Below are 48361 nucleotides of genomic sequence, written 5' to 3'. Positions count from 1 at the left end.
CCACGACAAGCATCCCAACTCGGCCTCCGATCAATCTCGGAAGGCACTTTGAACCCCTGCGTCACAGGGGTCCCGTTTGGACGCCGATCACCCCTGAAACGGGGTCCTTATTCCACGCCGATTCACAGGCCTTGGCACCACTCAATGCAGCCTCGAGAGATCGCACGGCTAAGCAATCTATCACGACCTCGGTGTTACTCGCCGGCCTCAGAGAGATCGTTCGTGAGAGCGGAGAACATCAACCGTCTCAGTGAGGCCCGCCGCCTCCATTTCGAGAAGGAGGATGGCCGGCGTCTTCTCAGGAATTTTCAAGCGCTTTCGCATGATGCGGATGGCTGCAACGGCCTTGCCTTCGTCCAAAGCGATCGTGTTCGCTAGGAATGCATCGGCAGATCTGACTTCGATCCCGAACCTGTCCAAATAGGCTGGCGGAAAGTCTTTTAGATTTTCGGTGACGATGATCGCGGCCTGCGTCTTGATGGCGGCTGCGAGAACGTGCGCATCACCAGGATCGGGCAACTCTCCGCATGCGGGCAGGAAGAGGTCGAAGTCGAAGACCATAGCTTCCTCGAATGCACCTTCCATCGCTTTCCGAGCTCGAGAGGCTCTCTCGGCAGCGTCCGGCGCGTTTTTGCCTTCGAGGATCGCGTTTATTGCCCTCTCTGTCTCCTCCATAATCTGCTCAGACCAGCGAATGCGGAAGAACTCAGCTTCCGCCAGGCTGAGCAGCAAATTCCTCCGCAGTGTCCCGGCCAGCGTGCACGCGTCGATCAGGGCAGTGAAGCGATTTGCGAACAAAGCCTAGAGATACTCCGCATCCAGTTCCGCCAACTCCTCCAAGGCAGCCGATCGCTTTGCTGCCTTGGCAGCTTTGTAGGCAAAGAGGGTTTCGGCCTTGATCCTGCGGTGCTTGCCGACCGTAGAATACTCGATCTCACCCTTTTCCAGCAGCGAGATCAGGAAGGGTCGGGAGACGTTCAAAATGTCGGCCGCCTGCTGTGTCGTCAGCATTTGCTCAACGGGCACAAGCGTCACAGCGTCACCTCGGCCGACATGCCGCAACAACTCCATGAGGAGGTTCGACAGGCCAGGCGTGAGGGTGATTTCGAAGGGCTTCTTCTCGTCGTCGAGCACACGCAGCGTCGCGTCCCCTGCCGCCTGTGCTGCAAGGACTGTTCTCAACTGATTTGCGGCCTTCTGCTCATTTGCGGATGGCAGGCGACCACCAAACTCTTTGGCAAAAGCTGGCACGGTCATCGGGGTTCTCCTCAAGCGTCTTAGCCGTAGTGGCTAAACGCTATAAACGCAATAAACGAAATAAGCGTGAGCAAGTCTGGTTCCAGTCCTGCCGCTCAAGAAGCGGTGCCGCCTGCTCGTGTTATCTCGAATGCGCATAAGCCGAGGAATGCAAGCCGATCTAGCGATCTCGCGCGCGGAGCGTAGGGCGCCTCGTGAGGCCCTTGATCAGAGGTAATCCGGGTCTATCACCTCAGCCAGAAGGGGATGAGGAGGTTTTCCCCACGGCTCGGCAGGTTCATCGCCATCGAACATGTAGTGGCGCCAGAGGCTGCCCATCTCTTCTGGGGTAAGCCTTCGGCTGCATGGCCGCTCATCGGAGACGCCGGCGTCGGGGTATGCCCAGAACGAGATGAAGAACCAGACGTGTCGCCCGCCCTTCGCGCGGTTGCACCTTTGGCAGGAGCATCGGAGGTTTTCCGCTTCGTTCCTGTTCTTCCAGTATCGCGGATCGACATGATCGATTGTGGCTGCCGTTTCCAATAGCGGATAGCCCGTCGCGCTTGTGGTGCGTCTGCCGCACAGATAGCAGCGCCAATGGTCGCGTTCGAGAACGAGGGCTCGCACTTCCTTTCGCACCTTCATCCTGCCCCCCCTGCTGTTTGCCAACGCGGAAAATGAGGCATCGTGGTTCGTAGCAGGGGGCGGGAGAAGAGGCATCTATGCCTTGGATCTCTCTGCGAACTCCGTTCCATACTTGCCTTCGATGTCGGTGATCCGGCGCGAGAGATCGAGGAGGTAATGCGACCGGGCCCGATCCCCCATGGGTTCCATGGTGAGCTTGATACGGGCTTCCTGCTCTATCGCGGCCATTGCGGCCCGGCCCCGTTCGCGTTTGCGAGCAAGGTCTGCCAGTTTGGCGAAGATGGCAGCGGCACTGGTAGCGCATGCAGTGAGCAGGACGACCAGCCATTTGACCAAGGCCTGTTCATTGTCGGACCATCCGAGATCCTTCGACGGAAACGCCGCTGCCACCGTAGCTGCTACCCCGAGCCCGATCGCGATCCATTCTGCGCTTGCCGCTCGTCGCTCATACCGGTTGGCGTGGAGGTTATACCACCCGAGATATCCTTTGATTGCCCATGCATGAAATTCCTCCCACCTTGCTTGATCCCAGGTGGTCTCGTCGACAGTCGGCTCAACCTGCTCATCCATCTCGGCAATCCAGCTTCCGTTCGTTGGGCAACGCTGCCGCAACTTGCAGTGAGGGCTCAAGATTGCGGCGCATTTTGTGCCGTGGAGATTGCCTCCGAGGTCGGCGCGCCGATCTCGATCGGATCATGCCGCGTCGCCTCCCGGTCGCGAGCGGTGCCCTGCGTAGGCTCGCCTGGTCAACTCGGTCTGGACGGCATCGAAGAAAGCCCGAAGCTCGGTTTCGATCCGATCGGCAGGCACACACGCCCGTTCCATCTGACGGCGAAGATCGGAAACGGTCCGCCGCCAGTAGGCTTCGGCGCCGCGGGTGGTGGTCTCGTCGATCATCTCGGCAGTCCGGCGGATCTTCCCGACCCGTGCTTTCGCTGGGAATGGGATCACGTCGGCAGTGGGCGGGCTCCAGTCGAACAATGGCAGTCCTCGCGGCTCGTCACGATGTTTCATCGGGGGCCCCTCCGGAGAAGTCTAGATAGTAGTTACGAAACCGGAACCGATACAGTAGTTCCACTTTCCGCACTGGCTTTTGAGGTGATCGGTTCCGCTTTCCGCACTGGCTTTGGTTCCGCTTTCCGCACTGGCTTTTTTTCTTCATGCCGCCCTCCTTGCCGGAGACGCTTCGTCCCTCTTCGCCTTCAGCTTCTTGCGCAGATCGGACGTCCGCTCGTTCAGCGCTGTCATGGCGTTGGCGATCCGTCGCTCGGCTTCGTCGGCTGTGACGATCGCCTTCCATTCGTCAGTTGCGGGCACGTTGCCTTGGACGTAGGTGAGCCGATACGAGGCAGGGAAGCGGAACTCCGCTCTTGATGCGCGGCCATGGTCGACGCATTCGATGAAGCCGAGAGCCTGAAGGCGCGCCAGTGCTGTCGAGACCGCCGCCCTGCGCAATCCCGCTTCAACGAAGTCGGAGTAGGTGACGTGGAGCTTGCCGTTCTCACGGCCGGCGTGCGCCATGTGCTCCTCCTCGATCCGCTCCAGCGCCAGCTTGTCGTTGCCCGTCAGGAGCCTCCAGCCGACGCTAAGGCGCATCTCCCGACGGTGCGCGATGAACTGGCTGCCGATGCCCTTCTTGCCCCTCGGCCCATGTGGCGTCATTCGACCGGAGCTTCGGCCGGTGGCGTCTACACGCTGCTTGCCGCCGCTCAATGGCTTCTCCCGCGGATGAGCCCCGCCTCGCGGATCGCCTGGCACGCTTCCGGCGCCGTCAGCCCGAACCGGCGCCGAAGCGCCGGAACGATGGGATGAGGCGCGACAGCCTGAGAAGCGAGCCACCGCGCGGCCTCGTCGACAGCCGCGCTATGCTCGTGCTCGGGTGGGGTGAGAGCGGAGGTGCTCATGCCGCGTCTCCGTCCATCTTAGCGCAGACACGGATTGCTTCCTCCCAAAAGAGACGGCTTTCGTCGCCCTCGCCGGAGGCGATCCGGCAGATCTCTGCCGCGTTCACCCACGTCAGATGCGGCCATCGCTTTTTTAGCGTGCAACCGGGATGGCAGTCATTCTCGATTGCCTCACGGGCGGCGTCGACCATCTCGTCGATCTCTCTACAGACACCATCCTGAAGCTGCCGAAGGACACAGTCACTCATGGCTCGATCTCCAGCTCACGGATGGCGCGGAAGAGATCGCGGGTTTCGAACCGCGACCGTAGTACCGGCTCAAGGAAGCGGAGCTCTTTTGGAGCCGTCGCTTCGATGTGATCGACCAGCGCTTCCTTGTTCGCATCAACGAAGGTGATGATCGCTTCCTGCAGCCGGCTGAAGATGCCGACTTTGAAGAGTTCGTCGCGTTCGTGCGGCGGTAGGCGATCCCATGCGCCGCGAGGCATGACATCCGTCACGGCGTCCTCGACTGAGGCGCCAGCCTCGATGCGCTTGAGGGCGAGACGCATGATCTGCGTTTGGTCGATGGGTAGATTGGAGACCGTCATGGCCGCCCCCTCAATTCGGGCGCCACGACGCCCGACGCGGCGGTGAGGATGCGGGCCGCTCGCAAGAGCAGCCACGCGAAGATGATGCGGGCGCGGATCATGACGCCCTCCTTTTTCGCTCTGTATCCGAGACCGCAGGAACGGCTCTCACCTTGCGGACGATCATGGGCTCGATGATGCCGGCACGGACCCACCAGTTGCCCTGATCCCGGCGCATCTCTTTTGTCTCCGACAGCATGAGCCAATCCTCGTCATCGCCAAGATTGGTACGCTGGGGCTCAGGAAGCGGGTCCAGAAAGACGACGCTTGGCCCGTTGTAGCCGCTGAGCTTGTAAAGCCCCGGTCCCGAGTAGCGCCGCTCGCTTGCCGCCTCGACGGCGCGCGTGGTATTCGTTTCCGTGTCCATCCGGTTTCTCTCCCTAGGGTTTTCGGGTGTTCCGGCTCGGCAGGAGGGTGCAAGCTCCTGGCCGGGCCTTTTCGTTTTCAGGGTCATGCCGCGGTCTCCTCAAAGAACCGCTCCAGCGCCTCGCGCTTGGCCACCCAGCGCTCACCGACCTGTTTGGCCGGCAGATGCCCAGACACGAGCATGTGGTAGGTTTGCCGCTCGGTCCTTCCGATGAAGGCCGCAATCGCCGCGATCCCCCACAGGAGATCGAGGGCGTCATTCGTTTCCTTTGTCATTCACGGTAAGCCTTTCTTCATAAGACGGTCATAGGGGTAATACGGTCTTAGGCTTGAAGTCAAGCGTCACCTAAGACAGTCTTAGGCATTCACGGGGGACGATGGAAAATGGCGAAGGCAGGCAGGGGTGCCGACCAATACATGTTGCGATTCCCGCCGGGACTACGCGACCGCGTGAAGGCGTACGCGGAGCTTCAGGGTCGATCCATGAACGACGAGATCATCCGCATTCTGGAAAATGAGTTTCCTGAGCCGGAGGGGATCGAGGAGCGAGTGTCGCGGCTTCTCGGCTTGATTGCCGTTTTGAAGGCGGGGGAGGAAAACCCACCTGTCAATCGCCTATTCAACGAACTCGTCGATACTTTACGCTCTATCTCGGACGGAACTCTTGGAGGCGTTGACGAAGCCACACGCGATCGTCTCCATCGTCGCTTGGAGCTGTGGGAAGAGGAGTTCGCTGAAGACGAATCCGAACAAGACACCGCCCGGCTGGATCAGGTCGAGATCGATGCTCTCTCGCGTGGGCGGAGCACCGCGAAGTACCCGTTAGATCCAGACTGGAGAGCTATGGCGCGACGACTTCAGCGCGGCGGTGGAATGTCGGACGAGGAGTTTGAAATCTACAAAGAAGGATACGAAGCCGGTCTGCGTGCTCGGCATGAGGCTTTATCGCGCGAAGATCTTGACGATGAAGCGGACGTTCTGAAGTGAGCGTCCGCCGCCGCACCTGGACCACGCCGAAGGGCGTCGAGCGCACCGCCTGGGTCGTCGACTACACCGACGGCGCCGGCAAGCGCCGGCTGAAGACCTTCGCCCGGAAGAAAGAGGCCGACGCGTTCGCCGCGACGGCGAGCGTCGAGGTGCGCGAGGGGACGCACGTCGCCGACTCCGCGAGCGCCACGGTGGCCGCGGCCGGCGAGCTATGGCTCAAGGCCTCCGAGCGCCGCGTCGAGCATGGGACGCTGGTCCAGTATCGCCAGCATGTCCGGCTGCACATCGTGCCGCTGATCGGCGAGACCCTGCTGTCGCGCCTGACCGTGCCCGCCGTCCGCGAGTTCGAGGAGACGATGATCGAGACCGGCCGCTCGCCCGCGATGGTGCGCAAGGTCATGGTCACGCTTGGATCGATCATATCCGATGCGCAGGAGCGCGGACTCGTCGTCAGGAACGCTGTCAGGGACAAGGGCCGGGCCCGGCAGAAGGGTCGCGACAGGCGCGCGGAGAAGCGTCAGAAGGGCCGTCTGAAGCTCGGGGTGGACATTCCCACCCGCGAGGAGGTGAAGGCGCTCGTCGGCGTCCTCGATGGCCGCTGGCGCCCGCTCCTTCTGACGGCGATCTTCACCGGGCTTCGGGCTTCGGAGTTGCGCGGCCTTCGTTGGGACGACGTCGATCTCGACAAGGGCGTGGTGCATGTCCGCCAGCGGGCCGACTTCCTGAACGACATCGGCCGCCCCAAGTCGGAGGCCGGCGAGCGCACGGTCCCTGCCCCGCCGCTCGTCATCAACACGTTGCGCGAATGGAAGCTCGCCTGTCCGAAGGGAGACCTGGGGCTCGTCTTCCCGAACGGATCCGGCAACGTCGAAAGCCACACGAACATCGTCCGGCGCGGGCTTCATCCGGCCATGATCGCCGCGGGCGTGGCTGTGGACGGCGAGGACGGGCCGGAGGCGAAATACACCGGCCTTCACGCCCTGCGGCATTTCTATGCCTCCTGGCTGATCAACCGGCGCGAGGACGGCGGGCTCGGCCTGCCGCCGAAAACCGTTCAGGAACGGCTCGGCCATTCCACGATCGCGCTTACGATGGACACCTATTCGCACCTCTTCCCGTCCAGCGACGACGCCTCGGAACTGGCCTCAGCCGAGGCTGCGCTGCTGGCTTGATGCGACATGGATGCGACATGAACCGCTCAAACCTTTGGGATAAAGGCTTCCGGTGAAGACTTTAAATCTGTAGGTCTTGGGTTCGAGTCCCAACGCGCCCACCAAAATTCCGCTTGTCCGACCCGGAGCCTCGAGAGCGCGTGAAGCGCAGTCCGGCTTGGACGTGGCGTCAGCCGAGTGGTCGGTACGCCGTCACCGGCGAGCGGGAGCCGCGACGATAGCCGAGGCGCGGCGGCAAACCGGCGGGCGGTCCACCTCCCATCCCGGCCTTTCACCTCCTGTCGTCAGCCTCCCAGCGATTTGTTTTTGCCGATTTCGCAACGCCGCGGCGCCGGGCCAAGCCCGGACGCCTCCCCGCCCGGCCGCCGCATGGTTAAGAAATCGTTACGCAAACCGGTCACATTAACCCTCTCTTACGATGCAAATTTACAGAGTGCGGTTGCACCGTTAAGCTTTCCTTGTCGGTCGAGTGGAGATTGTATCCAATGCTGCAGGTTCAGGTCGTCAATAGCCTCGAATTGCAACCCGCGGCCGCGCCCGCTCCCGCCCGGACCGACAACCGGATCGTCGACCGCATCATCGACCGGACCGGCGCCCTGCCGCAGGTCCAGCTGATGTTCGAGGAACAGGACCGCCTGCTCTGGATCGTCATGCATCCCGAGCCGAAGCCGGTCTTCACCCTGCCGCTGGTCGACAGCGTCCTGCGCGTCCAGACGGCGCTGCGCGCGATGGTCGAGGCGGGCGAGCCGATGCCGGTCGAGGTGCTCGCCTTCCGCACCGCGGGCCCGGTGTTCTCGCTCGGTGGCGACCTCGACTTCTATCTCGACTGCCTGGCGCGGCGGGACGGCGACGGGCTGGTGCGCTACGCCGAGACCGCCTGCGCCGTCATCGAGAACAACCTCACCGGCCTCGGCGGGCGCTTCGCCACCGTCGCGGCGGTGCACGGGCGGGCGCTCGGCGGCGGCATCGATCCGGCCCGCGCCTGCCACGTCATGGTCGCCGAGGAATCCGCGACGTTCTGCTATCCCGAGATCAACTACAACCACTTTCCCATCGCCGCCGCGCCGATCCTCGCCCGCCGGATCGGACCGATCGAGGCAGAGCGCATCCTGCTCTCCGGCAGGAACTTCTCGGCCTTCGAATTTCAGGAAAAGGGCGCCGTCGACGCCGTCGTCGGCGACGGCGCCGGGGCGATGTGGGTGCGCGAATTCTGCAAGAAGTCCGCCGCCTCGCGCCGCTCGCGCATCGCCATCGCCGCGGCGTTCAACCGGATGGCGCCGGACCTCGCGTCCGAGCTTTCCGCCGCCGGCGCCGCCTGGGTGGAGCACATGCTGGCGCTCGGCGAGGCGGAGGTGACGCGGCTGCGGCGCATCGTCAGCGCCCAGGAGCGCATGCTCGGCCGCATGGGCTGATCGCTCCCCGGCGTCGCACCGGCAGCGGCATTTTCGGGCGGAACCGCCATTCCGCTCGACTTTCATGAATTTTCCTCTCCGTAACCATGGTCCATTAGTTAAGCGTCAATAGTTTGGTCATAGCGTTTCGGCCAGTGGGGCCACCATGACCTGGATCAGCGGTGTCGATTTCAGCCGATAGCCATCTCGCCTCGCAGGCCATGAACGGCCGCGGGACCAGCAGCCCGCGTTTCGGATCGCGACGCGGCGCGTCGGTCGAGCGCGACAGCGTGCTCGTCGGCTCGCTCTTCTCCTCCCCGGCCTCGATCGTCATCTCCAACGTCGTCGGCATCATGGTGATGCTGATCTCCTGGCAATGGACCGGCGACAGCGTCTTCTACACGCTCAGCTGCCTGACCATCGTCGTCCTCATCGGCCGCATCGCGACGCTCGTGCGCTATCGCCTCGCCTGCCACGAGGGCGAGGATCGCCGGGCGGTGCGGCGCTGGGACATCGAGTTCCAGATCGGCGCGACGCTCTTTGCCGGGCTGCAGGGCTGCTGCTGCTTCCACGCCATCGCCCATCAGACGCTGCCGGCGGTGCAGCTTCTCAACGTCATCGCGGCGATCGCCTTTTCCTCGGGATACGTCGCGCGCAATGCCGGCCGGCCGAAATACGTCATCGTCCAGGTCTTGTGCCTGTGCGTGCCGCTGATCATGGCGCTGGAGTTCTCGAACCAGCCGTATTACCGGTCGATCGCGGTGTTCATCGTCCTCTACATGGTGACGAACTTCGTCATCGTGCTGTCGCTGAACCGCAATCTCCGGGCCCTCGCCGACGCGACCTCGGTGGCCGAGGAGAAGGAGGCGTCGTCGCGCAAGCACGCCGAACAGGCGCATCTCGCGCTGCGCTCGATGACCCACGGCCTCGTCACCTTCGACGACGAGCTGTCGCTGGAACTGCAGAACGACCGCCACGGCGAGCTCTTCGGCATCAAGGGCGATCCCTCGGCACGCAGCCTCGACGGCATGCTGACCGCCGCGGTCAGGTCGCGGCGGCTGTCGCGCAGCGACGCGACGCTGATCCGCCAGGACGTCGCCCGCACGCTCAGGCAGAAGATCATGTCGGTGCGCGAACTGGCGGCGCCGGGCGGCAAGACGCTGCTCGTCCACGTCGAGCCGACCGAGGCGTCGGGCGTCCTCATCGTCACCGAGGACATTTCCGAGCGCAAGCAGACCCAGCAGAAGATCGAGACCCTCGCCCGCACCGATCCGCTGACCGGGCTCGCCAACCGCCACGAGCTCGACCGCATGCTGGAATCGATCGGTCCCGGCTTCCGCGAGGGGATCGGATCGGTGGCGATCCTCTACATCGACCTCGACGACTTCAAGACCGTGAACGATTCCCTCGGCCACGGCACCGGCGACAAGGTTCTCGTCGCGATCGCCGAACGCATCCGCTCGGCCTTCCGCGTCTCCGACTTCCTCGCCCGCTTCGGCGGCGACGAGTTCGTCGCGATCATCCCCTCGGCCGACGGCGAGACCGGCCTTGCCGCCGCCGACCGCCTGATGCAGGCGCTGGCGCCGCCGGTCATCGTCGGCGACCGCAAGTTCCAGATCTCCGCCAGCATCGGCATCGCCGTCGGCCCGTCGCACGGCCCCGACGGCACCTCGCTGATGACCGCCGCCGACCTCGCCCTCTACGAATCGAAGTCGAGCGGCAAGAGCCGGGCCTGCCTGTTCCGGCCGGAGATGGCGGCGTCCTTCCGCCGCCGGACCGAACTCGAGGGGGAAATGCGCGAGGGGCTGGCCGCCGGACAGTTCGAGCTCGCCTACCAGCCGATCGTCGAGATCACCTCCGGCAAGGTGGTGGCCGTCGAGGCGCTGCTGCGCTGGAACCACCCGTCGATGGGCCGGGTCTCGCCGGCCGAGTTCATTCCGATCGCCGAGCGCAGCGACCTCATCTCCGATCTCGGGGAATGGGTCTTCGCCCGCGCGGCGGCCGATGCCCGGCGGCTGCCGGCCGGGGTCTCGATCTCGGTCAACGTCTCGCCGATGCAGTTCCGGCAGCCCGGCCGCCTGGTCGCGGCCATCCGCGCCATCATGGAGCGCGAGAAGGTTTCCCCCGGCCGGCTGGAGGTCGAGGTCACCGAATCGGTGCTGATCGACGATTCACGCCAGACGCTGGAGACGATGGCCGAACTGCGCGCCATGGGGCTGCGCTTCTCGCTCGACGATTTCGGCACGGGCTACGCCTCGATCGGCTATCTCGCCACCTACTCCTTCGACAAGGTGAAGATCGACCGCAGCTTCGCCAGCGTGATCGGCGACAACGATGCCGCGCGATCCGTCGTCGAACTCGTCCAGCATCTCGCCGACCGGATCGGCTTCACGGTGGTCGCCGAAGGTCTCGAGGACGACGCGCAGGTGAAGGCGATCGCCGCGACCGGTATTCCCCTCGCGCAGGGCTACTTCTTCAGCAAGCCGGAAGCGATCGAGACGCTCGTCGCGCGTCTGGCGACGGCCGGCACCCTCACCGTCTCCTGAAAAGCCCTTCCGGCGGCGCTGCCGGCCTCCGGCTTTGCGGCTGGACCGGCGGTGCGCCGCAAAAAGACCCGCCGTCATGACAGAAGGCATCGTCATGTTCTCACTGCATGGCAGGGCCGCCATATGGACGCTTCTTTCAAACACCCGGACAGACTAGATCAATGAAGGAAGCAGAAAGCACAGACAAGCAGAACGAGGAGCTGAGATCATGAGCCGCAAGAGAGGTTTCGTTTCCCACGTCAGCGATTTCTTCGCCGATTTCCGTGCGGCACGCGAATGCGCCGCCGCCGTCGAGGCCGGCCGCCGTCCGCGCGAGGCAGCGCTCCGCCACCTCGGCCTCAACGCCGGCATGTTCGACCGCCAGCGCTGACGCGAAAAAACGCCCCGATCATCGATCGAGGCAGCCGACCGACAGATGCCGCGCGCATGCGCGCGGCCGCGTCGCGAGGCATATTCCCCGGCCGCCGCGCTCAGCGCGACATCAGGACCGGGGCGGTCATTTCCCGCAGGATCTTGCGCGTCACGCCGCCGAACAGCATCTCGCGGATGCGCGAGTGGCCGTAGCAGCCCATGACGAGGAGGTCGGCACCGACCTCGGCGAGATGGTTGAGCAGCGCATCGCCGGCGGTGATCTCGCCGCTGTAGGTGGTCGCCGTCTCGACCGTCAGGCCGTGGCGCGCCAGCGAAGCCGCCAGGTCGTCGCCGGGCGCGAGCCCCTCCCGCCCCCCGCCCCGGTGGGGATCGATCGACAGGACGCGCACCAGATCGGCGCCCGCAAGCAGCGGCAGCGCGTCGAAGGCGGCGCGCGCCGCCTCCCGGGTTCCGTTCCAGGCGACCACGGGGTACCGGCCGATTTCGGCAAAACGCCCTTCCCGCGGCACGAACAGGATCGGCCTACCGGTCTCGAACAGGACGTCGGTCACGATGCCGCCGCCGTTCCATTCCGACGTGTGCGACTGGGCGACGACCACGAGGTCCGCGCAGAGGGCATGACGCGTCACCGCCCGGGCGTAGTCCGGGCTGGTCGGCTCTTCGCAGCGCCATTCCGCCGACACGCCCCCGTCCCTCGCGACCCGCTCGTCGAATGCCGCCTTCAGGGCCGTGGCGGCATGGCGCATCGCCCTGCGCGTCGCCTCCAGATAGTCGACCGAGATTTCGGTCGCGAGATCGGCGAGCGCGCTCGGCATCACATGCAGCCCGACGAGATGGGCGCCGTGCCGGGCGGCGAGCGGCAGCGCGACGTCCATGAGCCGGTCGACCCGTTCGGCGGCATCGAGGCAGACGAGTATCGTGCGGTACATGCTGGCATCCTCCTTGTGCATCCGTCGGGGATGACGCCAGCCTGATGCCTTCGGTCGCGGGCGGCCTTGATCGGGATCAATCGAACGGCCGACGCGCCACCGGACCGCCTTCGTCGCTCACGGCTCGTCATGACGTCGCAGGAGGACGGCGGCGCAGCGATTTTTGCCGTTGCGAAAGAGCACTTCGCGTGTGCAATATTCCCGGCATGGCGCAGCCGCTGAACATCCTTCTCGTCGACGACAACGGCCTGCGCGCCTCGATCATCGAGGAGGGCCTGCGCGAGGCGGGCCATGCCAACGTCTCGGTGGTGACCACCGTCGCCGGCCTCGTCAAGCGGATCGAGCGGCTCGACCCCGACGTCATCGTCGTCGATCTGGAAAATCCCAACCGCGACCAGCTCGAACATTTCTTCCAGGTCTCCCGGGCGGTGAAGCGGCCGATGGCGATGTTCGTCGACCGCTCGGACACCGCCGAGATCGAGGCGGCGATCGAGGCGGGTGTCTCGGCCTATGTGGTCGACGGGCTGCGCAAGGAGCGGATCAAGCCGATCCTCGAAATGGCGATCTCGCGCTTCAACGCGGTCAGCCGGCTGGCGCGAGAGCTCGCCGAGGCGAAATCCGAACTTGCCGAACGCAAGACGATCGACCGCGCCAAGGGTATCCTCATGAAGGTGAAGAAGATCGACGAGGATGCGGCCTACAAGCTGCTGCGCCGCGCGGCGATGAACGAGAACCGCCGGATCGGCGACGTCGCAGCGAGCCTCGTCTCCGCCTACAATCTTCTCGGAGACGCGTGATGGCCGGGACGAGCTTCATCCGCGCCGGCTACGTTCCCCTGCTCGACGGCGCCGTCCTGATCGCCGCCGCCCGGAAAGGCTTTGCCGAAGCGCGCGGTGTCGCCTTGGCGCTGCAGCGCGAAACCTCCTGGGCGACGATCCGCGACCGGATCGGCGTCGGCCAGTTCGACTGCGCCCACATGCTGGCGCCGATGCCGATCGCCGCCAATCTCGGGCTCGGGCCGCTGCCGGTGCCGCTGCTCGCCCCGATGGTGCTGGCGCTGGGCGGCAACGGCGTGACGGTCTCGAACGTTGTCGCGGCGGCGATGGATCGCGCCGGGCCGGCCGGCTACGACGCGGCGCCGGCCGGGGCCGGGCGTGCCCTTGCGGCCGTCGTCGCCGCGCGCAGGGCGGAAGGCGGCCAGCCCCTGCGCCTTGCCGTCGTCCATCATCATTCGAGCCACAATTACGATCTGCGCTACTGGCTCGCCGCCTCCGGCATCGAGCCGGAGCGCGACGTCGAGATCACCGTCGTGCCGCCGCCGCTGATGCCGGACGCGCTCTCCGGCGGCGGCATCGACGGCTTCTGCGCCGGCGAGCCGTGGGGCACGATCGCCGTCACGCGCGGCGTCGGGCGCATCGTTACCAGCCGGGCGGAGATCTGGCGGCGCGGTCCGGAGAAGGTGCTCGGCGTGCGAAAGGCCTTCGCCGACGAAAACCCCGAAGCCCTCGCCCGTCTCGTTCTCGCGCTCGCGGACGCGGCGGCCTGGTGTTCGAGGCCGGAGAACTTCGCCGAACTGGCCGGCCTCCTCGCCGCGCGGGACTGCCTCGACGTCGAGCCTGAGACGCTGATGCCGGGCCTTGCCGGCCGGCTGCAGACGGCGCCGGGCCGGTTCCGGGACATTGCCGACTTCATGGTCTTTGCCGGCGGCGGAGCGAACCGGCCGGACCCGGCCCATGGCCGTTGGCTCTATCGCCAGATGGTGCGCTGGGGCGACGCGCCCTCATCCGATGAAGGGGCTGCGATCGCTGGCGCGACCTTCGATCCGACGCTGTACGACCTGGCGATGGGCATCGGCGACGGCAATCAGGCGGCATCCGACATGACCGGAGACGATGATGCGGCTACCCCTCAGGGGCCGCGCGGACTGTATGACGTGAACGAGTGAATCGTGGCGCCTCGCGGTCTCGACGCAGGTCGGATAGCCGGTTCGTTCAGGCATCGATGGACGCCTGCTCGCCAAAACATTTTTGAGCGCAGCGTCGCGACCCGAATGCGCCAGCCGATCTGTCCGCCGTCTCGGGTCCGCGCCATTTGATGTCGCACGGTTGCGTCTCGCGCGGGCAGCTGCTTTCTCGCTGAGCAGCGGCGGTGCCCATCCGAATTTCATTATGCCTGTTTTGAGTGCATATGGCGAAGCCGCTCAAAAATATTGCGAAAATCACGTTTTCCGCATTGCACCATCATGCGAGCTGTTCTAAGAATCCATGTCAGGCGATGGTAATCGTCTGACTGTTTCGACGTCCAAAGGCGGGCGTCACTGGCAAGGCTGCCGACTCTTCTCCCAGACGCTTCGAGCGATGCTCGGGGCGGGAAGTGTCGGGCAGCCTTTTTTGTTTCCTGTCACAGACCAGCCGGCGGATGCACCGCTCCGGGCCACGGGAGAGCTTTGTTCATGCCGATATCGACTGCGATGACCCGCCGCTTCTTCCTCGGAGCGAGCCTCGCCGGTGCCGCCTTTGCCTCGATGCCGGCGGCCGCCGACATGCTGATCCCGGAAAAGGACGAGCTGAAGTTCGGCTTCATCAAGCTGACCGACATGGCGCCGCTCGCCATCGCCAAGGAGAAGCACTTCTTCGAGGACGAAGGGCTCTACGTCACGCTGGAGCCGCAGGCGAACTGGAAGGTGCTGCTCGACCGGGTGATCACCGGCGAGCTCGATGGCGCCCACATGCTGGCCGGCCAGCCGCTCGCCGCGACCATCGGCTACGGCACCAAGGCCCACATCGTCACGCCCTTCTCGATGGATCTCAACGGCAACGGCATCACCGTGTCGAACGCCGTCTGGGATGAGATGAAGAAGCACATCGCCGAGGGGCCGGACGGCAAGCCGGAGCACCCGATTCCGGCATCGGCGCTGAAGCCGGTCGTCGAGAAGTACAAGGCGCAGGGAAAGCCCTTCAACATGGGCATGGTGTTCCCGGTCTCGACCCACAATTACGAGCTGCGCTACTGGCTCGCCGCCGGCGGGCTCAACCCCGGCTACTATTCGCCCTCCGACACCTCGGGCCAGATCAAGGCCGACGTCCTCCTCTCGGTGACGCCGCCGCCGCAGATGCCGGCGACGCTCGAGGCCGGCACCATCCAGGGCTACTGCGTCGGCGAACCCTGGAACCAGCAGGCGGTGTTCAAGGGGATCGGCGTTCCGGTCATCACCGACTACGAGATCTGGAAGGACAATCCCGAGAAGGTCTTCGGGATGACGGCGAAGTTCGTCGAGGACAATCCGCAGACCGCGGTCGCCGTCACCAAGGCGCTGATCCGCGCCGGCAAGTGGCTCGACGCAAGCCCGGAGAACCGCAAGGAGGCGGTGAAGATCCTGTCGCGGCCGGAATATGTCGGGGCCGATGCCGAGGTCATCGCCAACTCGATGACCGGCACCTTCGAATATGAGAAGGGCGACAAGCGCGAAGCGCCGGACTTCAACGTCTTCTTCAAGAAGTTCGCGACCTATCCCTATTATTCCGACGCCGTCTGGTATCTCACCCAGATGCGCCGCTGGGGCCAGATCGCCGAGGAAAAGCCGGACGCCTGGTATGCCGAGACGGCGAAGAGCGTCTATCGCCCGGACATCTATCGGAAAGCCGCCGAATCCCTGATCGACGACGGCGAACTCGAGGCGTCCGAGGTGCCGGACACCGACGGCTACAAGCCGGCGACCGCCGCCTTCATCGACGGCATCGAATATGACGGCCACGCGCCGAACGCTTACCTCAAGAAATTCTCCATCGGCCTCAAGGGCAGCGACGATCTCGCCAGCCTCTCCAACTGAAGCACGGTCCCCTGCCCGGCCGGCGCGGCGACGCGCCGCCGGATGCCTTCGACCTGCGGCGCAGCCTTCAAGGACACGACGAGAGATGAGCACCGCCTCCGATTTCATGGGCCACGAGCTCTCAGAGCAGGAGCGGCGCACGCTGCAGCGGGAAAAGCGCATGCTGCGCATCACCCGCGCGACGGGGCCGCTGACCGCCGTCGGGCTCGGCTGGGCGGTGCCGATCCTGAAGATCGCGGCCGGCGACGACCCGCGATCCAACCTGAAGGGCGTCTGGCAGGGCCTCTTCGTGCCGCTGATCGGCATCGTCGGCTTCCTGGCCGTCTGGGCGGCGCTCGCGCCGCAGGTCCAGACCTCGCTCGGGACGGTTCCCGGCCCCGGCGCGGTGTGGCAGCAGGTCGGCTCCCTCTACGCGGACTACCGGCGGGTCGAGGCCGACAAGACGGCCTTCTACGAGCGGCAGGACGAGCGCAACCAGAAGCTCGTCGAGGCCGGCCATGCCGACCGCGTCAAGGTCCGCGACTACACCGGCGCCCCGACCTATCCCGAACAGATCCTCACCAGCCTCGAGACGGTGTTTCTCGGCTTCCTGCTGGCGACGATCATCGCCGTGCCGGTCGGCATCGCCTGCGGCCTGTCGAAGACCGTCAACGGCGCGCTCAATCCGCTCATCCAGGTGTTCAAGCCGGTCTCGCCCCTGGCCTGGCTGCCGATCGTCACGATGATCGTCTCGGCCCTCTACGTGAACGCCTCGGAAGCCTTTCCGAAGTCGATGGTGGTCTCGGCGATCACCGTAACGCTCTGCTCGCTCTGGCCGACGCTGATCAACACCGCGCTCGGCGTCGCCTCGATCGACAAGGACCTCGTGAACGTCGGCAGGGTCCTGCAGCTTTCGACCGCCAAGACCATCACCAAGCTGGTGCTGCCTTCCGCGATGCCGCTGATTTTCACCGGGCTGCGCCTGTCGCTCGGCGTCGGCTGGATGGTGCTGATCGCCGCCGAAATGCTCGCCCAGAACCCCGGCCTCGGCAAGTTCGTCTGGGACGAATTCCAGAACGGCTCCTCGGATTCGCTGGCGCGGATCATCGTCGCGGTCATCACCATCGGCATCGTCGGCTTCGCCCTCGACCGGATCATGGCCGCGCTGCAGGCCGCCTTCACCTTCTCGTCGACACGCTGAGCGGACGTAGAGGGAGACCAGCCATGACCCCGATCATCGAGCTCAAATCCATCGGCAAGCACTATGGCGAGGGCAAAAACCGCGCCGAGATTCTCGACAAGGTCGATCTCAGCGTCAAGGAAGGCGAGTTCGTCGCCATCGTCGGCTTCTCCGGTTCCGGCAAGACGACGCTGATGTCGCTGCTCGCCGGGCTGATCGCGCCGGACGCCGGCGAGGTGCTGATGCGCGGCGAAAAGGTGACCGGGCCCGGCCCCGAGCGCGGCCTCGTCTTCCAGTCCTATTCGCTGATGCCCTGGCTCACCGTCCGCGGCAACGTCCAGCTCGCCGTCGACAGCGTCTTCGCCAGGGAGACGAAGGCCGAGCGCCGGGCGCGGGTCGACAAATATGTCGAGATGGTCGGTCTCGCCCATGCGGCCGACCGCAAGCCGGCCGAGCTGTCCGGCGGCATGCGCCAGCGGGTGTCGGTGGCGCGAGCCCTGGCGATGAGTCCGGAGGTGCTCCTCCTCGACGAACCGCTTTCGGCGCTCGACGCGCTCACGCGGGCGAAGCTGCAGGACGAATTCGCGGCGATCAGCCAAGTCGAGAAGAAGACGGTTCTCCTGATCACCAACGACGTCGACGAGGCGATCCTCCTCGCCGACCGGATCATTCCTCTCGATCCCGGTCCCCGCGCGACGCTCGGGCCCTCCTTCTCCGTCGACCTGCCCCGTCCGCGGGACCGCGCCGGGATGAACGCCAACGAGGGCTTCAAGCGCCTGCGGCGCGACGTGACGAACTACCTGATGGAGAAGGGCCGGCATGCGAGCGCCGAGGCCGGCGATCCCGTGATGCTGCCGAACGTCGTGCCGATCAGCCTCGAGGCGAAGAAGCGGGTGCCCGCGCCCGAGCTGCCGAAGGCCTATCGCGACGCCGCGCATTCGCCGATCGAGCGGGGCTTCGTCGAGTTCTTCGAGGTGCGCAAGGTCTATCCGACGCCGAAGGGGTCGCTGACCGTCGTCGACGGCTTCGACCTGAAGATGGCGAAGGGCGAGTTCGTCTCGCTCATCGGCCATTCGGGCTGCGGCAAGTCGACGGTGCTGTCGATGGCCGCCGGGCTCAACGACATCTCCTCGGGCGGCATCGTCCTCGACGGCCGCGAAGTGTCGGGCGCCGGGCCGGACCGGGCCGTCGTCTTCCAGGCGCCGTCGCTGATGCCGTGGCTGACGGCCCGCGAAAACGTCGCCCTCGGCGTCGACCGGGTCTATCCGAACGCGACGCCCGCCGAGCGGCGCGACGTCGTCGAGCATTACCTGCACCGTGTCGGGCTCGGCGACGCCATGCACCGCCGGGCGGCCGACCTTTCCAACGGCATGAAGCAGCGGGTCGGCATCGCCCGGGCCTTCGCGCTGTCGCCGAAGCTGCTCCTCCTCGACGAGCCCTTCGGCATGCTCGACTCGCTGACGCGCTGGGAGCTCCAGGACGTCCTGATGGACGTCTGGAAGCGGACCCAGGTGACGGCGGTCTGCGTTACCCACGACGTCGACGAGGCGATCCTCCTCGCCGACCGGGTGGTGATGATGACCAACGGGCCGAAGGCGAAGATCGGCAAGATCATGAAAGTCGACCTGCCGCGCCCGAGAAGCCGCAAGGCGCTGCTCGAACACCCCGACTACTACCTCTATCGCGAGCAGCTCCTGAGCTTCCTCGAGGAATACGAAGGCGGCGCCCGGCCGAACGAGGCGCCGGGCGGCGAGACTTCGGCGACCCCGGAAAGCCGCGACGCAGAATCGCCGACGGGCGCCAAGGCCCGGGAGGCAGCGTGATGGGCGGGGTCCTCTTGCCCGGCTGCCCGGCGCCCGCGCTGCCGCAAGGGCCGCGCTACTCGGCGGCTTCCTTGCGGGCGATCGCCTCGCGCAGGACGTCGTTGATGCGGGCCTGCCAGTCGTCGCCCGCCTCCTTCTTGAAATGTTCCGCCACGTCCAGCTCGATCTCCGCCATGAAGAAGCGGCGGGGCGGCGCCGTGACCGGCTCGAAGAAGGACGGCGGCATCACCTCCCGCGCCGGCCGCATGCGGGCCCAATCCTCGTCGGTCAGCGGCGGATTGTCCGGGTCCGAAAGTGCCGCTGCGGTGATCTCGGCGTCTTCTTCAGGCGTCGGGCGAATCAATTTCGGTCTCGCTTTCATAGCGCAGCACCTCTCGGTCATTTGCTTTCCGAAGACTTATCACCCGGACGATATCCCTTCCAGCCGAAGTGTCCGTGCGAAGCGTGTAGATCATGACATAGAGGCGAGTGCCGATCGGACCGGTCGCCTGAAACCTGTCTTCGCCGTAGTCCCTCCGCAAATCGGGCTGAATCAGTGCCACGTCGCGGTCAAGAGAACGCGCCAACTCGAAATCCACGCCGTGCTTTGCTCGATTCAAAGCGCGCTTGGCTTCATCCCATTCGAAGACGTCCCAACTCGCCATACGCGCCCCCAACACGCAAAAACCACTTTATGGCGCAAACTGAAATTTAACAATGGAAAGAGGAATTTCCCGGGTGGCCCGCGTTGCTACTCCGCCGCCTCGTCCTTGCGATCGGCGGCAGCGCGCAGGACGTCGCGCATCTCCTCCTCCCAGTCGGGGCCGAACTTCTCCTTGAAATGCGCGACGACCGCCTCGGGTACGAAGACGGCCTTCGTCCCGGTGAGCTTTTCGAACAATTCGCGGGGCATCACGTCGCGGGCCGGCCGCATCCGGTCAAGCTCTTCGTCGGTGAGCGGCGGATTGTCGGGGTCGGAAAGCGCAGCAGTGGTGATGGCGGCGTCTTCTTCATCGCTGATCGGTTCGGTTTGCCATCTCTTTTTCATAACGGCGCCTTTCCCGCTTGTTCGCCTTGCGAAGGCTGATGATCCGGATCGTGTCATCCCGGACGACGTAAATCATCACGTGGAGGCGCCCCAGCAAGGGCGCCGTCGCCGAAAGCCTGGTCTCGCCATAGTCGCTGCGGTCATCCGGCCGGATGATGGCGACGTCCCAGAAGAAGTGATGCACTTCGGCAAAGTCGACCCCGTGCTTGGCAAGATTGCCTGCGCGCTTGGCGTCATTCCAGTCGTACTCGACCATCCCGCACTCGCTCGGACCATCCTTGCCACTCCAGGTAGCGTTTGCGCCTGGCGCAAACCTGCGTCGTCGAGTCGATCGATCGAACGGCAACAATTCCAACGAAGGCCAGCCGCATGAGTGCCGTCATGGAAACTGTGAACGAAACGACGCGCCCCTTCATCGCGGTGACCGAGGTCTGGGTGCCGAAGGACGGCCGGCTGGTCTGGTCGAGCGGCGACTACGGTGCCCTGGCGGATTTCGCCGCCATCTCCGAGAAGCAGAGCTTCGCCAAAGGCGAAGGCCTTCCCGGCAAGGCGTGGGCCGAAGCAAGGCCCGTCGTGCTCAAGGGCTTCGACGGCTCATACTTCCTGCGGGCGGAGGCTGCCCGGGTCGCCGGGCTGACCAGCGCCGTGGCGATCCCGGTCTTTGCCGGCAACGATCTGAAGGCCGTCGTCGTCGTCCTGTGCGGCGACGACGCGGAACGCACCGGCGCGATCGAGATCTGGCACGAGGAGAACGGCCTTCTCCTGCTCGACGACGGCTATTACGGCGCCGCCCGGCATTTCGAGTGGGTTTCGCAGCACACGCATTTTCCCCGCGGCCAGGGCCTGCCCGGCGGCGTCTGGGCGGCCAACGCGCCGATGCTCCTGCGCGATCTCGGCTCCGGCTATCGCTTCATCCGCGCCGACAGCGCCGGCCGGGCCGGCCTGACCACCGGGCTCGGCCTGCCGATCGCCGTGCCGGGGCGCCGGACCTACGTCCTGACGCTGCTTTCGGCCCGCGGCACGCCGATCGCCCGGCGCTTCGAATTGTGGAACGTCCGGTCGTCACGGAGCGGCGCCGCCACGGAGGCGGTGCTTGCCGACGGCATCTGCCAGCGCGAAGGGCCGCTCTGGGACGACGAGCACGAGCGACGCGTCGCCGCCTGGCAGGGCGCCGTCGGCGAAGCCCTCGGCTCCGGCCTGCCGCTGGTCAGAACCGACACCGCGCTCCTGACCGCCGGCTACGCGTCGATGGTGGCCCTCCCGCTCTATCGGGACGGGGTGCTCGCCCACGTCGTCGCCTGGTACTACTGAAAGGACCCATCATGCAGAAACTGGTCGTGATCGGCGCCGGCATGGCTTCGGGAAGAGTGCTGGAAACGCTCTTCGAAACCGATCCGGGGGCCTTCGAGGTCACGCTGTTCAATGCCGAACCGCGGGGCAACTACAACCGTATCATGCTGTCGCCGGTGCTTTCCGGCGAAAAGAGCTTCGAGGAGATCGTCACCCACGACGATGCCTGGTACGGCGCCAACCGCGTCGTCTGCCGCTTCGGCGAGAAGGTCGTCGCGATCGACCGGACCCGCAAGGTCGTGGTCGGCGAGAACGGCGAGGTGCCCTACGACAAGCTGATCGTCGCCACCGGCTCGGTGCCGTTCATCGTTCCGGTCGAGGGCCGCGATCTTCCCGGCGTCATCACCTATCGCGACCTCGACGACACGAACCGGATGATCGAGGCCTCGGCAAGGGCCGGCGGACGCGCGGTCGTCATCGGCGGCGGCCTGCTCGGCCTCGAGGCGGCAGCGGGCCTCAGGCTCCGCGGCATGGAAGTCACCGTCCTGCATCTGACCGGGCATCTGATGGATCGCCAGCTCGACGAGGCGGCGGGCTACCTCCTGCGGCGCGACCTGGAAAAGCGCGGCATTTCCGTGATGACCCGGGCCTCGACCGAGCGCATCCTCGGCGAGAACCAGGTCGAGGCGGTGGAACTTGCCGACGGCACCCGGCTTGCGGCCGATCTCGTGGTGATGGCCGTCGGCATCCGTCCCTCGGTCGAATTGGCCAAGGCGGCGGGCCTTGCGGTGAACCGCGCCATCGTCGTCGACGCGCAGATGCGCACCTCCGATCCCGACGTCTATGCCGTCGGCGAATGCGTCGAATTCAACGGCACGCTGTTCGGCCTCGTGGCGCCGCTCTACGAACAGGCCAAGATCCTCGCGGGCTGCCTGCTCGGCCGGCCCGGCAGCTTCGCGGTGAAGGAACTCTCGACCAAGCTCAAGGTCACCGGCTGCGACCTCTTCTCGGCCGGCGATTTCGCCGCCGGCGACGGGCGCGAGGAGATCGTCCTGCGCGATCCGGCGCAGGGCGTCTACCGCCGCCTCGTCATCGAGGACGACCGGCTGGTCGGCGCTGTGATGTATGGCGACACCGGCGACGCCAACTGGTTCTTCGACCTGATCCGCGAGGGCGCTCCCGTCTCGGCGATGCGCGAGACCCTGATCTTCGGCCAGTCCTATCAGGGAACCGCGCCGCTGGACCCTATGGCGGCCGTTGCAGCCTTGCCGGATGATGCGGAGATCTGCGGCTGCAACGGCGTCTGCAAGGGCAAGATCACCGGCGCGATCACCGCGAAGGGACTGACCTCCCTGGACGAGGTCCGGGCCCATACCAAGGCGTCGGCTTCCTGCGGCACCTGCACCGGCCTCGTCGAGCAGCTGATGGCGATGACGCTCGGCGCCGCCTACAACCCGGCCGCGGTCAAGCCGATGTGCCCCTGCACCGACCTGTCGCATGGCGACGTGCGCCGGCTGATCGTCGCCAAGGAGCTGAAGTCGATTCCCGAAGTGATGCAGGAGCTCGAATGGAAGACCTCCTGCGGCTGCGCCAAATGCCGGCCGGCGCTGAACTACTATCTCCTCGCCGACTGGCCCGGCGAATATGCCGACGACGACCAGTCGCGCTTCATCAACGAGCGCGTCCACGCCAACATCCAGAAGGACGGAACCTATTCCGTCGTGCCGCGGATGTGGGGCGGGCTGACCTCGGCGAGCGAACTGCGGGCGATCGCCGACGTCGTCGACAAGTTCAGCATCCCGACGGTGAAGTGCACCGGCGGCCAGCGCATCGACATGCTCGGCGTGAAGAAGGAGGATCTCCCCGCGGTCTGGGCGGATCTCAATGCCGCCGGCATGGTTTCGGGCGCCGCCTACGGCAAGGCGCTGCGGACGGTGAAGACCTGCGTCGGCACCGACTGGTGCCGCTTCGGCACCCAGGATTCGACCGGCCTCGGCGTGAAGATCGAGCGGTTCATGTGGGGCTCCTGGACCCCCGCCAAGGTGAAGATGGCGGTGTCCGGCTGTCCGCGGAACTGCGCGGAGGCGACCTGCAAGGACGTCGGCGTGATCTGTACCGATGCCGGCTACGAGATCCACTTCGCCGGCGCCGCCGGGCTCGACATCAAGGGCACCGAGGTCCTCACCCAGGTGAAGACCGAGGAGGAGGCGCTCGAAATGATCGTCGCCCTCGTCCAGCTCTATCGCGAGCAGGGCCACTATCTCGAACGCATCTACAAGTGGCTGAAGCGCGTCGGCATGGAATCGATCCGCGCGGCGATCGTCGAGGATGCCGAGAAGCGCCGCCACTATTTCGAGCGCTTCGCCTATTCCCAGCGCTTCGCCCAGCGCGATCCCTGGGCGGACCGGGCGTCGGGCGGCGTCGCCCCGCACGAATTCCGCCCGATGGCGGAAATCTCCTACAGGGAGGCCGCAGAATGACCCGCGAATGGCACCGCATCGGCCTTCTCACCGACATTCCCCGGCGCGGCGCGCGCTGCGTGACCTCGCCCTTCGGCCGCATCGCCGTGTTCAGGACCGCCGATGACGAGATCTTCGCCACCGAGGACCGGTGCCCGCATCGCGGCGGGCCGCTGTCGCAGGGCATCGTTCACGACGCTTCGGTCACCTGCCCGCTCCACAACGCCGTGATCGAACTCGCCACCGGCTTCATGCAGGGCCCCGAGGGCGGCCGGGTGCGGGTCTTCGCGACCCGGGTCGACCCGCTCACCCGGGTCATCGAACTTTCGCTCGCCGAGGCGGCGGGCGTCCCCGAGGCGGCCGAATAGGCCGGGGCGCGCCGGCAACGGCAACGACCTGGCTTTCCCGGCGGCTGGGGAGAGACCGCACGACACGAATGCCGAACGGAGGAAGCGGCCGACAGGGTTCGCGCAAAGGGTCGAGCGATCGCTCGGCGTCAAGCAATCAGCATCGAGACGTTCAATCAGGGGTGAAGGCAATGTCATATCTCGCGCCAAAGGAATTCGTGACCAAGATGGTCGACGCCGGCGAGGCGAAGATCTTCATGGGCACCAAGGACACGCTGATCAGGGCCTACATGGCCGGCGCGATCCTGGCGCTGGCGGCGGCGTTCGCCGTGACGATCACGGTCAATACCGGCAATGCGCTGGTCGGGGCGCTGCTCTTCCCCGTCGGCTTCTGCATGCTCTATCTCCTCGGCTTCGACCTCCTCACCGGCGTCTTCACGCTGGTGCCGCTCGCCCTCCTCGACAGACGGCCGGGCTGCGATCTCAAAGGGCTCGGCCGCAACTGGGGTCTCGTCTTTCTCGGCAATTTCGCCGGCGCGCTGACCGTCGCGGTGTTCATGGCGATCATCTTCACCATGGGCTTCACCAAGGCGCCGGACGCGGTCGGCGAGAAGATCGGCCATATCGGCGAAGCCCGAACCCTCGGCTATGCGGCGGCCGGCTTCGGCGGCATGCTGACGCTCTTCATCCGCGCGGTGATGTGCAACTGGATGGTCTCGACCGGCGTCGTCGCCGCGATGATGTCGACCTCGGTGTCGGGCAAGGTCATCGCCATGTGGATGCCGATCCTCGTCTTCTTCTATCTCGGCTTCGAACATTCCATCGTGAACATGTTCCTGTTCCCGTCCGGCATCATCCTCGGCGGCAACTTCACCTGGGGCGACTATTTCCTCTACAACGAGATCCCGACGATCCTCGGAAACATCGTGGGCGGCATCACCTTCGTCGGGGCGACCCTCTATTCGACCCACTACGGCACCCCGAAGGCCCGCAACGCCGCGGGCCCGGTCAGCCCGCTCGCCGAGCCGGCCGAGTGACCGGTTCCGATTGCGAGGATCGGCCGCGATGACCCGCCCGCTGCTGCGCTCCGTCGAGGAGGGGTTTCCGGCTTCGAGCGAGACCGCCGGAAAGGTCCCGCCACGCGGGGCGGCAGCAGCGGCGGACGTCGCGACCGGGGCGGCGGCTGCCGCCGAGGCGGCGCCGGACGTCGCCGAGGCCGGGGAGCAGCGGATCGCCGTCACCTTCGGCTCGGCCACCAGGGCCGGGCCGAAAGCCGGAAACCAGGACTTTCACGGCGCCGTCCTGCCCGACGGCTCGGCGCTCGCCGCCAAGGGCATCGCCATCGCGATCGCCGACGGCATCTCCTCCTCGCGCCACGGCCGGATCGCCGCCGAGACCGCGGTGAAGAGCTTTCTCACCGACTATTACTGCACGTCCGACGCTTGGAGCGTGCGCCAGTCCGCAAGCCGGGTGATCGCCGCCACCAACGCCTGGCTCCATGGCGAGACCCGCCGCGCCGCGGCCTCCGAGGCCTCGCCCGCCGGCGCCGAACCCGACAAAGGCTTCGTCACCACCTTCAGCGCGCTCGTTCTGAAAGGTCGCACGGCCCACCTCTTCCATGTCGGCGACACGCGCGTCAGCAGGCTTTCCGGCAAGGCCTTCGAGCCCCTCACCGAGGATCACCGCCTCTTCGTCTCCTCCGTCGAGACCTATTTGGCGCGGGCCCTCGGCACCGGGCCGAACGTCGAGATCGACACCTGCGAGATCCCGCTTCGCGAGGGCGACGTCTTCCTTCTGACCAGCGACGGCGTCCACGAACATCTGTCGCCGGGGCGGCTTGCCGGGCTGGTCGCGGCGGCTCGCGGCGACCTCGACGCGGCGGCGGCCGCAATCCTCGCCGCGGCGCTCGACGCCGGCAGCCGGGACGACGTCACCGCCGCCATCCTCCGTGTCGACAGCCTGCCCCGCGCCGAGGCGAAGGAGTGGCTGGCGGGCGGCGACCTGGCGCCGCCGGCCGCGATCCCCGGCGTCGGTGAAATTTTCGACGGCTGGCTGATCGAACGGGCGCTCCACGTCGGCCCGCGCAGCCACGTCCTCGCCGCCCGCGACGCCGAAACGGGCGAAAGTGCGGCGCTGAAATTCCTCGCCTCGGAGCTTTGCGGGGAAATGGACGCCCGGCGCAGCCTGCTGATGGAGGAGTGGATCGCCGCCCGGCTGTCGAGCCGCCACTGTCTGAAGCCGATCCGCCGGCGGCGGCCGCGGGCCGCGCTCTATACGGCGATGGAGCTCGTCGAGGGCGAGACCCTCAGCGCCATTCTCGACCGGAACCCGGCGTTGGCCGTCGCGGAGGTGCGCCGCATCGCCCGCGACGTCGCCGCCGGCCTCCAGGCAATGCACCGCAAGGACATGGTGCACCAGGACCTTCGGCCGGAAAACGTCATGATCGACCGCGACGGCGTCGCCGTGCTGATCGACTTCGGCGCGGCGCGCGTTGCCGGCGTCGAGGAGGCGCGGCCCTTCGCCCCGGAGGCGCGCCCGGCCGGGGCGCTGCAGTTCTCTGCCCCCGAACAGCTCCGTGGCGAGGTCGGCCGCCGAAGCTCCGACGTCTTCTCGCTCGGCGTCCTCGCCTATCACATGCTGACCGGCTGTCTGCCCTATGGTGCCGCTTTGGCGCGGAGCCGCACCTGGCGCGAACAGCGCCGCCTCGCCTATCTGCCGGCGGGCGGCGAAGGCGTCGACGTTCCGGATTTCGTCGAAGGCGCCCTCGCCCGGGCCCTCGCGATCGATCCGGCCCGCCGCTACGGCGAGGTGGCGGAATTCGTCCACGACCTCGCCCATCCCAACCCGGCATTCATCGAGGGCGAGCCCGAGCCGCTCGCGATGCGTCATCCGGTGCGCTTCTGGCAGGCGATCTCGGCCGTCCTCGCGCTCATCGTCATCGTTCTCGCCGGCCTTCTGGCCGGCGGATGATCCCCGTCCGACACCACCGAGAGGAGCCCGCATGACCGACGACATCATGGACCGCGACGCCGTCACCGCCCTCGTGATTTCCCAGAAGAAGCGCAAGAAGCTCGCCTGGGAGACGATCGCCGCCGAGATCGGCATGTCGCCGATCTGGACCCACATGGTCGCGACCGGGATGGGCGCCTGCCCGAAGGACAAGGCCGAGATGCTCGGCCGGCTGCTCGACCTGCCGCAGGCCGCCGTCGAGGAACTGCAGGAATGTCCGAGCAAGGACTGGAGCCGCGACGTCCCGACCGATCCCTGCATCTACCGGCTCTACGAGATCGCCGGCGTGTTCGGTCCGTCCTTCAAGGCGATGGTCCACGAAAAGTTCGGCGACGGCATCATGTCGGCCATCGACTTCGACATGAGCGTGTCGAGGGTCGAGGATCCGAAGGGCGACAGGGTGAAGGTCGAGATGACCGGCAAGTTCCTGCCCTACAAGAAGTGGTGAGGGCCGGGTCCCGGTTGGGTGGTGGCTGGAGGCGATCGGCCGGCGAGGCTGTCTTGAACGGTCTCCGGGTGCCTCTTCGTCTTGATGCACCTGTGCTTTGGAGTGCTTTGAACCCCCCTCTGTCCTGCCGGACATCTCCCCCTCAAGGGGGGAGATCGGAAGCTTCCTGCCTTGCGGCTCTTCTGAGATTTGGCGCTGGAACTGGCGGTAGCGGCGAGGCGATGCCGTCAAACGAGGTCCGATCTCCCCCCTTGAGGGGGAGATGGCTGGAAAGCCAGAGGGGGGTGACTCGCGCTCGCCGCGAAGCCGGAACCTCCCGACCATCCGATACATCTCAGAACCCTTCGCAAAGGACACCCCCATGGACGCCGCCCCCACCGCCACCACCGTGCGCACCACCTGCGCCTATTGCGGCGTCGGTTGCGGCGTCCTGGCGACGCCGCGCGAGGACGGCAGCGTCGCGATCGCCGGCGATCCGGAGCATCCGGCAAATTTCGGACGGCTGTGTTCGAAGGGCTCGGCGCTCGGCGAGACGCTGCAGCTCGAGGGCCGGCTGCTGCATCCCGCCCATAACGGTGCGCGAACCGACTGGGACACCGCCCTCGACCTCGTCGCCAGGCGCTTCAGCGAGACGATCGCCGCGCACGGGCCGGATTCCGTCGCCTTCTACGTCTCCGGCCAGCTTCTCACCGAGGACTACTACGTCGCCAACAAGCTGATGAAGGGCTTCATCGGCTCGGCCAACATCGACACGAATTCCCGCCTCTGCATGGCCTCCTCGGTGGCCGGGCATCGCCGTGCCTTCGGCTCGGACACCGTCCCCGGCACCTACGAGGATCTCGAATGCGCCGACCTCGTCGTCATCGTGGGCTCCAACCTCGCCTGGTGCCACCCGGTGATCCACCAGCGCCTCGTCGCCGCAAAGGCGCGGCGGCCGGACATGCGGGTCGTCGTGATCGACCCGCGCCGGACGATGACCGCCGACTTCGCCGACCTGCACCTTCCGATCGCCGGCGACGGCGACGTGGCGCTGTTCGCCGGCCTGCTCCGCCATCTGGACGCCGTCGGCGCGGTCGACGAACGCTACGTCGCGGCCCATACCGGCGGGCTCGTCGATGCGCTCGGTGCCGCCGAGGCGCTCGACGTCGCGCGGGTCGCGGCCGACACGGGTCTCGATCCCGCCGCGATCCGCCGCTTCTACGAGCTCTTCGCCGCGACCGACAGGACCGTCACGGTCTACAGCCAGGGCGTCAACCAGTCGACCAGCGGCACCGACAAGGTCAACGCCATCGTCAACTGCCATCTCGCCACCGGCCGCATCGGCCGGCCGGGCGCCGGGCCGTTCTCGGTCACCGGCCAGCCCAACGCCATGGGCGGCCGCGAGGTCGGCGGCATGGCCAACATGCTCGCCGCGCATCTCTCGATCGAGGACGCCGCCCATCGGGAGCTCGTCCGCCGGTTCTGGAAGGCGCCGGCCGTCGCCGCGAGGCCCGGCCTGAAGGCGGTGGAGATGTTCCGGGCCGTCGCCGACGGACGGATCAGGGCGATCTGGATCGCCGGAACCAACCCGGTCGTGTCGATGCCGGACGCCGATGCCGTCGCCAAGGCCCTTTCCGCCTGCCCCTTCGTCGTCGTCTCCGACGTCGTCGCCCGCACCGATACTCTCAAGTATGCACAGGTGGCGCTTCCCGCCGCGGCCTGGGGCGAGAAGGACGGCACCGTCACCAATTCCGAGCGGCGGATCTCGCGCCAGCGCTCCTTCCTGCCGCTTCCGGGTGAGGCGAAGCCCGACTGGTGGATGGTCTGCGAGGTGGCCCGGCGCATGGGCTTCGGCGCGGCCTTCGCCTATGCCGGTCCCGGCGAGATCTTCGACGAACATGCAAGGCTCTCCGGCTTCGAGAACGCCGGGACCCGCGACTTCGACATCGCCGGCCTCGCGGGCCTCGGCGAGGCCGGCTACGACGGCCTCGCGCCGACACAGTGGCCGCAGCCGGCGGGCCCCGGCCGGCCCGGCCCGCGGCCCGACACGCGCTTCTTCGCCGCGGGCGGCTTCTTCCACGCCGACCGACGCGCCCGCTTCGTCCCGACGCCGGTCGCGGCGCGGCCGAAAACGCGGCCGGCCCCGGACGCCTGCTCGGAGAGCGGCGCCGCGGAACGGCAGGGGCGGCTCGTCCTCAACACCGGCCGGGTGCGCGACCACTGGCACACGATGACCCGCACCGGGCTGTCGGCGCGGCTGTCGGCCCATATCGCCGAGCCGTTTCTCGAGATCCATCCCGGCGACGCCGCCCGTCTTTCTCTCGCCGAAGCAGATCTCGCCCGCGTCGCCTCGCCCTATGGGGATGCGCTCCTGCGCGTCCTCGTCAGCGACAGGCAGCGCCCCGGCACGGTCTTCGCGCCGATGCACTGGACCGGCGAGACCGCAGCGAAGGGCCGCATCGACGCGGTGGTCGCGCCGCGCACCGACCCCGTCTCCGGCCAGCCGGGGCTCAAGGCGACCGATGTCGAGGTGACGCGCTTTCCGGCGGCCTGGTACGGCTTCGCCGTCACCGCACACCGGCCTGAGACCGCCGGCCTCGACTATTTCGCGCTGGCGCGGGCGGACGGCGGGTGGCGGATGGAGATGGCGGGACGCGCCGAACTCGATGCCCCGGCCCGCCTTCTGGAACGGCTCGCCGGCGTGCCGGCCGAAGGCGTCCTCGCCTATCACGACGGCAGCGGCGGATCTCATCGCTTTGCGGCGTTCGAGGGCGACCGGCTCGTCGCCGCGCTCTATCTCTCGCGCACGCCCGTCGCGGTCTCGCGGGTCTGGGCCGCCGGGCATCTGGCGCAGGCGCATGCCGGCCGCGAACGCTTCCGCCTGCTCGCCGGCCGCGGCGGCGCCGACCGGCCGGACCCCGGCGCCATCGTCTGTTCCTGCTTTGCCGTCGGGGTCAACGAGATCGCCGCGGCGGTCGTCTCCGGGCGGGCGACGAGTGTCGAGGAGATCGGCCGCCTGTTGCGGGCCGGCAGCAATTGCGGCTCCTGCCGCGGCGAGATCCGCGAGATCGTCACGCGCGTCGCGCTGAAGGACACGGCCTGACGGGGCTCACCCCGGACGAGGGCCCGTGGCCGCCGGATAGCCGTCGAACCGTCGATTCCGTGAACGCGGAACCGTTTTGCCGGCGCAGGACGGGACGAGCGCCACTCGTCAACATGCTCTCTCTTCGCATGCGCATGATCTTTCCGAACCGGTTCCCGCGTTCCGGGACCATGCTCGGCCGGCCGCAGATCAGGTGGCGTTGAGTTCGTAGCAGAACCGGTCACCGTCCAGCGCCATGTCGAACTCCGCTTCGAAGCGAATGCGCCGGTCGCCGTCGAGGTCAAAGATGCCGTAGGCCGGATGCTCGGCGGAGACACCCAGAACACGGCGCACCTTCTCGAGGCTCGATCCATCGACGGGGATGTCGCCGAGACAGGTGCCGGTGATCTTGTCGAAGACCGACAGATGAAATTCCGGCACCCTGTCCGCCGGGCGACCGTGGGGAGACGGACATTCCCCCACGAAGAGGGGGATCGGATGGATGTCCGCCGAGCCGTCCCATGGCACCGGCGAGCCGACATAGACGTAATAGTCCCAGCCGAAATGGACGAAGAACCGCTCGGCGACCTCGAGCCTGCACCAGAAGATTTCCCGCAGGACCATCCGGCAAACCGCCGCGATGTCCGCCCGAAGCAGGATCCCGTCTTCTTCCGGCGCGATGGTCAGGAACCTCGGATCGAAGGTCTTCGGATCCCGCATCGATTTCTTCAGGTTCTCGCCGAGATTGGCGGTCTCGACGCCGGTCATGCGCAGATGCGCGAGGCCCGGCCTGTCGAAGAACCAGAGGATGTACGCGACGTAACTGTCTTCGGTCGCGAGATAACGCTCGGGCGACAGAACTTCACCCCGGATCGCCTTTCCGACGTCGCTCATGGAGGTCCAGTCCGGCTCGGTGAAGGCGCCGGAAGCGTCCCGGCGGCTCGGGTCGTATTTCGTGATCCTGTAGGTGAACAACGTGAAGGGCGCCCCGAAGTCCGTCGAACCCTCGCGCTCGGCGCGACGCGACCAGAGGGTACCCGGCCGTCGACCTTCGGGCAACGGCAATGGCTCCGCGATGCGTCGATAAGGACGCCACGAAGCCGCGATCGGGCGCGGATGCTTCGACGAGCCGGTGAAGCGCTGCGAACCGCACGACGGCCGCAAGATCGTCCTCGGCGACAAGACCGTCTGCCGCTGACCGTTTCCTTCGAGGCGGCAGCCTGAAGCCCTCGGCTGGCAACGGCCGGGGCTGTCGGTCTTAATCCGGGCGCGGCGTTCGCGCCCGCGCCGGCTCGGGGCTCCGGAGCGGCTTTCCGCGAGACGACCTCGCCGGGTATACGGCCTCAGGCGATCGCCGAGCGCCGCGGCTCCGGTTCGTCGCGCAGACCGTCGCGCTGCTCGATCTTCTCGGCATTCTCGAGCTCGGCCTCGGCCTCCTCGAGCGACAGCCGCGCCGCATTGATCTGCACCTTCAGGTCCTTGGCCGAGTTCTGCAGGTTGTCGCGCCGCAGCCGCGCCGCCTTGGCGAAGGTGGAATAGGCGAAGTGGTTGACGTCGGTAATCCCCGACTTTTTCTCCTCGTTGAGAATCTGCGCATCGAGCTCGCCGGCCATGCGCGAGAAATCTTCCAGCATGAGTTCGAGCTGTTCGACCTGGCGGCGCTTCTCCAGAACCTTAAAGCGCGTCAGACGCACCATGTTGTCGCGTTTCATGCACACACCCTCAACTCGGGGCCTCGGCGAGCCGGGGCCTTTGGAACTCGGCGCAATAAGGCTTCGGACAAGGCTCGTGGCCTATGCCCTTAACCGTCTGTTTACGCGCACGGTTAATCATAGGGCCGAGGGTTTAAGGCAGGGTAAACCGAACCACGCCGATGTCGCTTGGCGACGCAAGGATCGTGGAGCGGCATCGATGCCGGATCCCCCCGTTCAGACCGCGAGCCGCTCGCGGCCTGGGTCCATGACGGGCCAGGAGGATTTGTTAACCATTCAGTGCCAGTTTGGGCCAAACGATGACAAAAAACGCTTTGCCGAATTGCCCGGGTTCGGCTCGGCTGGCTGAGAGGACTTTCTGATGCGCGTTCTTTTGATCGAAGACGACAGCGCGGTCGCCCAGAGCATCGAGTTGATGCTGAAGTCTGAGAGCTTCAACGTCTACACGACCGATCTCGGCGAGGAAGGCGTCGATCTCGGCAAGCTCTACGACTACGACCTGATCCTCCTCGATCTCAACCTGCCCGACATGTCCGGATACGAGGTGCTGCGCACGCTCCGCCTCTCCAAGGTCAAGACGCCGATCCTGATCCTCTCCGGCATGGCCGGCATCGAGGACAAGGTGCGCGGCCTCGGCTTCGGCGCCGACGACTACATGACCAAGCCCTTCCACAAGGACGAGCTCGTCGCCCGCATCCACGCCATCGTCCGACGCTCCAAGGGCCACGCCCAGTCGGTCATCCATACCGGCGACCTGACGGTCAATCTCGACGCCAAGACCGTCGAGGTCAGCGGCCAGCGGGTGCATCTGACCGGCAAGGAATATGCGATGCTCGAGCTCCTGTCGCTGCGCAAGGGCACGACGCTGACCAAGGAGATGTTCCTCAACCATCTCTACGGCGGCATGGACGAGCCGGAGCTGAAGATCATCGACGTCTTCATCTGCAAGCTGCGCAAGAAGCTGGCGACGGCCGCAGACGGCAAGAACTACATCGAGACGGTCTGGGGCCGCGGCTACGTGCTGCGCGAGCCCGAGGAAGCCGCCGCCTGAGACGAGGCCGGCCCGGCTGCGAACACGAAGACGCCGCGGATCCGGCGGGATCCGCGGCGTCTTCGTGTTCGCGCCTGCAACCCGACCGTCAGCCGCCGCCGATCAAACTGCCGGCGGCGAGCACCAGCGCCCCGCCGACCACGACCTGCACCGTCGCCCGCACCACCGGCGTCTCCATGAAGCGGTGCTGGATCCAGACGATCGCCCAGAGCTCCAGGAAGACGACGGCGAAGGCGATGCCCGTCGCGGTCCAGAATTCCGGTATGAGATAGGGAAGCGCGTGCCCGAGGCCGCCGAGCGCCGTCATCACCCCCGAGGCGAGGCCGCGCTTGATCGGCGAGCCGCGGCCGGAGAGCTTGCCGTCGTCGTGGGCCGCCTCGGTGAAGCCCATGGAGATGCCGGCGCCGACGGCCGCCGCGAGGCCGACGAGCAGCGTCGTGTGGGGATCGCGCGTCGCAAACGCCGTGGCGAAGATCGGCGCCAGCGTCGAGACCGAACCGTCCATAAGCCCAGCAAGGCCCGGCTGCACCCATGTCAGGATCATCCGGCGCCGGGCCGTCCGGTCCTCCTCCTCCCGCTCGTTCCCCCCGAGCGCCGCCTCGGCCAGTTCCTCGGCCCGGTGCTCGTGCCGGCGTTCCGCCGCGGCGAGATCGCCGAGCAGCCGGCGCGTGCCGGCGTCGCCCGTGCGCTGCGCCGCCATCTCGTAGAAGCGCGCCGCGTCGGCCTCCATCCGCTCGGCCTCGGCTCTGATGCGGTCGAGGCCGAGATTTTCGACCACCCAGTTCGGCTGGCGCGCGACGTAGTCGGCGACGTGCTCGCGGCGGATCAGCGGGATCGTCGGGCCGAAGCGGCGCTCGTGCTCGGCGATCAGCGCGCGGCGATGCCCGTCCTCCTCCTTCGCCATTTCGCGAAAGATCGTCGCGGAGGCGGGGAAGTCCGCCTCCAGCCGGTCGGCATAGGTCGCATAGATCCGCCCGTCGTCCTCCTCCGCCGAGACCGCCAGAGCGAGGATCTCGCGCTCGGAGAGGTCAGCGAAGCGGCGGCGGCCGGACAAGAGGGAGAACGGGGCGAAGGAGAGCATGGCGACCTCGCGGCGACGGCCGGCGCCCGAGCATGGGCGGCCGGCGGCAGTAGATTGGAATAATTCCAATCTAAGTGCTCACGCGGCGAATGTCAGCCCACCGGGCGCGCCAGATATCAAGCCGCGCGCACTCTCCTGCAGCCGATGCACCTGCCAGCCAGGGACAAGGGACGCAGCGCCGGCACCCGTCTCAGCCCTTTCCGGCCAGCACCCGCAGCGCCTCTGCCGCATCGAGCCGGCCGTCATAGAGCGCCCTGCCCGAGATCGCGCCTTCCAGCCGCCGGGCATCCGGCTGCGTCATCCTCTCGACGTCGGCGATCGAGGCGAGGCCGCCGGAGGCGATGACCGGGACCGCAACCGCCTCGGCGAGGGCGATGGTCGATTCCCAGTTGATACCGGCGAGAATGCCGTCGCGGTCGATGTCGGTGTAGACGATGGCCGAAACCCCTGCGTCCTCGAAGCGGCGGGCGAGATCGACGGCCGAAAGCTCCGAGGTCTCCGCCCAGCCCTCCACCGCGACCTTGCCGCCCTTGGCGTCGATGCCGACGGCGATTTGACCGGGAAACCGGCCGGCGGCCGCCCGGACGAGATCGGGGTCGCGGACCGCGACCGTGCCGAGAATCACGCGGGAAAGCCCCTTCTCCAGCCAGCGCTCGATGTCGGCCATGGTCCGGATGCCGCCGCCGAGCTGCACCTTCATGGCGGAGCCGACCGCAGCGAGGATCGCCTCCACCGCCGGCTCGTTCATCGCCCTGCCGGCGAAGGCGCCGTTGAGGTCGACGACGTGGAGATGGGTGAAGCCGACGTCCCGGAAGGCTCCTGCCTGGCCGGCCGGATCGGCGTTGTAGACCGTCGCCTCGTCCATCAGGCCGAGCTTGAGCCGCACGCAGGCGCCGTCCTTGAGGTCGATCGCGGGAAAAAGGATCAAGGTCTCGCCTTTCAATGAGGTGCAGCACGTTTCTGGCGCCGCGGCGACGAGCGCATTCGCTCGTCACCGGTCGAACGTCGGCGCCTCTCGCCTCCCTCTGCCCTGCCGGGCATCTTCGCCGCAAGGGGGAAGATCGATCCCGGCCTCCCGCAGCGCATCCGGATCGCCGACAGCCCTCGCACGACGTCTCCGGAAAAAGCAGCCTCCCCCTCTGCCGCCAGACCTCCCCCTTGCGGAGAAGATGCCGCCTTTCGACCGGCTCAGGAGGCAGAGGGGGATTGGACGAGGTCTCGACCGTCGCCTTTCTTTCCGCAGCCTGCATGCCCTACAAAGCCCAATGCCCGTTTCGCCCTCCCTCGCCGCCCGCATCGTCGGGATCGCCGATCCCGGAGACCCGCGCGTCGCCGACTATCGCGACATCCGGGACCGCGATCTCGTCGCACGCGGCGGCTTCATCGCCGAAGGCACCGTGGTGCTCGATCATCTCCTGCGATCGACGCGCTTCCGGCCGACCAGCCTGTTCCTCCTGAAGAGCCGCGTCGCCGGCCTCGACGCCCGCCTGTCGCGCGTGCCGCCGGACGTGCCGATCTACGTCGCCGAACGGCCGGTGATGGATCAGGTGGCGGGCTTTGCCGTCCACCGCGGCGTTCTCGCCCATGCAATGGACCGGCGCGCAGGCGACGCGCCCGGCGGGACCGGGGCGGATACGGATCGGGATGCCGGGGAGCCGCGCGATCTTCAGGGGTTTCTCGAAAGCTCGCGCCGGAAAGGCGGCCCCCTCGTCGTCGCCATCGGCCTTGCCAATCACGACAATGTCGGGGCGATCTTCCGCAACGCCGCGGCCTTCGGCGCCTCCGGCGTCGTTCTCGACGCGACCTCCTGCCATCCGCTCTATCGCAAGGCGATCCGCGTCGCCGTCGGCACGTCGCTGACGCTGCCGTTCCATCACGGCGCCCCGGCAGACGCGATCGTCGAGAGGCTCGAAGCCTCCGGCCACCATCCGCTGGCCCTGTCGCCCCGCGGCCGGAGACGGCTCGCCGAAATGACCGGAAAACCCGGCCTCGCCCTCGTCCTCGGCAGCGAAGGAGGCGGTCTGCCGGAGCGGCTGATGCGGCGCGCCGAAACCGTCCGGATCGAGATGGCGCCGGGGATCGACAGCCTCAACGTCGCGACGGCCGCCGCGATCGTGCTGGCGCGGCTCTATTCGGCCGCGTGATCGCGCGCCTCCCGGCGCAGACGCCGCGCGCGGTCGGCCAGCGACGGCTTGGTGGCGTCGCGGCGGCCGGGCATCGCGATGGTCGTCTCGGCGTCGAGGATCGCGTCGAGCGGCGAGCGCGGCCCGTCCCTGTCGGCCGACAGCGCGATGACCTGCGCGGCGAGTTCGCCGAGCTTCTCGCGCAGTTCGCCGTCGCCGAGCGCCTCGGAAAATTCCGGCCGCTCCGGCAGGCCGAGGCTCGCGGCGAGGGAGGACGGCTGCTCCTTCTCGTGGGTCGCCGGCCTTTCGGCGGAAGGCGGCGGCGGCGCCACCTTCTCGGCGCCCCTGCCGTCCGGCCCGGCAGCGGCCGCCTTCGCAGCGGCCGTCGTTTCGGCAGCATTGGCGGCGGTTCTCGCCTCCATCCCGACTGCCTGCCGCTGGGCGGCGGCCGGGGCCCGTCTGGCGGCGGGCGCGGCCGCGCGGGCAGGCCTTGCCTCCGCAGCGTCCTCGTCTTCCGAACTCTCCTCCCCGCCGCCCGACTCATCGGGCCGGCGTCCGAAGGACGGGCGGACGGCCGGACGCAGCCTCAGGCGGCTCCCGGCGGGCGGCTCGCCGCCCTCCGAGACCTCCTGATCGGCGTTCGCGACCGTGCGGACCGCGTGGCCGGCAGGCGCCGGGCCGTGGCGCGCGACGGCCGCCGCGCTCGCCGCTTCGCCGAGCAGCCGGGCGATCTGGTCGTCCCGGTCGGAGACCTGGCCGGTCAGGCGGGAGACCTTGTCGTCCAGTCGCTTGACGGCGTTCTTCTCCTTGGCGAGATGGGCCTCGAGCGAGGCCACCTCGCCGCGCAGGCGCTCCAGCGCGCTGCCGGTCTCGCGGCGCTCGCGCTCGGCCTCGCGGACCGCATCCGACAGTTCCTCGATGCGAACGTCCTGCTCCTCGATCGTCGCCCGGCGCTCGTCGGCGATGGCGCCGAGATCGCGGAAGCGGTCGCTCAGGGCCTCGAGCTCGTCGGTCCGCAGTTCGAGGTCGTTGCCGACGGAACGCAGCTCGCTCTCGAGTTCCTCGATCTCGGCGTCGCGCAGCGAAAGCTGCTCGCCGGCCTCGGCGAGATCGGCCGTCGTGGCGTTGAGCGTTTCGGCGAGCGCGGTGTTGCGGGCCCGCAGTTCGGCGTTCTCGCCGGCGACGCGGCCGGCTTCGGCGCGGGCGCGCGCGGCCTTTTCGATCTCGGCTTCGGCCAGCATCTCGCGGCGGCGCGCGGTGACGGCCGCCTCGGCCCGCACGTGATCCAGGCTGGCGCGGACCTCCCGCACAGAGGCGGGGATGGTCGCGCGATATTCGCGCAGCGCGAGGCGACGGGACCGTGACCAGAACAGCGGCGAGACGACGAGCGCGATCAGCGTTGCCGTCAGGAAGCCGAACACGAAGGTCAGGGCGGTGGCGATCATCAGGGTTCCGGGGGCTCTACGTCCTTCGACCCGACATATAGATCATTCGGCCGGTCAATGCGCGCCCCGGCTGCGCATGTGACGATAAATGCAAGTTCCTATGGTGAATTCGTCACGCACGGCCGGGTGCCGCATGCCGACGGGGGCATGCCGACTGCGGTCCTGCCGCCTGCCGCAGACCGGCCCGAAATGCTCATCGCGAGACCGCGGCGGCGGGGTCTCAGAAGGGGTTCCAGGTCGGCATCGGCGTCAGCTTCAGATAGCCGAGATTGAGGCCGAGGCGGGCGCCGACGCCGGTCTTCACCGGCACCAGCAGCACATTGTCGCGGGCCAGCACCGTCATGCCGACGCCGCCGACGAGATAGGCGCTGCCCGACAGGCCGCCGAAGCGGCCGTAGACCGCGTCGACGCTGGGCAGGTTGTAGACCAGCATCATCGTCCGCGCGCCGTCGCCGCCGACGTCGAAGCCGAGCGACGGGCCCTGCCAGAAGATCTTGCGCTGACCGGCATTCTTGGTGAACAGCGTGCCCTCGCCGAAGCGCAGGCCGCCGAAGAAGGCGCCGGAGGCCTCCTGGCCGAGGATGTAGCCGTTCGGCAGGCCGTAGGTCTGGAAGGCCCGCTCGATGAGCTGGGCGAGGCCGCCGGAGGTGGAGCCGAAGAAGCGGTGGCCGGTAGAGACCACCTCGTCCATCGTATAGCCCTCCTGGGCGACCTGGGCGGCCGCCGGCGGGACCGGCAGGGCGGCGGCGGCGAGAAGGCCGATGGAGGCGGCGGCAAGGACGGTGCGAAGCATTCGGGCGATCGGGCGCATGATCCATTCCTTTCGCGAGGAGTGATCGTTTCGGCGACAAACGCGGTCAAATTTCGCGCTTGTGCGCAATTTGATCCGATCGTGGTTTCCGAAAGCCTAATGACGGGCGGAGACGGCGCGCTTTTCCGCCAGGCTTCGCCCCGGGCGGTCGCAGCGCCCCGCCGGGCGCGGCGCCCGGCTTGCCCGGGACGACGCGCCGCTCCAGTCGGTTGACGGCCCGTCCCCCAGGAATCATGGTCGACGCGAAAACCGGGCGATGATTCGCCTCGACCAGAACAGACGACCAGCGCGCGGACGGTTCGACCATGACCAGCCTGCCCTCGATTTCAGCCGCGGACCTCGCGGCGCTCCTGGCGAGCCGCCTCTGCCACGACATCATCTCGCCGGTCTTCGGCATCCAGAGCGGGCTGGAACTCCTCGACGACATGCCAGGCGACAAGGAATCGATGGAGCTGGTGCGCTCGTCGCTGAAATCGGCCGTCGCCAAGCTGCAGTTCGCCCGCATCGCCTTCGGCGCCGCCGGCTCGCAGACCGCGGCGATCGACCTCAACGACGCCAAGACCGTCGCGGCCGGCTACATGGAGCACGAGAAGCCGAGCCTCGTCTGGGAGGGCGAGCCGGGCTTCGTGCCGAAGAACTGCGCCAAGATCGTCCTCAATCTCGTGGTCATGGCCAGCGCCTCGATCAGTCGCGGCGGCGAGGTGAAGGTCGTCATCGAGAAGATCGAACCGTTCTCCGCCAGCATCTCGGCGACGGGCGAGCGGATCCGCCTGCAGGCGCGCCTCGTCGCGATGCTCGACGGCACCAATGGCGAGGAGGCGTTGGACGCCCAGGCGATCCAGCCCTACTACACGCTGTTCCTCGCCGAGGAATCCGGCCTTTCCGTCACCTACGAGAAGACCGCCGAACGGGTCGTCTTCAAGATCGCGCCGAAGCCTGCGGAAGGGCCCGCGGAAGCTGCCGGCTGAACGGCCGGGGCGACGGGCCGCCCGCCGGCGGCTGCGGCCGGATTTACCGGCGATTGACCAATTTTCTCAACCTTTCGACAGGGTCGTTACGTTACGTTGCGTTGCAAGGCGACCGCGGCGTCGTGGGCTTTGGCCACGACGGGGCCGCCAAGGCGCCGGCCCGGCGCGTTGCCGCGGCCCGTTTTTCCGCAGGACGTCGACCGCCGAAGCCGAATCGAAAGGCAGAACCCATGAAGACCTGTCTGGTCATCGACGAGGCCCCGGTGATCCGCAAGATCGCCTTCAGGCTGCTCAGTCGCGAGGGCGTCGACGTCGACACGCTGGAAAAGCCCTCGCAGGTCCTCGACTGGATCGACAGTCACGGCGCGCCGGACCTCATGGTCGTCGGCGTCAGCGCCCAGGACAAGACGATCGTCGACGAGATCAAGGCGATCCGCGAACGCTGCGGCAGCGCCATGCACGTCGTCGCGATGATCGTCGAGGCCAATCTCGGCCTGATGACCCGGCTGAAGCGGGCCGGCTTCGAAAGCTACGTCTACAAGCCCTTCGACCGCGCCGCCCTCGAGGCGAGCCTCGCGCGTTATCTCGAGCCGGAGACGATCCTCGCCTGATACCGGCAGCCGGACCGCCACCGAAATCACCGAAACCCTGAACTGGCCTTGCGGCCCGTTTCTGGACGTTGCTCCCCCGTCGTCTTGCCGGGCAGCCCGCACCGGGCGATCACCGGTCCCCCCTGCCGCCCTCAAATCCGCCGGTCGCCCGAACCCGCACAACCGGACACCAAAGATCCGAGGCCTGCGCGAATAAGGGCCGGAAAACCTCCTCGTCTGTTCGTCCTTGCCGGCGCGGTCCCATCGTCACGGTCCGGCGACGAGGCTTCCGCATTCTGTCGTTTCATGCCCAAATGCGCATAAGAGTGGCCGGCGTAACCGGTGGCTGCAGAGGTCCATGACGCCATATGAGCAGATGGAACCCCGAGCGGGACTTCGACGTCGACAGATTCAAGGGCGACAACAGGCTGACATTCGTTCCGCAATGGTCCGACGAAGCCAAGGACTGGTGGCGCGAGCACATCTTCGAACCCCACGGCCTCTACCCTGACGAGTTTGCGGACGTTCTGACGAAAAGTGTCCACGGCGACCGATCCGTGACCTATTTCGGGATCTCTCCCGAAAGCGACAGCTTCGTCGTCAAGGTCGTGGGTTCGCTCGGTGATCCCGGTGAGGCCTGGTGGACGGAGCGTGGCCTGGATCTTCGAGGCAAAGCCTTTCATGCGCGGGAGATGGTGATTCCCGAAAGGTCCCAAGGTCAGGGTATCGGCCGCCATCTGATGGGCGACCTGTTCGACATGGCGCTGCGAATGCGCATCGAACGCATCGATATCGAAGCTCAAGACATCGGCAGATACGCATGGATCAGGGCCGGGTTCCTTCCCGACAACACCGGGTGGCGCTATCGGCTGAGGCCGGAAATCCGTGATCGCCTTGCCAAGGCCCGCTCCTCCCTGTCCGACGAAAACTACAGATATTACGAAGCGGCCCTCGACTCCGACGATCCGAAGATCGTCCGCGAAATCGCGTCCTGGGAAGAGCCGGTTCCGAGCAGGGAGCGGACGAGCGGAGGCGAAGCGATCTTGCGCCCGCTTGGCCGCGTCCTCCTCCTCGAGATCCTGGCGGATTGGTGCGGGAGTTTCGACCTGAGAGACCCTACTTCTCTCGAGATCTACGAAAATTACGCGCGAAGGACGCTGCAAAGATGAACGAGCGCTACAGGACGATCAGCGAGGCACGGCGCAACGCCGAACTTCTCGACCGCATTCCGCCGGCCGGCGACGACCCAGCCTTCATCAAAGCGGCAGATCTTGCCTTGGCTCGATTGGGAATGACCGGAAGACCCGACCTTCGGGAACCGGACCCCATCAAGAGAAGGATGCTTCAAAAGAGCAGGACAATCGAGCCGACACCTGTGGAAGCGCTCGCTCCCAGCCGATTGTGGCATGTCCGCCCTCTGAGTGCCGACGATTGATATTCAGCGACACTCATGAACGGCTGCAGCCGCCCATAGGCCGAAGGCCGTCTCCCGGCGTGCCAATTTACCACATACTTGTATCTTTGCAGGACCTCGGCGATCTTTGACGGGCCGCCGCCGGCACTCAGTGCCGGAAATGACGCATGCCGGTGAGGACCATGGCGATGCCGTGCGCGTCCGCCGCGGCGATCACCTCGTCGTCGCGCATCGAGCCGCCCGGCTGGATCACCGCCGTGGCGCCGGCCTCGACGGCCGAGAGCAGCCCGTCGGCAAAGGGGAAGAAGGCGTCGGAGGCGACCACCGAGCCGATCGTCGCGGAGCGGTCCGCCCCGGCCGCCTGTGCGGCGTCCTCAGCCTTGCGCGCCGCGATGCGGGCCGAATCGACCCGGCTCATCTGTCCGGCGCCGATGCCGACCGTCGCCCCGCCCTTGGCATAGACGATGGTGTTCGACTTCACGTGCTTGGCGACCCGGAAGGCAAAGCGCATGTCCGCAAGTTCCGCCTCGTTCGGCGCCCGCTTCGTGACCACCTTGAGATCGAGATCCTCGACCACCCCGGCATCGCGCGACTGCATGAGAAAGCCGCCGGCGACCGACCGGAAGGTCCGGCCTGCGGCGCGCGGGTCCGGCAGCCCGCCCGTCAGAAGCAGGCGCAGGTTCTTCTTCTTCGCGACGATGGCGATCGCCTCGTCGTCGGCCTCCGGCGCGATGATGACCTCGGTGAACACCTTGACGATCTCGCCTGCTGCTGCGGCGTCGAGACGCCGGTTGAGCGCGACGATGCCGCCGAAGGCCGAGACAGGGTCGCAGGCGAGCGCCGCGTGATAGGCGCCGGCGAGGTCGCCGGCCTCGGCGACGCCGCAGGGATTGGCGTGCTTGATGATCGCCACCGCCGCGGTGCGCGCCGGATCGAACTCGGCGACGAGTTCGAAGGCGGCGTCGGTGTCGTTGATGTTGTTGTAGGAGAGCGCCTTGCCCTGGACCTGGCGTGCGGTGGCGACCCCCGGCCGCCCCTCGCCGGTGCGGTAGAAGCCGGCCGACTGATGCGGGTTCTCGCCGTAGCGCAGCTCCTCGGCGAGCTCGCCGGCGATCGCCACGCGCCGGGGCGCCGTCTCGCCGAGGCTCTCGGCGAACCAGCCGGATACCGCCGCGTCGTAGGCGGCCGTGCGGGCGAAGGCACGCGCCGCAAGCTGCCGGCGCTCGTCGAGCGAGGTCTCGCCGCCGGTCGCCCGCAGCCCGGCGAGCACCGCAGCATAATCGGCAGGGTCGACGACGACGGTCACGTAGCCGTGGTTCTTCGCCCCGGCCCGGATCATCGCCGGACCGCCGATGTCGATGTTCTCGACGATGGTCTCGGGCGAGGCGCCGGAAGCGCGGGTCGCCTCGAAGGGATAGAGGTTGACGACGAGGAGGTCGATCGCCGCGATGGCGTGCTGGCGCATCGCCGCCGCATGGGCCGCGTCGTCGCGGATCGCCAGAAGGCCGCCGTGGACGCCCGGATGCAGGGTCTTCACCCGGCCGTCCATGATCTCCGGAAAGCCGGTCAGGTCGCTCACGTCGCGGACGGAAAGCCCCGCCTCGGCGAGCGCTTTCGCCGTGCCGCCGGTCGAGACCAGCTCGACGCCGAGCTCGCCGAGCCCCTTGGCGAAATCGATCAGCCCGGTCTTGTCGGAGACCGAGATCAGCGCGCGCCGGAGCTTGACGCGGTCGGGCAGCGGCGTTGCGTTGGCTTTGACGGACATGGCGGACTTCATCCTCGGCGCTCGATCGCCGTCCGCGCCGCCCGCCCCTGAAGCGGGCGGCTTCGCCCGCCGGGCCGGCCGCGCGGCCGGTCGCGCCCCTGATAGTCGGCCGCACCGCCCGGGGCAATGGCCGCGCCGCGGCGTCGCGGCGCGGGGCGCTCAGAGATAGCGCGGCATGCCGACTTCCATGGTGCGCGACGGCGGCAGCATGAACCGGTCCGGCGGGCGCAGGGCAAGGCGCGCCATGGTCGCGTAGGTCGACAGGATGATCCCCGCGGGCTTGGCGAAGATCGACGGCGAGACCGGCCGCTCGAGGCCGGTGATGTAGACGGTCTCGTCGGGATCGCAGCCGAGGCTCTGCAGCTCGCCGGCGATCAGCGAGGGCAGGTTGATGCGCTGCATGTAGCCGACGCTGACGACGATGCGCGTCAGCCCCTCGCGGATCTCGGTGCGCTGGATCCGGTCCTCCTGCGGCACCCGCGGGATCGCCCAGGTCCGGACCGAGACGAGAATCGTCCGGGCGAAGCGGGTTTCGGCGAGATCGGTGAGTTCGACGAGGGCCCGCGGCACGCTGGCGCCGCGCCTGACAAGGAACACCGCGGAGCGCTGCGTCGTCGGCGGGCGGTTCGCACAGGCCTTCAGATAGTCGCGCAGGCCCTGCTCCTCGCCCTCCTGCAGCTCGGCCATGCGCATCTGGCCGACTCGCCAGGAGACGGCGAGGAAGACCACGGCGGCGGCGAGACCGATCGGCAGCAGGCCGCCGGCTTCGAGCTTGCCGAGATTGGCGGCGACGAAGGCGAGATCGAGACAGAGGAAGAGGACGGTGACGGCCAGCGAGACGCTGCGCCACGCGCCCCCGGCCTTTTCCCTGACCTTATAGGCGAGAAAAAGCGCGGTGGTGCTCAGCATCGCGCCGGCGACGGCGATGCCGTAGGCGTTCGACAGAGCGTCGGAGGAACGGAATGACAGGACGACGAGAGCCGTGCAGACGCCGACGACGGTGTTCACCGCCGGTGCGATGAGATCGTGCGGATTGGAGTGGGAGAAATACTGGATCCGCATCGAGGGCAGGAAGTCGAGACGCATCGACTGGCCGGCGAGGCTGGCGATGCCGGTGATCACCGCCTGCGAGGCGATGATCGAGGCGAGCGTCGCGAGCACCACCGCGAAGGGCAGCAGGAAGCCGTGGAACAGGCTGTAGAAGGTGCTGCCTCCAAACTGGCCGCCGAGAACCAGGGCGCCCTGGCCGAAATAGTTGATCACCAGCGCCGGAAAGGCGACGAGCAGCCATGCCTGGGTGATGGCGCGGCGGCCGAACTGGCCGAGATCGGCATAGAGCGCCTCGCCGCCGGTGACGGCGAGGAACACGGCGCCGGAAATCGCCGAGGCGATCGCCGGATGCTCGACGAGATAGACGATTGCATAATGCGGCGAGACCGCCAGCAGCACCTGCGGCATCCGCGCGATCTGCACCGCGCCGGAGATCGCCAGCATGGCGAACCAGGCCAGCATGATCGGCCCGAAGGCCTTGCCGATCCGCCCGGCGCCGAGAAACTGCGCGGCGAACAGGCCGACGATGATGACGAGGGCGACGGGGACGATGAAGTGATCGAGGCTGGAGGTGATCTCGCCGAGGCCCTCGACCGCCGAAAGCACGGAGATCGCCGGCGTCAGCACGGCGTCGCCGAAGAGAAGCGCCCCGCCGGCGATGGCGATCGCCAGGAGGAAGAGCGTGTAGGGTTTCATGCCGTGCCGTCGGTCGAGCCGCAGCAGCGCCGCCAGCGCCAGGATGCCGCCTTCGCCGGCATTGTCGACGCGCAGGATCCAGAACAGGTATTTCGCCGTCACGACGAGGACGAGGGCCCAGAAGATCAGCGAGAGGACGCCGAAGACGGCCGTCTGGCTGGCGCTGCCCGTCGCGTCCAGCGCGACCTTGAAGGCGTAGAGCGGGCTCGTCCCGATGTCGCCGAAGACGACGCCGAGGGCGCCGACGGTCAGGGCGAGGTCGGGGGTCGTCCGGTGGTGCGACCGCGGACGCGTTCCGGCGTCGGACAGGTCTATGGGGGTGTCGATCATGATCGAACGGCCGAATGGCCGCACTCCGTTACAGGGCGAACGGCGACGGGGCGTTCGGCCCGAACTTGCTTGTTGGTCGATGGTTCGGTGAGTTGCGCGAAAGCGGCATTCCGGCAGATCGCTGGCAGACGCCCAGCCGCGGGCGCCGTCCTGTCGGCGCGCGGCGTCGATATACCCTTTCGTTGCGCGGATCTAGTGATCCGAAAGCCGTGATACGAGGGCTAGAATGTCCGCCAATGCATAAGGTTCACGTAACGGCGCCTGCCACCTTGCAGGGCTCCGCGAAGCTTTCGGCGATCGCGATTAAGGGAGCGTTTCCGGCCGGGCAACCGCGTGCCGACCGAAACGCCGCGCCGACGGCGGTTTACGAAAAGTAAACGGACCGTCCATTTGGCGGCGACGCCTGTCCGGTCGAGACGACTTGCCGGCAGCAAAGGCCGGCCGGCAGCAAAGGCCGGCCGGCGGCGCGGCGGCGCCAGCCTGCCCCGTCCCACGCGGCTCGAGGCGTTCAGGGCGACGTCCGCGGTGCCTCGTCCTGCTCGGGCCGCTGGTCACGTTCGCCGCGCAGCGGGGCGGTTTTGGCGCCGAGATCGTCGAAAGTCCGCGGCAGGGTCGTCACCGCCCGGTTCATCCCGCCGCAGGCCGAGAGGATCAGCGCGGCTGCGATGAGGATGAAAAATGCGCAACGCCGTCGGACCATCGGCCCTCCCTCGGCCCGCCGCATGGCGAATTCGAGGCATGCCGCCGGCTGCCGGACCCGTCTCAGGCGAGGCGCTCGAAGCTCCACGAAACCTCGGGCGTCAGCCCCGGATCGACGGCGACGACGATCTGCAGCGTCCGGCGGGGGCCGGCGCTGTCGGCAAAGAGGATCGAATCCTCGACGACGAAGGGCCGGTCGGCCGAAAAGCGCCAGGTCTGGCCGCGCATCGTCAGGCGGGCGAAACCGCCGAGCGTCTCGACGCTCACCTGCGGATGGAGATGGAAGCGGATGGTCGCCGCGCCGGCATCCTCCTGTCCGCGGCTGCGGCGGGTCGAAACCAGCCTGTCGGTGCCGGCGAGTTGCCGGCCGCCGTCGCGCAGTTCGAGCCGCCGCGTGTGGAGGAGGCCGAAATCGCGCTCATAGCCGTTGTGGGTCGCCTCGAAGCCGAGGATCCGCCCGCCGGCCTCGTCCGCCTCGACGTCCTCGGTCAGCACCTCGGTCGGGCCGGGCACCAGCGGCGAGCCGAGGAAACGGTCGAGATGCGGCTGGCCGGCGAAGCGCGAGGACGACCGGTCGGCGACGGTGACGGTGGAATGGGCGGCGGTCGAGCGGGACAGCCGCCGCAGTTCGATCCGGCCGGGCTGCGGGGCGCCGCAATTGACCACGATGCGGGTCGCCTCGCAGGACAGTTCGAAGGCGAGCGTCCCGGCATGGGCGTTGCGCGACAGCGCCACCGCCGGCGGACAGCCGGTGTCGGCGATCACCACCGCGCCCCCGGCCGCCAGCCGGTGGTAGCCGGAGTGGCGGGCGTTGGCGAGCGGTTCGCCGAGCGTCTCGTCGAAGCGCATCAGCGCCGCCGTCAGAGCCATGTCCGAGGCGCCGGTGCCGTTGAACAGTGCCAGCGTGCCGTCGGCATGGCGGAAGAAGCGCAGCGCCGGCAGCATGCGGTCGATGGCCGAATAGATGCCCTTCGGCACCGGCTGGCCCTGGGCGAGCAGCGTTTCGCGGACCGGCAGCAGATCGGCGAGGATCGCCGCCAGCGCCGCCGGGTTGCGGCTGACATGGCCGCCGTCGGGCAGGATCTGCCGGTCGAGTTCGTCGGCGAGGTGCTGGGCCGCGGCGCGGGCCCGGCTCGCCGGCCCCGGCAGGCTGAGGCTCGCCAGCGCCAGCGCGACGCGCACCGTCAGCCGCGGCAGGCCGGCCGGGGCTTCCTGGGCGATCGACCGCAGATAGCGGGTCTGGGAGGTCAGGCTCTTCAGGATGCGGCGGTAGAAGTCGTATTCGGCCGAGCCGAGCAGCAGTTCGGCATGGCAGAGCCAGGAGATCAGCCGCCGGGCGGCGACCTCGGGCTCGAAGGCCGGGCCGCCGAGGCGGCCGGAGGCAAAGCGCAGCCAGTCGGCGACGAGCGCCCGGGCGTTGCGCGCGGCCAGCGCGTCGCCGACGGCAGCGTGGTGGCAGAGCCAGGAAAAGCCGTGCAGTTCGGCGGAAAATTCCGGCGTCGGCGGCGGTACCTGGAAGATCGAGGCACGGCCGGCCTCGACGAGGCGGCCGGCGAGGAGGAAGCGGCCGCCATAGATCGCCTCGGCGGTGAAGGGATCGCCCTGCAGGAGGGTCGGCGGCACGACGGCGAGACGCTCGGGAGCCGTGCCGGCGAAGCGCAGACGATGGATCGGGCCATTGCGCAGCCTCCGGCGAAGCCGGCGCCAGGCCTCCTGCATCGTCAGGACCGCAATCTGCGGCTTGTCCGCCAAGGACATCGACACTCCCGCTCACTCCCTCGTCGACAGGCTGGCCCGGGCTCCGTCGCATGGCCCGTCCGCCCCGTCGCCGCGGGTTCGGCCGCGGCTTCGTCATCGCCAAGTTTCCGTCAACAGGGTAAATAAATCCTTTCACCCGGAATGACGTTGCGGAATGTGCGGTCGAATCCTTTCGGAAATCAAGCGTTTTCGCGACGGAACCGCGCCGCGAAGAAGCCGTCGAGCCCGCCGCCCCGCCCA

The 48361-nt window shown here is 67.4% G+C and carries 49 protein-coding genes (1 of these 49 running past the window's edge); 23 read left to right on the top strand and 26 right to left on the bottom strand.

What is annotated here, in order from left to right:
- Positions 1 to 207: 207 nt before the first annotated feature.
- The 10 genes from J1C47_RS18200 to J1C47_RS18155 all read right to left on the bottom strand — a co-directional run bounded on the left by J1C47_RS18200 (position 208) and on the right by J1C47_RS18155 (position 5055).
- Positions 208 to 798 (bottom strand): PIN domain-containing protein, encoded by a 591-nt coding sequence (locus J1C47_RS18200; RefSeq protein WP_207352211.1) that lies wholly within the window; start codon positions 796 to 798, stop codon positions 208 to 210.
- Between the two features lie 3 nt (positions 799 to 801).
- Positions 802 to 1257 (bottom strand): helix-turn-helix domain-containing protein, encoded by a 456-nt coding sequence (locus J1C47_RS18195; RefSeq protein WP_207352210.1) that lies wholly within the window; start codon positions 1255 to 1257, stop codon positions 802 to 804.
- Between the two features lie 207 nt (positions 1258 to 1464).
- Positions 1465 to 1881, bottom strand: a complete 417-nt coding sequence (locus J1C47_RS24230) for an HNH endonuclease (protein ID WP_207352209.1) — start codon at positions 1879 to 1881, stop codon at positions 1465 to 1467.
- Between the two features lie 75 nt (positions 1882 to 1956).
- The gene (locus J1C47_RS18185) at positions 1957 to 2451 is read right to left on the bottom strand and encodes a hypothetical protein (protein WP_207352208.1); all 495 of its coding nucleotides are present in this window, start codon (positions 2449 to 2451) and stop codon (positions 1957 to 1959) included.
- Positions 2452 to 2574: 123 nt separating this feature from the next.
- Complete coding sequence (locus J1C47_RS18180; RefSeq protein WP_207352207.1) at positions 2575 to 2895, bottom strand: DUF6074 family protein; 321 nt, start codon at positions 2893 to 2895, stop codon at positions 2575 to 2577.
- Positions 2896 to 3039: 144 nt separating this feature from the next.
- Entirely contained in the window at positions 3040 to 3594 is a 555-nt protein-coding gene (locus J1C47_RS18175) for a hypothetical protein (protein ID WP_207352206.1), read from the bottom strand.
- A gap of 187 nt (positions 3595 to 3781) precedes the next feature.
- Complete coding sequence (locus tag J1C47_RS18170; RefSeq protein WP_207352205.1) at positions 3782 to 4033, bottom strand: hypothetical protein; 252 nt, start codon at positions 4031 to 4033, stop codon at positions 3782 to 3784.
- Positions 4030 to 4374 (bottom strand): hypothetical protein, encoded by a 345-nt coding sequence (locus J1C47_RS18165; protein WP_207352204.1) that lies wholly within the window; start codon positions 4372 to 4374, stop codon positions 4030 to 4032. Before J1C47_RS18165 ends, J1C47_RS18170 begins: the two co-directional genes overlap by 4 nt.
- 97 nt (positions 4375 to 4471) lie before the next feature.
- The gene (locus J1C47_RS18160; protein ID WP_207352203.1) at positions 4472 to 4867 is read right to left on the bottom strand and encodes a hypothetical protein; all 396 of its coding nucleotides are present in this window, start codon (positions 4865 to 4867) and stop codon (positions 4472 to 4474) included.
- Positions 4864 to 5055: a MerR family transcriptional regulator gene (locus tag J1C47_RS18155; protein WP_207352202.1), complete on the bottom strand. Its 192-nt coding sequence runs from the start codon at positions 5053 to 5055 to the stop codon at positions 4864 to 4866. Before J1C47_RS18155 ends, J1C47_RS18160 begins: the two co-directional genes overlap by 4 nt.
- A 108-nt stretch (positions 5056 to 5163) precedes the next feature.
- Here J1C47_RS18155 and J1C47_RS18150 point away from each other — a divergent pair, with 108 nt between their 5' ends.
- The 5 genes from J1C47_RS18150 to J1C47_RS18130 all read left to right on the top strand — a co-directional run bounded on the left by J1C47_RS18150 (position 5164) and on the right by J1C47_RS18130 (position 11245).
- On the top strand, positions 5164 to 5766 hold the full coding sequence (locus J1C47_RS18150) for an Arc family DNA-binding protein (protein WP_207352201.1): 603 nt from the start codon (positions 5164 to 5166) through the stop codon (positions 5764 to 5766).
- Positions 5763 to 6938 (top strand): tyrosine-type recombinase/integrase, encoded by a 1176-nt coding sequence (locus tag J1C47_RS18145; RefSeq protein WP_207352200.1) that lies wholly within the window; start codon positions 5763 to 5765, stop codon positions 6936 to 6938. Before J1C47_RS18150 ends, J1C47_RS18145 begins: the two co-directional genes overlap by 4 nt.
- Before the next feature lie 485 nt (positions 6939 to 7423).
- Positions 7424 to 8350, top strand: a complete 927-nt coding sequence (locus J1C47_RS18140; protein ID WP_207352199.1) for a crotonase/enoyl-CoA hydratase family protein — start codon at positions 7424 to 7426, stop codon at positions 8348 to 8350.
- A gap of 161 nt (positions 8351 to 8511) precedes the next feature.
- Positions 8512 to 10875 carry an EAL domain-containing protein gene (locus J1C47_RS18135; protein ID WP_207352198.1) on the top strand — a complete coding sequence of 788 codons (2364 nt, stop codon included), beginning with the start codon at positions 8512 to 8514 and terminating at the stop codon, positions 10873 to 10875.
- 208 nt (positions 10876 to 11083) lie between these two features.
- Entirely contained in the window at positions 11084 to 11245 is a 162-nt protein-coding gene (locus J1C47_RS18130) for a hypothetical protein (RefSeq protein WP_207352197.1), read from the top strand.
- A 100-nt stretch (positions 11246 to 11345) separates the two neighbouring features.
- Here J1C47_RS18130 and J1C47_RS18125 read toward each other — a convergent pair whose 3' ends face one another.
- On the bottom strand, positions 11346 to 12176 hold the full coding sequence (locus J1C47_RS18125; RefSeq protein WP_207352196.1) for a universal stress protein: 831 nt from the start codon (positions 12174 to 12176) through the stop codon (positions 11346 to 11348).
- 206 nt (positions 12177 to 12382) lie between these two features.
- Between J1C47_RS18125 and J1C47_RS18120 the strand changes: the two genes are divergently transcribed.
- The 5 genes from J1C47_RS18120 (at position 12383) to J1C47_RS18100 (ending at position 18987) form a co-directional block, all read left to right on the top strand.
- The gene (locus J1C47_RS18120) at positions 12383 to 12973 is read left to right on the top strand and encodes an ANTAR domain-containing response regulator (RefSeq protein ID WP_207352195.1); all 591 of its coding nucleotides are present in this window, start codon (positions 12383 to 12385) and stop codon (positions 12971 to 12973) included.
- On the top strand, positions 12973 to 14121 hold the full coding sequence (locus J1C47_RS18115; RefSeq protein ID WP_207352194.1) for a CmpA/NrtA family ABC transporter substrate-binding protein: 1149 nt from the start codon (positions 12973 to 12975) through the stop codon (positions 14119 to 14121). The genes J1C47_RS18120 and J1C47_RS18115 overlap by 1 nt, the downstream gene beginning before the upstream one ends.
- Before the next feature lie 507 nt (positions 14122 to 14628).
- The gene (locus J1C47_RS18110) at positions 14629 to 16005 is read left to right on the top strand and encodes a CmpA/NrtA family ABC transporter substrate-binding protein (RefSeq protein WP_207352193.1); all 1377 of its coding nucleotides are present in this window, start codon (positions 14629 to 14631) and stop codon (positions 16003 to 16005) included.
- A gap of 85 nt (positions 16006 to 16090) precedes the next feature.
- Entirely contained in the window at positions 16091 to 17185 is a 1095-nt protein-coding gene (locus J1C47_RS18105) for an ABC transporter permease (protein ID WP_207352192.1), read from the top strand.
- A gap of 23 nt (positions 17186 to 17208) precedes the next feature.
- Entirely contained in the window at positions 17209 to 18987 is a 1779-nt protein-coding gene (locus J1C47_RS18100; protein ID WP_207352191.1) for an ABC transporter ATP-binding protein, read from the top strand.
- A 55-nt stretch (positions 18988 to 19042) separates the two neighbouring features.
- On the opposite strand, the gene J1C47_RS18095 is transcribed toward J1C47_RS18100, so the two are convergent.
- From J1C47_RS18095 to J1C47_RS18080, 4 genes are all read right to left on the bottom strand, one after another.
- On the bottom strand, positions 19043 to 19330 hold the full coding sequence (locus J1C47_RS18095; protein ID WP_207352190.1) for a BrnA antitoxin family protein: 288 nt from the start codon (positions 19328 to 19330) through the stop codon (positions 19043 to 19045).
- Complete coding sequence (locus tag J1C47_RS18090; protein WP_207352189.1) at positions 19311 to 19631, bottom strand: BrnT family toxin; 321 nt, start codon at positions 19629 to 19631, stop codon at positions 19311 to 19313. The genes J1C47_RS18095 and J1C47_RS18090 overlap by 20 nt, the downstream gene beginning before the upstream one ends.
- Before the next feature lie 86 nt (positions 19632 to 19717).
- Positions 19718 to 20014, bottom strand: a complete 297-nt coding sequence (locus J1C47_RS18085; protein ID WP_207352188.1) for a hypothetical protein — start codon at positions 20012 to 20014, stop codon at positions 19718 to 19720.
- Complete coding sequence (locus J1C47_RS18080; protein ID WP_207352187.1) at positions 19977 to 20270, bottom strand: BrnT family toxin; 294 nt, start codon at positions 20268 to 20270, stop codon at positions 19977 to 19979. The genes J1C47_RS18085 and J1C47_RS18080 overlap by 38 nt, the downstream gene beginning before the upstream one ends.
- A 113-nt stretch (positions 20271 to 20383) precedes the next feature.
- Between J1C47_RS18080 and J1C47_RS18075 the strand changes: the two genes are divergently transcribed.
- The 7 genes from J1C47_RS18075 (at position 20384) to J1C47_RS18045 (ending at position 30649) form a co-directional block, all read left to right on the top strand.
- Positions 20384 to 21325, top strand: a complete 942-nt coding sequence (locus J1C47_RS18075; RefSeq protein WP_207352186.1) for a GAF domain-containing protein — start codon at positions 20384 to 20386, stop codon at positions 21323 to 21325.
- 8 nt (positions 21326 to 21333) lie between these two features.
- A complete protein-coding gene (nirB, locus tag J1C47_RS18070) occupies positions 21334 to 23784 on the top strand; it encodes a nitrite reductase large subunit NirB (protein ID WP_207352217.1) in 2451 nt (816 codons plus the stop codon).
- Positions 23781 to 24131 carry a nitrite reductase small subunit NirD gene (gene nirD, locus J1C47_RS18065; RefSeq protein ID WP_207352185.1) on the top strand — a complete coding sequence of 117 codons (351 nt, stop codon included), beginning with the start codon at positions 23781 to 23783 and terminating at the stop codon, positions 24129 to 24131. Before nirB ends, nirD begins: the two co-directional genes overlap by 4 nt.
- A gap of 170 nt (positions 24132 to 24301) precedes the next feature.
- Positions 24302 to 25147: a formate/nitrite transporter family protein gene (locus tag J1C47_RS18060; protein ID WP_207352184.1), complete on the top strand. Its 846-nt coding sequence runs from the start codon at positions 24302 to 24304 to the stop codon at positions 25145 to 25147.
- A gap of 28 nt (positions 25148 to 25175) precedes the next feature.
- Positions 25176 to 27080: a bifunctional protein-serine/threonine kinase/phosphatase gene (locus J1C47_RS18055; protein WP_207352183.1), complete on the top strand. Its 1905-nt coding sequence runs from the start codon at positions 25176 to 25178 to the stop codon at positions 27078 to 27080.
- A 31-nt stretch (positions 27081 to 27111) separates the two neighbouring features.
- Complete coding sequence (gene cynS, locus J1C47_RS18050) at positions 27112 to 27567, top strand: cyanase (RefSeq protein ID WP_207352182.1); 456 nt, start codon at positions 27112 to 27114, stop codon at positions 27565 to 27567.
- A 361-nt stretch (positions 27568 to 27928) separates the two neighbouring features.
- Positions 27929 to 30649, top strand: coding sequence for a nitrate reductase (locus tag J1C47_RS18045; RefSeq protein ID WP_207352181.1), 2721 nt, complete (start codon positions 27929 to 27931; stop codon positions 30647 to 30649).
- Between the two features lie 189 nt (positions 30650 to 30838).
- Here J1C47_RS18045 and J1C47_RS18040 read toward each other — a convergent pair whose 3' ends face one another.
- Together J1C47_RS18040 and J1C47_RS18035 are read right to left on the bottom strand one after the other, a co-directional pair.
- Complete coding sequence (locus J1C47_RS18040; protein ID WP_207352180.1) at positions 30839 to 31687, bottom strand: DUF7683 domain-containing protein; 849 nt, start codon at positions 31685 to 31687, stop codon at positions 30839 to 30841.
- 284 nt (positions 31688 to 31971) lie between these two features.
- A complete protein-coding gene (locus J1C47_RS18035) occupies positions 31972 to 32340 on the bottom strand; it encodes a flagellar export protein FliJ (RefSeq protein WP_207352179.1) in 369 nt (122 codons plus the stop codon).
- Positions 32341 to 32701: 361 nt separating this feature from the next.
- Here J1C47_RS18035 and ctrA point away from each other — a divergent pair, with 361 nt between their 5' ends.
- Positions 32702 to 33391 (top strand): response regulator transcription factor CtrA, encoded by a 690-nt coding sequence (gene ctrA, locus J1C47_RS18030; protein WP_207352178.1) that lies wholly within the window; start codon positions 32702 to 32704, stop codon positions 33389 to 33391.
- A gap of 88 nt (positions 33392 to 33479) precedes the next feature.
- On the opposite strand, the gene mbfA is transcribed toward ctrA, so the two are convergent.
- Positions 33480 to 34472 (bottom strand): iron exporter MbfA, encoded by a 993-nt coding sequence (mbfA, locus tag J1C47_RS18025; protein WP_207352177.1) that lies wholly within the window; start codon positions 34470 to 34472, stop codon positions 33480 to 33482.
- A 190-nt stretch (positions 34473 to 34662) separates the two neighbouring features.
- Positions 34663 to 35400, bottom strand: a complete 738-nt coding sequence (hisA, locus tag J1C47_RS18020) for a 1-(5-phosphoribosyl)-5-[(5-phosphoribosylamino)methylideneamino]imidazole-4-carboxamide isomerase (RefSeq protein ID WP_207352176.1) — start codon at positions 35398 to 35400, stop codon at positions 34663 to 34665.
- A gap of 337 nt (positions 35401 to 35737) precedes the next feature.
- On the opposite strand from hisA, the gene J1C47_RS18015 reads away from it, so the two are divergent.
- Positions 35738 to 36616: a TrmH family RNA methyltransferase gene (locus J1C47_RS18015; RefSeq protein ID WP_207352175.1), complete on the top strand. Its 879-nt coding sequence runs from the start codon at positions 35738 to 35740 to the stop codon at positions 36614 to 36616.
- Here J1C47_RS18015 and J1C47_RS18010 read toward each other — a convergent pair.
- Positions 36601 to 38040 (bottom strand): coiled-coil domain-containing protein, encoded by a 1440-nt coding sequence (locus J1C47_RS18010; protein WP_207352174.1) that lies wholly within the window; start codon positions 38038 to 38040, stop codon positions 36601 to 36603. The genes J1C47_RS18015 and J1C47_RS18010 overlap by 16 nt on opposite strands.
- 220 nt (positions 38041 to 38260) lie before the next feature.
- Positions 38261 to 38851 carry a DUF1134 domain-containing protein gene (locus J1C47_RS18005; protein WP_207352173.1) on the bottom strand — a complete coding sequence of 197 codons (591 nt, stop codon included), beginning with the start codon at positions 38849 to 38851 and terminating at the stop codon, positions 38261 to 38263.
- Positions 38852 to 39156: 305 nt separating this feature from the next.
- Between J1C47_RS18005 and chpT the strand changes: the two genes are divergently transcribed.
- From chpT to J1C47_RS17985, 4 genes are all read left to right on the top strand, one after another.
- The gene (gene chpT / locus J1C47_RS18000) at positions 39157 to 39819 is read left to right on the top strand and encodes a histidine phosphotransferase ChpT (RefSeq protein WP_207352172.1); all 663 of its coding nucleotides are present in this window, start codon (positions 39157 to 39159) and stop codon (positions 39817 to 39819) included.
- A 230-nt stretch (positions 39820 to 40049) separates the two neighbouring features.
- Positions 40050 to 40430 (top strand): response regulator, encoded by a 381-nt coding sequence (locus J1C47_RS17995; RefSeq protein ID WP_207352171.1) that lies wholly within the window; start codon positions 40050 to 40052, stop codon positions 40428 to 40430.
- A 347-nt stretch (positions 40431 to 40777) separates the two neighbouring features.
- Positions 40778 to 41578, top strand: coding sequence for a hypothetical protein (locus tag J1C47_RS17990; RefSeq protein ID WP_207352170.1), 801 nt, complete (start codon positions 40778 to 40780; stop codon positions 41576 to 41578).
- The gene (locus J1C47_RS17985; protein ID WP_207352169.1) at positions 41575 to 41844 is read left to right on the top strand and encodes a hypothetical protein; all 270 of its coding nucleotides are present in this window, start codon (positions 41575 to 41577) and stop codon (positions 41842 to 41844) included. Before J1C47_RS17990 ends, J1C47_RS17985 begins: the two co-directional genes overlap by 4 nt.
- 127 nt (positions 41845 to 41971) lie before the next feature.
- On the opposite strand, the gene purH is transcribed toward J1C47_RS17985, so the two are convergent.
- The 5 genes from purH to J1C47_RS17960 all read right to left on the bottom strand — a co-directional run.
- Positions 41972 to 43588, bottom strand: coding sequence for a bifunctional phosphoribosylaminoimidazolecarboxamide formyltransferase/IMP cyclohydrolase (gene purH / locus J1C47_RS17980; protein ID WP_207352168.1), 1617 nt, complete (start codon positions 43586 to 43588; stop codon positions 41972 to 41974).
- Between the two features lie 159 nt (positions 43589 to 43747).
- Positions 43748 to 45664 (bottom strand): KUP/HAK/KT family potassium transporter, encoded by a 1917-nt coding sequence (locus J1C47_RS17975; RefSeq protein ID WP_207352167.1) that lies wholly within the window; start codon positions 45662 to 45664, stop codon positions 43748 to 43750.
- Between the two features lie 508 nt (positions 45665 to 46172).
- A complete protein-coding gene (locus J1C47_RS17970; RefSeq protein ID WP_207352166.1) occupies positions 46173 to 46364 on the bottom strand; it encodes a hypothetical protein in 192 nt (63 codons plus the stop codon).
- 62 nt (positions 46365 to 46426) lie between these two features.
- Positions 46427 to 48121: a heparinase II/III family protein gene (locus J1C47_RS17965; protein WP_245396656.1), complete on the bottom strand. Its 1695-nt coding sequence runs from the start codon at positions 48119 to 48121 to the stop codon at positions 46427 to 46429.
- Between the two features lie 179 nt (positions 48122 to 48300).
- Positions 48301 to 48361, bottom strand: partial view of an RsmB/NOP family class I SAM-dependent RNA methyltransferase gene (locus tag J1C47_RS17960; RefSeq protein WP_207352164.1) — the end only. It continues 1412 nt past the right edge of the window; the window shows 61 of its 1473 coding nt (coding positions 1413-1473); its start codon lies beyond the right edge, outside the window — the gene reads right to left on this strand; its stop codon occupies positions 48301 to 48303.

Source organism: Jiella sonneratiae (genome assembly GCF_017353515.1).
GTDB lineage: Bacteria > Pseudomonadota > Alphaproteobacteria > Rhizobiales > Rhizobiaceae > Jiella > Jiella sonneratiae.
The sequence above is the reverse complement of the archived record's forward strand: the minus strand, read 5'-3'. Positions and strand labels throughout refer to the sequence as shown.

Coding starts and splice junctions, on each gene's coding strand:
- J1C47_RS18195 (WP_207352210.1), bottom strand. CDS start 1,257: ATGACCGTGCCAGCTTTTGCCAAAGAGTTTGGTGGTCGCCTGCCATCC.
- J1C47_RS24230 (WP_207352209.1), bottom strand. CDS start 1,881: ATGAAGGTGCGAAAGGAAGTGCGAGCCCTCGTTCTCGAACGCGACCAT.
- J1C47_RS18185 (WP_207352208.1), bottom strand. CDS start 2,451: ATGGATGAGCAGGTTGAGCCGACTGTCGACGAGACCACCTGGGATCAA.
- J1C47_RS18180 (WP_207352207.1), bottom strand. CDS start 2,895: ATGAAACATCGTGACGAGCCGCGAGGACTGCCATTGTTCGACTGGAGC.
- J1C47_RS18170 (WP_207352205.1), bottom strand. CDS start 4,033: ATGAGTGACTGTGTCCTTCGGCAGCTTCAGGATGGTGTCTGTAGAGAG.
- J1C47_RS18165 (WP_207352204.1), bottom strand. CDS start 4,374: ATGACGGTCTCCAATCTACCCATCGACCAAACGCAGATCATGCGTCTC.
- J1C47_RS18160 (WP_207352203.1), bottom strand. CDS start 4,867: ATGACCCTGAAAACGAAAAGGCCCGGCCAGGAGCTTGCACCCTCCTGC.
- J1C47_RS18155 (WP_207352202.1), bottom strand. CDS start 5,055: ATGACAAAGGAAACGAATGACGCCCTCGATCTCCTGTGGGGGATCGCG.
- J1C47_RS18150 (WP_207352201.1), top strand. CDS start 5,164: ATGGCGAAGGCAGGCAGGGGTGCCGACCAATACATGTTGCGATTCCCG.
- J1C47_RS18140 (WP_207352199.1), top strand. CDS start 7,424: ATGCTGCAGGTTCAGGTCGTCAATAGCCTCGAATTGCAACCCGCGGCC.
- J1C47_RS18130 (WP_207352197.1), top strand. CDS start 11,084: ATGAGCCGCAAGAGAGGTTTCGTTTCCCACGTCAGCGATTTCTTCGCC.
- J1C47_RS18125 (WP_207352196.1), bottom strand. CDS start 12,176: ATGTACCGCACGATACTCGTCTGCCTCGATGCCGCCGAACGGGTCGAC.
- J1C47_RS18120 (WP_207352195.1), top strand. CDS start 12,383: ATGGCGCAGCCGCTGAACATCCTTCTCGTCGACGACAACGGCCTGCGC.
- J1C47_RS18115 (WP_207352194.1), top strand. CDS start 12,973: ATGGCCGGGACGAGCTTCATCCGCGCCGGCTACGTTCCCCTGCTCGAC.
- J1C47_RS18110 (WP_207352193.1), top strand. CDS start 14,629: ATGCCGATATCGACTGCGATGACCCGCCGCTTCTTCCTCGGAGCGAGC.
- J1C47_RS18105 (WP_207352192.1), top strand. CDS start 16,091: ATGAGCACCGCCTCCGATTTCATGGGCCACGAGCTCTCAGAGCAGGAG.
- J1C47_RS18100 (WP_207352191.1), top strand. CDS start 17,209: ATGACCCCGATCATCGAGCTCAAATCCATCGGCAAGCACTATGGCGAG.
- J1C47_RS18090 (WP_207352189.1), bottom strand. CDS start 19,631: ATGGCGAGTTGGGACGTCTTCGAATGGGATGAAGCCAAGCGCGCTTTG.
- J1C47_RS18085 (WP_207352188.1), bottom strand. CDS start 20,014: ATGAAAAAGAGATGGCAAACCGAACCGATCAGCGATGAAGAAGACGCC.
- J1C47_RS18080 (WP_207352187.1), bottom strand. CDS start 20,270: ATGGTCGAGTACGACTGGAATGACGCCAAGCGCGCAGGCAATCTTGCC.
- J1C47_RS18075 (WP_207352186.1), top strand. CDS start 20,384: ATGAGTGCCGTCATGGAAACTGTGAACGAAACGACGCGCCCCTTCATC.
- nirD (WP_207352185.1), top strand. CDS start 23,781: ATGACCCGCGAATGGCACCGCATCGGCCTTCTCACCGACATTCCCCGG.
- J1C47_RS18060 (WP_207352184.1), top strand. CDS start 24,302: ATGTCATATCTCGCGCCAAAGGAATTCGTGACCAAGATGGTCGACGCC.
- J1C47_RS18055 (WP_207352183.1), top strand. CDS start 25,176: ATGACCCGCCCGCTGCTGCGCTCCGTCGAGGAGGGGTTTCCGGCTTCG.
- cynS (WP_207352182.1), top strand. CDS start 27,112: ATGACCGACGACATCATGGACCGCGACGCCGTCACCGCCCTCGTGATT.
- J1C47_RS18045 (WP_207352181.1), top strand. CDS start 27,929: ATGGACGCCGCCCCCACCGCCACCACCGTGCGCACCACCTGCGCCTAT.
- J1C47_RS18035 (WP_207352179.1), bottom strand. CDS start 32,340: ATGAAACGCGACAACATGGTGCGTCTGACGCGCTTTAAGGTTCTGGAG.
- ctrA (WP_207352178.1), top strand. CDS start 32,702: ATGCGCGTTCTTTTGATCGAAGACGACAGCGCGGTCGCCCAGAGCATC.
- mbfA (WP_207352177.1), bottom strand. CDS start 34,472: ATGCTCTCCTTCGCCCCGTTCTCCCTCTTGTCCGGCCGCCGCCGCTTC.
- J1C47_RS18015 (WP_207352175.1), top strand. CDS start 35,738: ATGCCCGTTTCGCCCTCCCTCGCCGCCCGCATCGTCGGGATCGCCGAT.
- J1C47_RS18010 (WP_207352174.1), bottom strand. CDS start 38,040: ATGATCGCCACCGCCCTGACCTTCGTGTTCGGCTTCCTGACGGCAACG.
- J1C47_RS18005 (WP_207352173.1), bottom strand. CDS start 38,851: ATGCGCCCGATCGCCCGAATGCTTCGCACCGTCCTTGCCGCCGCCTCC.
- chpT (WP_207352172.1), top strand. CDS start 39,157: ATGACCAGCCTGCCCTCGATTTCAGCCGCGGACCTCGCGGCGCTCCTG.
- J1C47_RS17995 (WP_207352171.1), top strand. CDS start 40,050: ATGAAGACCTGTCTGGTCATCGACGAGGCCCCGGTGATCCGCAAGATC.
- J1C47_RS17990 (WP_207352170.1), top strand. CDS start 40,778: ATGAGCAGATGGAACCCCGAGCGGGACTTCGACGTCGACAGATTCAAG.
- J1C47_RS17985 (WP_207352169.1), top strand. CDS start 41,575: ATGAACGAGCGCTACAGGACGATCAGCGAGGCACGGCGCAACGCCGAA.
- purH (WP_207352168.1), bottom strand. CDS start 43,588: ATGTCCGTCAAAGCCAACGCAACGCCGCTGCCCGACCGCGTCAAGCTC.
- J1C47_RS17975 (WP_207352167.1), bottom strand. CDS start 45,664: ATGATCGACACCCCCATAGACCTGTCCGACGCCGGAACGCGTCCGCGG.
- J1C47_RS17970 (WP_207352166.1), bottom strand. CDS start 46,364: ATGGTCCGACGGCGTTGCGCATTTTTCATCCTCATCGCAGCCGCGCTG.
- J1C47_RS17965 (WP_245396656.1), bottom strand. CDS start 48,121: ATGTCCTTGGCGGACAAGCCGCAGATTGCGGTCCTGACGATGCAGGAG.